This is a genomic window from Ruegeria sp. AD9, assembly GCF_056542305.1.
On sequence record NZ_JBQFZP010000006.1, the window covers coordinates 223894 to 281564 of the forward strand.

A 57671-nucleotide genomic window follows, 5' to 3' on the forward strand; every position below is an offset into this window, starting at 1 on the left:
ACTTCTTTCAGCGCGTGCTGATGATCCGGGCCGTGCAGAACGATGATAGACTTGCCCAGTGCTGCAGCGTAACCCGCGTCAAAGGCGGCGTTCCACTGTTTGTACTTGTCACCAAACCTGACGACGACAACATCCGCATCCGCAATCCCCTTGCGTGTTCGGATCGCATTGACCATCGCTCCCTTGTGGTCGTGCCAATACTTGTTCGGCTCGGCCCCAAGAATGGCTACACCACAATCATCACTGGCCGCATGATCGGTAACGGGGCTGTTGAAGGTCACGTCCAACCCTTGCGCCCCATCGATGATCTGTTCACGCCAGTCAGTGTGGATTTCTCCGGAAAGATAAACGTTCAGGCCCATGGCAAACTCCGCTGTTGTTTCCGACCAATTTAAGGGTCCCACACCCAAAGCCCAACGCGGATTCCGGAAAAACCCCTACATTTTGCGAGCCACTAGGAATCGGCGAGCGTCACGTACGGGGAAACTGTCGCTCTCGATGATGCGGAACCCGGCGTGTTCAATGGCCGCATCAAGATCCGCCTCAGACAGGAATCGCACAAACGGAGCCTTACCAAAGAACTGCATGATCGGAAGCGCGAGACGAATAGCGTAATACTTCAGGCTCGCTCCGCTGGACGGTCGGCAAAATGTTTTCGAAATAAACAGTCCGCCGGGTCTAAGGACCGAATGTACTCGGCTCAATGTCAGATCCAGATCTTCGACCAGGTGCAAAAGATTGAATGCCAGCGCCGCATCAAAAGAACCCTCAGGCGGTCGATTTGCATCAGCCTCGGTAAAGGTGACGTTTTCGATGCTTTGCGAAGCGGCGTTTCGACGTCCAACGGCCAACATACCGGGGGACACATCGGTTGCAGTGATAGATCCTACATATCCGGACAGCTTCAGAGCAGTCATGCCTGTGCCGCACCCTAGTTCCAGAACATCATTGGTTTTCTTCAGGTAAGACGCTGTCCGTTCCAGCGTATGCTCGTACGAAGCCATGTCTTTTATGGGCGAGCGGGCATATTTCTCGGCCACTCCATCCCAGAATTTCGCAGTGGTGGTCATTGAGGAGTCTCCTTTCGGCGAGAATTTATTCATGCGCAGACCGAATATAAATTGCCGAAGTTTGCAGGTTTACTATACATTTTTGTATGAATGAGTTTGGCGATTTTGATTGGAACCACATCCGGGCCTTTCTGGCGACGGCTGAAACTGGGTCATTTTCCGCGGCGGCACGGCAGCTGCGGCAAACGCAGCCTACCCTGAGTCGCCAGATAGCAGCGCTTGAACAGGACTTGGGCGTGATGCTGTTTGAACGGGTTGGCAGAACCCTTGAGATCACTCAGGCCGGATTGGAGCTGCTGGATCATACTCGCAAAATGGGGGACGCCGCCAACCGCATCGCGCTGACGGCATCCGGACAGGCACAATCCATTGAAGGCCGGGTTCGCATCACCGCCAGTGACGTGATGTCGGCCTATGTCTTGCCCGACCTGCTGCGCGAAATCCGGGCGCAAGCCCCGCGCCTGCGGATTGACGTGATTGCCTCAAACGATATTCAGGATCTTATGCGGCGCGAGGCAGATATCGCGATCCGCCATGTCCGTCCTGATCAACCCGACCTAATCGCGAAGCTGGTACAGGAGGCGTCGGGGCATTTCTATGCAACCACAGAGTATCTCAACCGTGCGGGACGCCCAAAATCAAAGCAGGACCTTTCACGGCATGAGTTCATCAGCTTTGGCGACAACAATCAGATGATCGCCTATCTGAAGCCGCTTGGCATTCACCTGACCAACGAGAATTTCCGGCTTGGGTCTCAGAACGGAATAGTGGCTTGGGAATACGCCAAACAAGGCTTTGGCATCGCGCCCATGTCGCAGACCGTCGGCGATGCGACACCAGGTATGGAGCGTGTATGCCCCGGGATGGAGGCTATCACATTTCCGATCTGGTTGACCACGCATCGCGAGTTGCACACCAGCCGCCGCATCCGGCTGGTCTATGACTTACTGACCAAGTTCCTGTCCAAATAAAAAACGCGCCCGAAGGCGCGCTTTCCATTGGAGCCTCAGAGCTCTAACCGCGCAGAACTCCGCCCGTCGCCTTGGCAACCTTAGCAATGATCTTCTCGGCCACGGCTTCGATGTCTTTTTCCTTCAGCGTCGCCTCAGTCGGTTGCAGGCGCACGGTAATGGCAAGAGACTTTTTGCCTTCGCCAAGGCTGCCGCCGATGAATTCGTCAAAGACACGCACGCTCTCGACCAGCGCCTTGTCGGCACCCGCGGCTGCGTTCACCAACGTCAGCGCTTCGACATCGGCATCGACGACAAAGGCAAAATCACGCTCGACCGCCTGCAAGTCGCGTAGTTCCAGCGCAGCGCGAGTGGCACCGTATTTGCGGGGCAAAGGCACTTCGTCCGGCCAGATGGTGAACGCCATTGCCGGACCTTTTATGTCCATCGCCTGCAAAACGCGCGGATGCAGCTCTCCGAAGACACCCAGTACTTTTTTCGGACCCAGACAGATTTTGCCATGGCGACCCGGATGCCACCATGGATCGCCGTCGCGCAAAATCTGAACCTTTTCGGGCGCACCAATGGCAGCCAGTACAGCCTCGACATCAGCCTTGGCATCGAACACATCCACCGGACGCGCAGCACCGTGCACATCCTTGGGGCCCGAACGTCCAACCAGCAGGCCGGTGATCTGGGTTTTCTGATCACCCGGCTCGCCATTGTGAAAGACCGGGCCGACCTCGAACAAGGCGACATCCGCGAAACCGCGCGCCTGATTGCGGGCCGCAGCCTGCAACAAGCCAGGCAGCAGATCGGGGCGCATATGGCTCATCTCGGATGAAATCGGGTTTTCGAGCATGGTCGTAGTATCGCCACCACCGAACAAAGCCGCCGAGGCCTGATCAATGAACGTATAACTGACGCATTCGTTGTAACCCAGCACCGCGCAGGTACGGCGCGCCATGGACTGACGGCGTTGTGTCGGGGTCATTACCGGTTTCGGTATCCCCTCGGTCACGCGCGGCAGCGGCCTGCCTTGCAGCTTTGTCAAGGAAGCAATCCGCGCGACTTCTTCCACCAGATCGGCCTCGCCCAGGATATCCGGGCGCCAGCTGGGGACATGGGCCATCTCACCTTCCAGACGAAAGCCCAGACGGGTCAGGGTCTGTCGCTGTTCGCTTTCGGGAATATCCATCCCGACCAGAGACTGCACCCTTTCCGCATTCAGCTTGTAGGCACGCGCATGGTTCGGCGCTTTACCAGCCTCAACCACGTTGGAGGCTTCTCCACCGCAGATGTCCAGAATCATCTGGGTCGCGTGTTCCAGCCCCTCGCGGGTGTATTCCGGGTCGACACCGCGCTCGAACCGATAGCGCGCGTCAGAATTGATCTTGAGCGCACGGCCTGTGAGAGCGATCTGAACATGATCCCAGAACGCGCTTTCAAGGAAGACGTTTACCGTTTCCTCGGTACATCCGGTTTCCTCACCGCCCATGATGCCCGCAATCGACTCCGGACCTTTGTCATCCGAAATCACCATCATTCCGGTTTGCAGCGTGTATTCTTTTTCATCCAGCGCAACCAGCGTCTCGCCGCCTTTGGCGCGGTGCACCCGCAGGTTGCCCTGAACCTTGTCGGCGTCGAACACGTGCAGCGGGCGATTGTGATCGTAGGTCATATAATTGGTGATATCCACCAGCGCCGAGATAGGACGCAGACCTATGGCCTTCAACATATCCTGCAGCCATTGCGGGCTGGGGCCATTCTTCACGCCACGGATCAGACGGCCAGTGAAATGTGGCGCGCCATCCAGCGTGTCTTCGTCGATCGTCACCTTGATCGGGCAATCGAAATCACCCGGAACATGCGTATAGTCACGCTGCTTCAACGTGCCAATTCCACGCGCGGCCAGATCGCGCGCAATCCCTTCAACCCCCAGCGCATCCGGGCGGTTCGGAGTGATCGCGATTTCGATCATCGGGTCGACTTTGGAAGGGTCGTTTTCTGCAAGCCAGTCCACAAATGTATCACCCACTTCGCCCGAGGGCAGTTCGATGATGCCGTCATGTTCATCCGACAGTTCCAGCTCACGCTCGGACGCCATCATGCCAAAGCTTTCGACACCGCGGATCTTGCCGACGCTGATGGTCAGGTCCAGGCCAGGGATGTACATGCCCGGTTTGCAGACCACGACCGTGATCCCTTCACGCGCATTGGGTGCACCGCAAATGATCTGTAGCTCGCCCTCGTCTGTATCGACCTTGCAAACGCGCAGCTTGTCTGCGTCAGGGTGTTTTTCGGCGTGTTTCACATAGCCCAGCGTAAAGCCTGCCAGCCGTTCGGCCGGGTTCACGATCTCTTCGACCTCAAGCCCGAGATCGGTCAGCGCCTCGGCGATTTCATCAACCGAAGCATCAGTGTCGAGGTGGTCTTTCAGCCAGGACAGAGTGAATTTCATTGCACGGGGCCTTTTTTGGCAAACATCCAGTCGGCACAGGCAATGGCAAAGAATGCGCCGGGGTGCAAGCTCTGCGCGTCACGGATAGGTGGGGGTGCGGCCCAAAAGCTCATCCAGCTGCCATCCGATCCAGCCATGGGGGATGAAATGCCCACCGGGATGCGTGTCCAGCGTCACCTGCCCCTGCGCGCAATCGGTCCATTCCACTCGTCTGAGCGTCAGGAACGGTTCCACACTCCAATCACCGCGCGGAGTCGCTGCACCGCAGCCATATTTCTCACGCCACAGCGCCACCGGGTATGTCATGTCGCCACCCGGACCAAACGGGAAATCCATTACCGTGTCATCTGTCCCATGGACATGCCGCGCCTCTCGCGGGGCTTGCGGGCAGGTCTCGGTCTGGCGGAGTGTTCCCGCCACACCCAGCAGTGCCGCGATATCATCGCCGGTTTCGCAGACAAAGCGCCACGCCATCGCACTGCCAAAGGAATAGCCTGATACATAGATGCGGGTCGGGTCTATCGGATAGCGCCTGGCGATATCCTCAAGCACCCGGTCGGCAAAAGGCACATCATCTGAGCTTGCGGACCAGAAATCCCAGCTTTTGCCCAAACCGTTCGGGGCCACCAGCAGCACACCCCGACGCTTCGTGGCCCCGGCAATCCGTTCGTGGTTCACGACCACGGCGCCCTGCCGGGACCAGCCATGGAAATGCAGCAGCACCGGCAGAGGTGTTTCACCATCCCAGCCATCAGGTTCAAGAACGTGATACGAGCGGTCGCCAAGATCACAGGCAATATCGCCGTGGCATTCGGTTTTCCAGGGACCCATGGCAAAGGCGGGCGAGGCAATTAACAGGAGAGGGCAGAGCAATCGACAGATCATGCGCCCGACCCTAACGAGGCATTCCGCCGTGTCACTTAACATATCGGTGTGGTCCGAACGCAGGCCGCGCTTCAGCCCGGCACCCACCCATCGCACATGGCGGGCTGAAGCCCGCCCTACATAAGGTCAAAACATCAAGCCGCGCTATGAGCAGACCGCGGGATGGCGATCCTTGGGTTGTGGTGGGCAGTTTATGCGGGCCAAGTCCGAGCGCTGTTCGAGCGTTGCACTGTCGGGGACAAATCGCCAACCCGTGCGGGTGGTCTGGCGATAGCGCGGTGGCCTATCGGCCTTTGCTCCGCGCCGGGACATCTAACTGCGTTTGCTAGCCAAAATCGCGAGGTCTAAATTGAAGCCCAGCTTTTCCCCGTTAAGTTCACTTCTCGCGGCGTTAACAGCAAGCTGAAAATCTCTGTTTGCTGCCCGAATTACATCTGAAAACTCATCGACACTAACATCGTCTGTTTCGTGCTTTTCGGACATTTTATTCGCGAGAATTGAAGCTGACTTGTATAGCGCCCACATTGCTGCCGCTGTTTTCTGGTCAGCAAAAATCAGAACTTCGTTTAAAGCTGATTTACAATCTGCAAATGCCTTGAGTTTATCATTTTGGCTCTCGTAAAGTCTTTGATTGACGATAAGATCGACGCTTTTGAGATAGTCCCGATAAACTGATCGCTTTTCTTCATCGATCTTAATGTCACGGTCTTTATCTTTTTGAATAGGGTAGATTTTCTTAGCGATGTGTAGTGCCGTTAGAGCCGCAACAAGCGCCGCTAGTAGAGTAAGGATCCCTTGTATAACTCGAGGGTCGAGACTTACGATCCAATGGAAATCACGGCACACGTTCTCGCACGCCGTGACCACCTCAATTTCGCTCACCGCGACAAACCACCATGCAGGTTCGGCATATCCAGCGCCGCGAACCCATAGTGGCGCAGCCAGCGCAGGTCAGAATCAAAGAACGCCCGCAAATCCGGAATGCCGTATTTCAGCATCGCCAGACGGTCGATGCCAATCCCGAATGCAAAACCCTGATAGACCTCGGGGTCGATCCCTCCAGCGGCGATCACCTTGGGGTGGACCATGCCGGAACCAAGGATTTCCATCCAGTCGTCGCCCTCGCCGATCTTCAGCTGACCGTTGTCCCACGAACAGCGGATATCGACCTCGGCCGACGGCTCGGTGAAGGGGAAGTGCGAGGCGCGGAAGCGCAGTTCGACATCGTCGACCTCGAAGAACGCCTTCACGAACTCTTCCAGAACCCATTTCAGGTTCGCCATCGAGATGTCCTTGTCGATGGCCAGCCCCTCGACCTGATGGAACATCGGCGTGTGGGTCTGGTCATAATCGGCGCGGTAGACGCCGCCCGGACAGATCACGCGGATCGGCGCGCCCTGTTTCTCCATCGAGCGAATCTGGACAGGCGAGGTATGGGTGCGCAGCACATGCGGCGGGCGGTTATCACCCTCGGCGCGGTGCATATAGAACGTGTCCATCTCGGCCCGTGCGGGGTGGTGACCGGGGATGTTCAGCGCGTCGAAATTGTACCAGTCGTCTTCAACACGCGGCCCTTCGGCCACCGAGAAGCCCAGTTCAGCAAAGATCGCGGTCAGTTCCTCGGTCGCCTGGCTGATCGGGTGGATTGACCCCTGACGGCGCGGGCGGGTCGGCAGGGTGACGTCCAGCCATTCGGTCCGCAGGCGCTCATCCAGTGCAACATCGGCCAGCGCGGCTTTTTTGGCGGACAGCGCCGAGTTGATCTCATCCTTCAGGGCATTCAGCGCAGGGCCTGCGACCTGACGTTCCTCGGGCGTCATCTTGCCCAGCTCGCGCATCTTCAACGCGACCTCGCCTTTTTTGCCAACAGCCGCGACGCGGATCGCCTCAAGCGCGTTTTCGTCGCCTGCCTCGGCGATTTGGCCCAGATACTTTGCCTTAAGATCGTCCATGACGGCCCTCTGAATTTGGTCGAGAACCTGCTATCGGCCCCGCCCCGCGAATGCAAGCGGGACGGTGCGCATCAATAGCTGTATTCGGGATAAATCCGGGTCAGGTCTCCATTCCAGTCGCCATTGTAGTGTTCCAGCAACTCATCTGCCGGAACCTTGCCGGTGTCGATGCTTTCCTTCAACGCGTTCAGGAAATGCGTCTCATCCGGGACCAGCCCACCAGCACCGGGGCGCGCGCGGGCTTTCAGGCCCGCCTCGGAGATCGCCACGACTTCACGCGCCAGATCATGCATGTTGACGTTGCCAACCTGCGCCTGAAGCCCGTCTTTAGCCGCCGCAACACGCAGCCCCTCGCGCGTTTCAGCATCCCAGCCCTTGACCAGATCCCACGCTGCATCCAGCGCGGTTTGGTCATAGGTGAGCCCAACCCAGAAGGCCGGCAAGGCGCAAAGCCGTCGCCAAGGGCCACCATCCGCACCGCGCATCTCCATGAACTTCTTGATCCGCGCCTCGGGGAAGGCCGTCGTCAGGTGATCGGCCCAATCCGACAGGGTCGGCGTTTCTCCCGGCAATGCAGGCAACTCACCCTTGAGGAAATCGCGGAACGACATGCCCAGCGCGTTGATGTACTGACCATTGCGGTAGACAAAATACATCGGAACATCGAGCGCGTATTGGACATAGCGTTCGAATCCAAAGCCATCCTCGAACACGAAGGGCAACATGCCCGTGCGCGCATCGTCCAGATGTCGCCAGATATGGCTGCGCCAGCTTTTCTGGCCGTTCACCTTGCCTTCGAAGAACGGAGAATTGGCAAACAGCGCCGTCGCCACCGGCTGCAACGCCAGCGCCACGCGCAGTTTCTGTACCATGTCGGCCTCGGACCCGAAGTCGATATTGACCTGAACGGTACACGTCCGCCGCATCATGGCGCGGCCCATGGTGCCGACTTTTTCCATATAATCGTTCATCAGCCGATACCGCCCCTTGGGCATCAGCGGCATCTGGTCATGCGTCCAGATCGGCGCCGCGCCCAGACCGATGAATCCCACGCCGATCTCATCGGCGATATCCTTCACCTCGCGCAGGTGAGTGTTCACCTCATCGCAGGTTTCATGGATCGTCTCCAGAGGGGCGCCCGACAGCTCCAGCGCGCCACCCGGTTCAAGGCTGACATTTGCGCCGTCCTTTTCCAGACCGATCAGATGACCGGATTCACGGACCTCTCCCCAGCCGTGGCGATCCCGCAACCCCTCCAACACGGCGACAATGGATCGCTTTCCTTCAAAAGGCAGAGGTTTCAGCGTGTCCTTGCAATAGCCGAATTTCTCATGCTCGGTGCCGATGCGCCAATCTTGCTTGGGTTTGCAACCCGATTCCAGATATTCGGCCAGTTGTTCATGGCGTTCGATCGGACCGCCGCCGGACTGAGGGATGGACATGAACCGTGCTCCGATCCTGCTGTGTCTGTTTTGAAGGTCAAGTGGTGGTCGTAAATGGCGCCAGTGTCAATGCAACGGCAAATGCGCCGGGCGCGACGGTGTACGTTCCCAGATAACGACCGGATGCTGCGATTTGCCGTTGAGTTCCGACAGCATTTGCTCGGTTTTGAGGCCCGGCAGGTTTGAGAATACGTCGAACAACGCCTCGGCTCCTTCTGCATTCACAGGAATGTGAAGCGCTGGCTGGCCCGGCTGATCCAGAACCCAATGTGCGGGGTCGGAGGTCGGGTCAAGGGCCAGACGCTCAATTTCGCGGGACGCGACGATGCCGCCATCCAAGGGACCCAGATAAGTGATCTGGCCTTCATCAATCGTCACGACACCTTGCCCACCCGCCCCTGTTCTGAAACGCGCGCGCTGAATGCCGATCACAGCCAAAGCCGCTGACACGACAATCAGAAACCAGCCTACCCAGGCCAACAGCCCACCCGGCCCGCTGATCCAGCTCAGACCAAGGATCAGGACAAAAGCCGCGACCAGAACCTCGCGCCAACGCCAAAGCGCCAGTTTTGCTTCGGGTCGGATGAAACTCATGAGAGCACCCTTTGCGGTTCCTGAAGCAAAGCGACCTTGTACCAGCCCACCTGTTGGAACCCGATCGCCTCATAGGCACGGGCGGCAGGTGCGTTGTTCGCAAACAGGATCGCGGCCGCCGCGCCCTCGGATTTTGCTTTCTGCATCAATGCGGTCGTGACCCGTCGACCCAGGCCACGGTTTCTGTGTTTACGTGGAACAAAAACACCACCGACCTGAACTTGGTCGTGAACCCTGGCATTCACAGACGCCATGGCAACCGGCGCGTCGCTTTCCATCAGGACAATCGCCCTGCCTGCGGTCATTTCCGCCTCGACGCGCTCTGCGGCAAGCTCACGCGCCTCTTTGCCTGCGGCTTGTCCGGTATCCTCGATGTAATCCGCAAACCAAGTGTGCAGCCTAGCTCGATCCTCGGCGCGCAAAGCGCGATAAGGAACAGGTACCTCAGTCAGACCGTGCAGGTCACGTCGATAAAGCGGTTCATCGTGATTCAACCGGTACTTCGCCTGCCCCAATCCCAGAGCGCCCAAAGCCACCTCAACCTGATGTGCATCCCCCGTCATACCCAAAACGGTTTCGCCTTCGATCATCCGAGCGAACCACTCGGCAGCTTCGGTTTCAGCGTTGGGCAATTGAACCATCAGATAGCCCTTCTTGCTGAGCCCGAAGACACCCTGAACCTGATCCTCACCCCAGATGAAGTAGCGGCTGGAATATTCATTCACATTCAACCCCACCCCATGAGCCGCCAAATTGCTACGCAAGAACATTGAACTGTCAGGGTAGCGGGCCAGAAACCTCTCAAGCGCCGGGGCATCCGACTGAACCGCCTCGCGAATCACGACCAATCCCCCAATGCCTGCTGCCACATGGTCAACGCGGCCACCGCCGCTGTATCCGCCCGCAGAATACGCGGGCCAAGACTGACCACATGCGCATAAGGTAAAGCCGATAGCCGTGCGCGCTCAGCGTTGGAAAACCCGCCTTCCGGGCCGATGAGAATAGCCCAGGGGCGCCCTTTTTCATTCGCTGCCAGCCGCAGGGCCGAACCGACCTCGGCTTCGTTGCAGAACATCAACTGCCGACCTTCAGGCCAGGTCTTCAGCACGCGGTCCAGCCGCTGAAGGTCTGCCACTTCGGGCACGTAGGTTCCTCCGCATTGTTCAGCGGCTTCGATTGCATGAGCCTGAAGCCGGTCTTGCCGGATACGGTCTGCGTTGGTGAATTCGGTCTGAACTGGCAGGATGCGAGCCGCGCCCATTTCAGCGGCTTTTTCAACAATGAAATCGGTGCGCGCCTTTTTGATCGGCGCAAACAGGAACCACAGATCGGGGGGCAGCTGCAAAGGTTTGGTCTGCCTGATACAGGTCAGAGCGCCGCCACGTTTTCCGGACTCAGCCACCTCGGCTAGCCACTCTCCATCTTTGCCGTTAAATAGCGCCACTGCTCCGCCAACCGGCAGTCGCATGACGCCAAACAGATAGTGCGCCTGATCGCGTGTCAAAGGAACCGATTGCCCCTGACCCAAGGGCTGCTCTACATACAGTCTGATTTTCGCACTCATGAGACCTACATATGCAAGGCAATGCCCCAACACCAGATGGTCAAGTCGCCGATGCCGTCACCGGCAACTGGGTCGACACCCATGCCCCAGCCTTTGCCCGACCGTATCTGCGCCTCAGCCGCGCGGACCGGCCCATCGGCACATGGCTGTTGCTGCTTCCATGTTGGTGGGGGCTGGCGCTGGCCATCCTGCATGACGGCCAACCGCGTTGGGAAGATCTGTGGATTGCCCTAGGCTGCGCATTCGGAGCCTTTTTGATGCGAGGTGCCGGTTGCACGTGGAATGACATTACAGACCGGGAATTCGACGCACAGGTTGAACGCACACGATCACGCCCGATACCGTCGGGGCAAGTCAGTGTCCGGCAAGCTGCGGCCTGGATGATCCTGCAAAGTCTTCTGGCGCTTGGCATTCTGCTCAGCTTCAATCAGGCGGCCATTGCCATGGGTGTGTTATCTTTGCTGCCGGTGACCGTTTATCCGTTTGCCAAGCGGTTTACCTGGTGGCCTCAGGTTTTTCTGGGTCTGGCCTTCAACTGGGGCGCATTGCTGGCCTGGACGGCGCATAGCGGGTCGCTCGGCTGGCCTGCTGTCACACTGTACCTGTCCGGCATCGCGTGGACCCTGTTCTATGACACGATCTATGCACATCAGGATACCGAGGATGATGAACTGGTCGGCATCAAATCCACCGCGCGCCTGTTCGGCACCGACACGGCGAAATGGCTGAAGTATTTTCTGGTCGCAACAGTATCGCTGATGGGGCTGGCCATTATTGATGCCGGGGTGCCTGACGCGTCGATTCTGGCGTTGGGGATCGCGCTTTGCGGTCCCTGGGCCATGGGCTGGCACATGATGTGGCAATTGCGCGGGCTAGATACCGAAGACAACGCCAAACTACTGCTGCTGTTTCGGGCCAACCGCGATACCGGCTTTATTCCGCTGATCTTCCTCTGCGTCGCCTTGCTGCTCTGATTGCACCCGCTGTACGGGGCCTGTAAAGATCGGCGCAAACGCCTGAGGAGTGCCAAACCCAAACATGCGTCTGCCGTATTTTATCGCTGTTTCCCTGATCTTTCTCGTATCAGCAGGCCTGTCGCTTCTGGCAGCCAGCTATGCCGTTACCGAGATCGAAGAATCATCAGAACTGGCTGTACGGCGCTCGCTGGACCTAAAAGGACATGATTGGGCCGAGGTCGAGGCCGATGGTTTGCGGGTGGTCCTGACCGGTACAGCGCCAGATGAGGCGACCCGCTTTAACGCTCTGACCGCCGCGGGAACCGAAGTTGATACATCTCGCGTAATCGACGAAATGGAGGTTATCGCAACTTCTGCCCTCGCAGCACCGCGCTTTTCGGTAGAAATCCTGCGCAATGACAGTGGAATCTCGGTGATTGGTCTGATCCCGGCCAGTGAGAACAGGGACGAGCTGATCCAACGTCTGGGCAATCTGGACAGATCTGTTGCCGTGTCGGACCTGATGGAAACAGCAGATTACCCAAAGCCCAAAGGATGGGATGCCGCAATTTCTTACGCGTTAGAGGCCCTGACCCACCTGCCCCGCGCCAAAATTTCCGCCAACCCGGATCTGGTCAGGATCACGGCAATTGCCAACAGTCAGCAAGAAAAACAAAAACTGGAACGCGACCTGACCCGTACGGCACCGCCCAGCCTGCGGGTTGGGCTGGCAATTTCAGCACCTCGCCCGGTCGTCACGCCTTTTACTTTGCGTTACCTGATCGACGAAGAAGGTGGGCATTTTGACGCTTGCTCGGCGCAGGATGAGAAGGCACGTGACCGTATCGTGGCCGCCGCGAAAAACGCCGGGTTGACGGGGTCTTATTCCTGTACCGTCGCACTGGGCGAGCCGTCGCCACGCTGGCCAGAAGCAGCCGAGAAAAGCATTCAGGCGCTGTTCAGGATCGGTCAAGGTTCGGTCACCATGTCCGACGCAGACATTACCCTGATTGCTGCCGAGGGCACCGATCCTACGGTGTTCGACCGGGTTGTGGGCGAGCTTGAAACCGAGCTGCCTAGGGTCTTCGCACTGCACGCCGTTTTGCCAGAGCCTGAGACAACAAACCCAAACGGCCCGGTCGAGTTCTCGGCCACCCGCAGCCCTGAAGGGCTGGTGCAATTGCGCGGGCGGCTGGGTGATGAAACTCTGCGCGACATGGTCGACAGCTACGCGCGCGCGGCCTTTGGGTCCGATCAGGTGTATACCGCCACCCGCATCGTTTCGGATCTTCCGGCGGACTGGCCAGTACGTGTTCTGGCCGGTCTGGAGGCTTTGGGTCAGCTCCACAACGGCGTATTGACCGTTACACCCGATACGGTCGAACTGATCGGCCTCAGCCATGAAGAAGACGCCAAGGCTCGCATCGCAGGTCAATTGTCCGACAAGCTGGGCGAGGGGCAGGAATACACCCTGACCATCACCTATCAGCCCCCACCGGAACCCGAGGACGCCCTGCCCGACCCGGAAATCTGCGAGGCCCAGATCGCCGAAATTCAGGCCACCAGTAAGATCGCCTTTGAGCCCGGATCGGCCACGATTGCATCAGACTCGCGCGATGTGGTGAACCAGATTGCGGATATCCTGCGCGACTGCGGTCCGATCCGTATGGAGATTCAGGGCCACACTGACAGTCAGGGCCGCGAAGAGATGAACCAACAACTCAGCCAGGCGCGGGCACAATCCATCCTGAACGAATTGCGCGGGCGGCGCATTCCTACCAGCAGCTACACCGCTGTGGGATATGGAGAAACGCAACCCATCGCTGACAACGACACCGAAGAGGGCCGGGAAGAAAACCGCCGGATCGAGTTCCGTCTGATCCGCCCTGAGCCTGTTGCAAGTACCAAAACAGGCCTTGAAGCGCTTGAGACCGAGGCTGCGACTTCCGCAGAGGACCAAACCGACACGACCGCACCTGATGCGGATGCAGGGGACCAGTAAGTTGAACAGAACAGAATTCGTCATTGCCACTGCCATTATCCTGTTCGCCGCCTTCTGCATGGGCTGGTTTGCCAACTGGCTGGCGCACCGCCTGTCCCGCGTAAGTCAAAGCGATGTCGCCGATCTGGACCGGATGAGTCAGGAGTTGCACGAGGCCGAGGAAACACGCGATCAGGCCATCACCTATTTGCAGCAACGTGAAGCCGAATTGACGAACCAGCTAACCCAGACAGAGGCCGAGCTGGCAGCCGCAATGGATGGCCTGCGGGCTGCACGTCAGGAGGCAGAAGAACTGCGCGGGCGGATCAACAACGCGGATTAAGCATACGACCTCGCGACGTCGCTCACGCTTGCGATATTAATATTTCACCAAGCAATTACCACCGGGTCAGCGCGTCTTCGTCTTCGTCTTTGGCTGCGACCCATTCCGCACCAGAGTGGGTGATTTCCTTCTTCCAGAAGGGCGCGCGAGACTTCAGATAATCCATCAAGTATTCCGCTGCCTCAAACGCATCTTTACGATGCGGCGCAGCGGTGGCCACCATCATGATCCTGTCCCCCGGGGCCAGTCGGCCATGACGGTGAATCACCAGGACGTCACCCAATGACCACCGCTCCTTGGCTTCTTGGGCAATCTTGGTCAGGGCCCGTTCCGTCATACCCGGATAGTATTCAATCTCCATCACGTCCAGATCACCGCTTGCCAAGTCGCGCACAACGCCAGTGAAGGTGACAATGGCTCCGTTGGCATCATCCCCGGCGGCAAAAGCATTGGCCTCGGCCCCCAGATCGAATGCTTCCTGCTGAACAGCGATCCGCATGGGTCAGCCGCCTGTCATTGGTGGAAAAAATGCCACTTCCCGAACGCCCGACAGCGAGGCGTCGAAATCCGACAACTCCTGATCCAGTGCAACGCGCAGGGCGGACAAATCGGCAAATGCCGCGGCATAGCGATCTTCCCGCGCGCTCAACTCGGCCACCAGGTCATTGACTGTGACTGCCTGCGTTTCGACCTTTTCCTTTGGCAAGCCGATACGCTCGCGTACCCATGCAAAATACAGCACATCCATCCCTTAGATCTCCTTCAGATGTGGCATGGCTTTACGTAGGTAATCATATCCGGTGATCAATGTCAGCGTCGCCGCAATCCACAGCAACCACAGCCCGATCTGGCCCGCCCAAAACATGCCATGGATGTTCCAGCGCAGGTGGTTCACATCTTCAACCTGGCCCGCGATGACCTGTTCTACCAGCGCAGCGTCCATGCCGAAACTCGCCATCACGGCATAGTGTTCAAAGATACCCTGCGAGAACAGCACGGCAATGGCGATCATCTGCGCTGTTGTTTTCCACTTAGCCAGCTTTGTAACCTTCAGCGTCCCCGCAACATCGCCCAGATATTCGCGCAGGCCCGAGACAAAAACCTCGCGGAACAAGATTACGGTGGCGGGTAGCACGAGCCATGGCGTCCAGTGTTCGGTCGAATAGCCAACCAGAATCATCAGCGCGATCACCACCATTGCCTTGTCGGCAATCGGGTCCAGCATCGCACCCATCTTGGTTTCCTGTTTCCACGCGCGGGCCAGATAGCCATCGAACCAATCGGTGATCGCCGCCGACAGGAACAGGATCAAAGCGAACCAGTCCGCATAGGGCCGGGTGAAGTACAAAAACATAACGGCCAGACCGGGCGCAGCCAGCAGGCGTAGAACCGTCAGGATATTGGGCAAATTCCACTTCATGGCTTGGACCCTATATCGCCGGTTCAAGACAGAAAAGACAAACTGGTAAAAAACTACATCACTCACAACAGCTTGGTCAAAGCGCCGCAGGTCCGACGCTTTGGACCTTGTGCACTTGGCGTTTCACGTCTTTGCGGTCAGATTGCCCGTCAACTGCAAAGCGGAACGTACAGGATGACAGCGCATATTCAAACCGACGCCCGGTCGAACATGGTCGGCAGCCTGTGGATGGTGGCCGCAATGGCGGGCTTTGCGCTGGAGGATGCGTTGCTGAAAGCAGCTTCGACCGCGCTTCCGATCTGGCAGGTAATGGTGCTGTTCGGGACGGGCGGGTCCGTTATCTTTGCCGCGCTGGCGTCAGCTCGTGGAAAACGCCTGATGCACCCAGACGTTCTTTCCCGCCCGATGAAAGTTCGGGTGCTGTTCGAAGTCTTTGGTCGGCTGTTCTATGTGCTCGCCATCGCATTGACGCCCTTGTCCTCGGCCACAGTGATCCTGCAAGCGACGCCGTTGGTTGTGGTCGCAGGCGCGGCGTTGTTCTTTGGTGAAACGGTTGGTTGGCGGCGATGGAGCGCAATTTTTGTCGGTATGATCGGCGTCGTCATTATTCTGCAACCGACCGGAGACAGTTTTTCACTGCTGTCGATACTGGCCGTGCTGGGTATGTTAGGGTTCGCAGGGCGCGATCTGGCCAGCCGCGCGGCCCCTGCCACGCTTGGAACCGAAGTTCTGGGGTTTTATGGTTTCCTCAGCATTATCGTCGCGGGCCTTGCCTATCGGATGTGGGAAGGCGCGCCCTTGGCATCGGTTGGCCTGCACACCAGCCTGCATCTGACGGGCGCGGTTCTGATGGGCGTCATGGCCTATGCCTCGCTCATGAACGCAATGCGCACGGGCGAAGTGTCTGCCGTAACCCCGTTCCGCTATACCCGACTGCTGTTCGGTATTGGGTTGGGTATCGCCCTGTTCGGCGAAAGCCTGGACCGTACCATGTGGGTCGGCAGCGCGCTTATTGTCGCCTCGGGCCTCTATATCCTGTGGCGGGGGCGGCAGGTTTAACCCTTGTCTTGGAAGAAATCATAGACTTTCTGAGCCAACCCGGCCGAGATCCCCTCGACCGCTTTCAGGTCCGCTAGATTGGCCCGGCTTACCGCTTTGGCGCTGCCGAAGTGAGTCAGCAAGGCGCGCTTGCGTGCTGCCCCGACACCTGGGATTTCATCCAGCGGCGTGGCACCAACGGCCTTGGCGCGTTTCGCACGATGGGTGCCAATGGCAAAACGGTGCGCCTCGTCCCTTAGCCGTTGAATAAAGTACAAGACGGGATCGTTGCGTTTCAGCGCAAAGGGGCGCTGACCGATCCGGTGAAACTCTTCCTTGCCGTGGTCACGGTCGACCCCTTTGGCAACACCGACCATCGGAATGTCTTCGACCCCGTGAGCCTGCATGATCTCGTGCACAGCGCTGACCTGCCCGGCACCGCCATCGATCAGCAGCAGGTCGGGCCAAAGCCCTTTGTCCCGGTCCGGATCTTCTTTTTGCAGGCGGGTGAAGCGACGGTTCAAAACCTCTCTCATCATGCCAAAATCATCACCCGGCGTCAGGTCATCGCCACGAATATTGAACTTGCGATAGGCGTTTTTCATGAACCCGTCGGGCCCTGCCACGATCATGCCGCCAACTGCGTTGGTGCCCTGAATATGAGAGTTGTCGTAAACCTCGATTCGACCGGGCGGGCCGTCCAGATCAAATGCCTCGGCCACACCGCGCAGCAACTTGGCCTGTGTCGCGCTTTCCGACATGCGCCGGGCCAGAGACTCTCGCGCATTGCGCAAGGCACCCGCAACCAGTTCCTGTTTCTCACCACGCAGCGGGACAAGGATTTCGACTTTGCGCCCGGCTTTCACGGACAAAGCCTCCTGCATCAAATCGGCGTTTTCGATCCCGTCCGACAAGATCAACTGCCGTGGTGGTTCCTTGTTGTCGTAGAACTGACCAAGGAAAGCTTCCATCACCTCGGCCGGAGATACATCGGGTCCTACACGCGGGTAAAAATCCTTGTTGCCCCAGTTCTGGTTGGCACGGATGAAGAATACCTGAACACAGGCCTGCCCGCTGTCCATATAAAGACCGATCACATCCGCCTCGGTTACACCGCGCGGGTTGATACCCTGTGAAGTTTGAACCTGCGTCAGCGCCCGGATACGGTCGCGCAGACCGGCGGCGCGTTCGAACTCCATGGCCTCGGACGCGGCCATCATCTGTTCGGCCAGTTCCTCCTGCACCTTGGTCGAGCGCCCCGACAGGAAACGTTCTGCATCCTTTACGCTTTCACTGTAATCCTGTTCCGAAATCAAACCGACACACGGCCCCGAGCACCGTTTGATCTGATAGAGCAAACAGGGCCGCGTACGGCTGTCAAACATGGAATCCGAACAGTTGCGCAGCAGGAATGCCTTTTGCAGCTGGTTCAATGTGCGGTTTACAGCACCCGCGCTGGCAAATGGTCCGAAATAGGCGCCTTTTTCCTTCTTCGCCCCACGGTGTTTTTTGATCTGCGGAAAGTCATGATCCTTGGCGACCAGGATGTTCGGAAAGCTTTTGTCGTCCCGCAGCAGCACATTGTATTTCGGTTTAAGCTGCTTGATCAGGTTCTGCTCCAGCAGCAGCGCCTCGGTTTCCGTTCTTGTGGTCAGAAACATCATCGAAGCGGTCGAGGAAATCATCTTCTCGATCCGGCCCGAGTGACCCGGCCTTGTATAATTCGACACCCGCGCCTTCAGGTTTCGCGCCTTGCCCACGTATAAAACCCGACTGTCGGCATCCAGCATCCGGTACACCCCGGGTGAGCTGTCCAGCGTCTTTGCATAACGCTGAATGCAGGCATAACCGGTCAGGGACGTTTCACTGTGGGTAGTCATGGGATTCCGATATGATTCTCTTTTACTGGCTGCAATCTTGCGGGCTTCAGATCAAGAGAAAACAAATCCACGATTCCTGTGGATAAGTGTGAAGATAAGTTTTCACAGCCTTAGAATTTCCCTTGTTTCATTACCACTTCATTAACATGCACAAAAAATAGGCACATTATCAAGATGCTGATTTTTAACGATATTTTTTCACACATTTAGCAAGTGTATGAAAAAAAAGACATTTTTGTAACACGCAGGTAACACAAACGTGCGCGGTGCAAAACTTGCAGCGATATTGCTTATTCAACTCCCAGAACATCCGGTGTTTTCCACCCCAGGTGTTGGCCGCCATCCACGCATATCAGTTGCCCCGTTACTGCGTGTGCATCCAGAAAATATCCCAAAGCGGCGGTGATATCTGACGGATTTGACCCGCGTTCCAGAACAGTATTCGTTCGTTGCGCCTGGAAATGCTCAGCGCTTTGACGATGCCCCTGTACCGTTGGTCCGGGTCCGATGGCATTGACCCGGATTGCAGGGGACAGCGCCTGTGCCGAGGTACGGGTCAGCGTCCATAGCCCCATTTTGGCGATGGTGTAAGACATGAACTCGGGTGTCAGCTTGCGTACACGCATGTCCACCATGTTGATGATCAGACCGGTCGCAAGGGGTTCGCCATTTTCGTCCGTGTCCGGGGCCAGCCCCTGCCCGGCCATGGCTTGGGTCAAAACGAACGGTGCCCGCAGATTACTGTCGAGATGGCGGTCCCAGCTTTGGCGGGTCGCTGTGTGAACGCTGTCATATTCAAAGATCGATGCGTTGTTTACCAGACAGGTGATCGGCCCACCCAGAGCCTCGGCTGCTTTGGGCAGCAGGTCCTGCACCTGTGCCTCGTCCAGCAGATCGGCCTGCAATGCCACCGACCGTCGATCCAATGCCTGGACCTCCGCCACGGTCTCGTGCGCGGGGCGTTCTGAGGACGCATAATGAACGGCGACATCATATCCACGACCCGCCAGATAAAGCGCCATGGCCCGACCCAGACGAATACCGGCACCGGTCACTAAAGCTCGGGTCATGCTTCACCTCGTTTCGTCAGATCACACCAGCAATACAGTGACATAAAGCGCATAAAGGAGGGTCAGCACCAGACCCCAAACGCGAGAGATATCCTGCTTGAAGACAACAAAGGGAACCAGAAGCAGTGATGCGCCCAACATGACCCAAAGGTCAAAATGCAGGAAACCGGGATCGACCGGGATACGCCCGAACCAGGTTGCGATCCCGATAATGGCCAGAAGATTGAACATGTTTGAGCCAATCACGTTGCCTAGGGCCACATCAGCCTGCCGGCGCAAAGCGGCCATGACAGTCGTTGCCAATTCGGGCAATGACGTTCCGACCGCAATCAAGGTCAGACCGATAACCGTTTCACTGACACCATAGTTCCGGGCGATGACCGTCGCATTTTCCACCAGCAGGTGCGCCCCCATCGGAAGACCCACAAGCCCGAGGATCAGGTAAACTGATACCTTCCAGTAAGGCATGTCAGGATCGGCTTCTTCCAGGCCGTCTAGATCGTCATCATCCGCACAGGCTTCGCCACAGGCCTTGCGGTGCGCCTTTGCTTCACGAAAGGCATTCGTCAGAACCAGGCCCAAAGCCGCCAGCAGGATCAGGCCGCTGACGACGGTGAATGTTCCACAAAACGCCAACCCTATGAACAGGGCCGTCGCCATCAGCATGAAGGCATAGTTCCTACGGCTGTCGCATTCGCTGGTATGGATCGTTGCCAGCATCGCCGGAAGACCAAGAACCAACAGGATATTGGCCGTGTTTGATCCGACAACATTGCCCAGCGCGATACCCGGTGCGTGTTCCTTGACGGCGCTGATAGCAATCAGCAACTCGGGCGCTGACGTGCCGAAGGCCACAATCGTAAGGCTGACGATCAGGGCTGGGACACCCAAACGCAGGCTCAGGTTCACTGCGCCCCGCACCAAGGCATCGCCTGCCAGCAACAGGATCAACAGGCCAAGACCAGACAACAGCCACGTGGTGATCAAGCCCGGCCTCCTTTTTCACAGGCACAGGGGCCCTTTCCGATGCGGTACCGACCGCATCGCGGACATTTTGCCGAGCTTAGCCTTTTCTGCCCGGGAAACCGCAACTTGCCGAACATTGCCAATACGCCCATTGCGATCAGAAAAAGAGTGACAGCCTTTACGATCACGTCACAAACCGAAACGCGCGTAGGCTGCCCGCTCCTCTAACCCTGCGATGGCGTCCTGCGCCAAGCTGGCCCCAAACCGGGTCCAGATCGGTTTTTTCACGCCATAGCGGCGAAATTTGACCTTGTCGCCGAAACGGTCCTGCATCTTTGGCTTCAGATGTGCGATGCCGTCGATCAACCCCAATTCCTGCGCGCGACGCGCCAGCCAAACCTCGCCCGTGAACAGATCAGCTTCCTGATTCAGCTTGTCCCCGCGCCGATCTTTGACATGCGCAATGAAATTCTCGTGGATATCGCCCAACAACCCTTGCAGGCGGGCCACGTCCTCTTTCTTTTCCGGTGAAAACGGATCGAGCATGGACTTCGATTTCCCGGCGGTGTGGACCCGCCGCTCAAACCCTTGCCGCGCCAGAAAGACATGCGCGCCAAATCCAGCCGAGATCACACCGATCGATCCCAGCATGGAACTGTCATCTGCCCAGATCTCATCCGCTGCGGCGGCCAGCCAATATCCACCGGATGCAGCGACGTCCTCGACAAAAGCGAAAACTGGCACGTCCAGTTCTTCGGACAAACGCCGAATGCGCGCACCGATCATTGAACTTTGGACAGGGGATCCGCCCGGTGAATTGATCTCAAGCGCCACGGCCGCAGGTTTTCCCTTGCGAAAGGCTTTCTCGAGAACCGGCGCCAGCGTTGCGTCGTTCAAAGATCCGCGCCCGGCCATTCCAATGGCGCCGGACAGGCGGACGATGGCCACACAGGGGTGATTTTTGACGAACGGCAGGCTGAGCTTCATGGGTGCCGATGTAGAGTGCCACCAACCCGTAAACAAGGGACTCTTCGAACCTTGAACGCGACGTGAACCAAATTCACAAACTCGACGGGCAAAAATGCAACGCCCCGGCGCGGGTTAGCTGCGAATGCGCCAGCCGGTTTTGAAGATCCAGCCAATGACCGCCAGACACACCCCAGTAAAGGCTATGATGGCCAGCAAACTCAGGGCGATGGGCACATCCGCAAGCCCGAAAAACGACCAGCGAAACCCCGAAATCAGATAGACGACCGGATTGAACAACGTGATCGTCTGCCACAGAGGCGGCAGCATCGAGATTGAATAAAACGTACCGCCAAGGAAGATAAGTGGCGTGACCACAAGCTGCGGTACCAGAGACATCTGTTCAAAATTACTGGCCCATATCCCGATGATAAAGCCCAGCAACGAGAAGCTGAGACATGACAGGATCAAAAACGCCGCCATGGCAAAGGGGTGTTCGATCCGTATGTCGACGAAGAAGGTCGACGTGGCCAGAATGACCAGTCCCACGAACAGCGCTTTGGTGGCCGCTGCACCAACATACCCAATCACGATTTCGATAAAATTCACCGGCGCCGACAGCAGCTCGTAGATGGTGCCCAGAAACTTTGGGAAATAAATTCCGAAAGACGCGTTCGAGATCGACAGCATCACCACCGACAGCATGATCAAGCCCGGCACAATGAACGCGCCGTAGGATACGCCCTCGACCTCCTGAATTCGACTGCCGATGGCGGTGCCAAAAACCACGAAATACAGCGAGGTGGAAAGAACCGGTGACAGGAAGCTTTGCGCCAGGGTGCGAAAGAAGCGAGCCATTTCGAACCGGTAGATTGCAGCGATTGCGGTCCAGTTCATGCCGCCTCTCCGGATACCAAATTGACAAATATCTCTTCCAGGCTCGATTGCCGTGTCTGCACATCGCGCAATACCAGCCCGGCCTGCGACACGTCATTCAACAGGGTCGTTATCCCCGTGCGATCCGCATGGGTATCGTAGGTATAGATCAGGCTATCCCCGGCGCCATTGAGGGTCAGATTGTGGTTGGCCAAATCATCGGGAATCTTGGCGATTGGCTCGGTCAGCATGACGACAATCTGCTTTTTGCCCATCTGCGCCATAAGCGTGTCTTTGTCCTGCACCAAAAGCAATTCACCCTTGTCAATGACGCCGACGCGATCCGCGATGGCTTCGGCCTCTTCTATATAGTGGGTTGTCAGAATGATGGTGACACCGTCCCGTTTCAGCTCAGCCACGATTTCCCACATATCCTTGCGCAGCTCGACATCCACACCTGCCGTCGGTTCATCCAGAAACAAAACACGTGGTTCATGCGCCAGAGCCTTGGCGATCAGCACGCGGCGTTTCATGCCGCCCGACAGCTCCTTGATGGGGTTCTTGCGCTTGTCCCATAGCGAGAGCTTGCGCAGAATGTCCTCGATCCGGGCGTTGTCTTTGCCCAGCCCAAACAACCCGCGTGACAGCCGAACTGTGTTCCAGACCTTTTCAAACGGTTCCAGCGCGATCTCTTGCGGGACAAGCCCGATCATCCTGCGCGCTGCGCGATAATCCGACTGAATGTCGTGCCCGCCGACTGAAACCGCACCGGATGTTGGCGTGGTTATTCCGCAGATCGTCGAGATCAGAGTGGTTTTCCCCGCCCCATTCGGCCCCAGAAGCGCAAGAATTTCGCCTTCTTCAATGTCCAGAGACACACCTTTCAGCGCCTCGAACCCATCGGCGTAAGATTTGCGCAGATCTCTGATGGATAAAATGGTCGTCATATCCGCTCCCCGTTCTGGCACAGACCCTATCGCCCCGAATACAGGGATAACAGGCCCATTCCGTACCATGTGATGAACAACTGCCAAAAGGAAGACCGTCCTCGTCGGCAATCATCCGGCTTGCAATCCCGACACCAGCCAGCAAACTCTGCCGGGAACGGAGGGCCCTGATGCTGAACGGAATACGTGTTGTCGAACTCGAAGGTCTGGGCCCCGGCCCGTTTGGTGCCATGTTACTGGCAGATCTGGGCGCTGACGTGATAACAATCCACCGCAAAGGGGGCGCCGCAACACCGGGTATGCCGGAACGTTCCCTGCTGGACCGAGGCAAAAGATCCATCGCGCTTGATCTGAAGGACGCCAATGATCTGGATACCGCGCTTCGCCTGATCGACACAGCCGATGCGCTGATCGAAGGATTCCGCCCCGGTGTGATGGAAAAACTTGGGCTCGGCCCGGATGTCTGCCTGACCCGCAATCCAAAACTGGTCTACGGGCGCATGACGGGCTGGGGGCAGGATAGCCCGCTGGCCGACACGGCGGGGCATGACCTGAATTACATCGCCCTGTCCGGTGCGCTATGGTATGCTTCGCATCCCGGCCATGCACCGCAGACCCCGCCAACGTTGGTAGGTGATATCGGCGGTGGGGCCATGTATCTTGTGGCGGGCATTCTGGCCGGGCTGATCAATGCTCAGCACACTGGCGCAGGTACTGTCGTTGACGCAGCAATCTATGACGGCTCAGCCCATATGATGAACCTGCTTATGACAATGCGCCAAACCGGCAACCTGTCTGAAACCCGGGGCCAAAGCCTGTTGGACGGTCCGCACTGGAGCAGCACCTACGCCTGCGCCTGCGGCGGCTTTATTTCCGTTCAATGCCTCGAACCAAAATTCTATAAGCAGTTTCTGAACTTACTGGGCCTCACAAACGATACCGAGTTTCAACGGCAATACGACCGTGATCTATGGCCTTCGCTTTCACGCCGTCTAACCGACATCTTCGCCAGTCAACCACGCGACCATTGGGAGGCCCTGTTTCAAGGAACAGATGCCTGCGTTGCTCCTGTCCTCAGCCCGGACGAAGCCCGCTCACACCCGATGAACCTCCATCGCAACAGCTGGCAGGATTTTGACGGCACGTTCCAGGCCGCCGCCGCCCCACGGTTTTCAGGCCATGACTGGACCCCGAAACCCAGCCCCAAGCGCGGCGAGCATACTAAAGAGATCCTCGCAGAGCTCGACGGCCTGCGCTGATCCGCACTTCATCTGGCCCAAAATATCCCGGGGGATGGATTGGCCTCAGGCCAAGAAGGGGGCTGGCCCCCTTTAACCTGCTTACTGCCCGCGTACCGTATCGATCATCAGCTGAACATTCTCAGGATCGGCATCCGGCGTGATCCCATGTCCCAGGTTGAAGATGTGCGGTCCCTTAGAGAACGCCTCGACAATCCGCCGCGTCTCATCCACCAGAGCCTGCCCACCGGTCACCATATGCGACGAGGCCAGGTTTCCCTGTACACAACCATCAACCTGTACATGTCTGGCGGCCCAATCGGGCGACACCGAATTGTCCAGCGCGACGCAATCCACACCCGTCGTCTTGGCAAACCCGACATACCCCTCCCCCGCCTCGCGCGGGAAACCGATCACCGGGATGCCGGGGTGACGCTCCTTGATGGCCTGTGTAATCACACGACACGGTTCCACCGCGTATTTGCGAAACGCGTCACCTTTCAGGGAACCCGCCCAGCTGTCGAAAATCTTGACCACCTCGGCCCCAGCGTCGATCTGAGCTGACAGATACTCAATTGTTGCCTCCGTGATGCGATCCAGAAGCGCCTCGAATAAAGCAGTATCGCTCTCTCGCAGAGCGTGAGCTGGTCCCTGATCGGGTGTTCCACGCCCGGCGATCATGTAGGTCGCGACTGTCCAGGGCGCGCCGGCAAACCCGATCAGCGCGGTCTCAGACGGCAATTCTCGCGACAGGATCCGAATCGTTTCATAAACGGGCGACAATGTCTCATGAATCGCGTCCACCGGCTTCAGCGCTTCAAACTCGGCTTGCCGCGTGATAGTCGACAAACGTGGGCCTTCGCCGGTCACAAACCACAGATCTGCACCCAGCGCCTGCGGCACCAGCAGGATATCGGCAAACAGGATCGCAGCGTCAAACCCATAGCGCCGGATTGGCTGCAATGTGACTTCGGCGGCCAGTTCCGGGTTATAGCATAAAGACAGAAAATCTCCGGCCTGGGCACGGGTGGCCCGGTATTCCGGCAGATACCGACCCGCCTGGCGCATCATCCAGATTGGCGGCACATCCTGTACTTCACCCGCCAGCGCCCGCAGCAGCTTCTTTGTCTCGGCCATATTCGCCCCCAATCTTCCGGTTTTGGCAACGGGTCGTCCTTCGGCGGCAATTTGTCAAGCTCAGCCCCCATTGTCAGGGCAATGTGACGCGACTAAAGCTGTGCACATGACTTTGACCCTGCCCACTCCCGCATCGCCCCTCAGAATTGGCACCCGTGGTTCACCGCTGGCTCTGGCTCAGGCCTATGAAACCCGCCAACGCCTGAGCGATGCTTTCGATCTGCCCGAAGCGGCCTTTGAAATCGTCGTGATCAAAACAACCGGCGACAATCGCGCAATGATCGATGCGGATCGTCCCCTGAAGGAAATCGGCAACAAGGGCCTGTTCACCAAGGAAATCGAAGAGGCGATGTTGCGCGCTGAAATCGATATCGCCGTGCATTCAACGAAAGACATGCCTGTTGAACAGCCTGAAGGGCTGGTTCTGGACACATTCCTCCCGCGCGAAGATGCGCGTGACGCTTTCATCTCACCGTGCCTTAACTCAATCCACGATCTGCCCGAAGGGGCCGTTGTGGGCACCTCGTCTTTGCGGCGCCGGGCACAACTGCTGAACCGGCGGCCGGATCTGAAAGTGGTCGAGTTTCGCGGGAACGTGCAGACGCGGCTGAAAAAACTGGAAGCCGGGGTCGCGGATTGCACTTTTCTGGCCATGGCAGGCATTCGCCGTCTGAACATGGACGAGGTTCCAGCCAGCGCCATTTCTCCGGATGACATGCTGCCCGCGATTGCACAGGGTACCATTGGCATCGAACGGCGCAGCAACGACATGCGCGCGGCTGAAATGCTTGAAGCGATTCATCACGCGGAAACGGGATGGCGGCTGGCCGCCGAACGCACCTTGCTGGCCGCGCTGGACGGGTCTTGCGAAACTCCGATCGCCGGTCTGGCAGAACTGGACGGAGACAACTTAAGGCTGCGCGGCGAAGTCCTGCGCCCCGATGGATCGGAAACCGTGAACAGAGATGTGACCGGTGCTGTCAAAGACGGGCCGGAAATGGCCCGCGCGATGGCGGCGGAACTGCTGGAACAGGCGGGTCCGGGTTTCTTCGACTGGAAAAAATCAAGTTAAATTGAGGCAGTGTGAACTTGATCACTGTGGCTGCCGGGAATCTCAGGCATTAATGTGACATACCGATGAGGAAGTCGGGTCAGTCTCGAAAGTATCGAAAAGTTTTCAGATTGCCGGTGATTTAATCAGTATTCGAGGGGGCGAGGCTGACCCCCGACTTCCAAAGGTAGCGGGTCGCTGTTGAATTCAACAGCGACCCGTTTACGTTGTATACATCCAACCTTCAGGAAATCGCATCAACGGCGTGACGGACAGCGTGGCGGGTCTGTTCCAGATCCGCATCGGTGATCGCCAGCGACGGATAAAGCTTGCCCGGAGACTTGAAGATGCCATGAGCGCGCAGCACTGCATTATAAGTTGCGTTACGCTGTGGATCATCATGGTTTGCACTTCGATAATCGCGGCACTCGGCGTTGGTGAAATAGATGTCAAACAAAGTCTCGTCACCGCAAATCCGATGCGCGATGCCCGCTTCATTCAAGGCATCCGACTGAATCTGCTGCAAGTGTTTTCCAATTGCGCGCAAACGCTCATACGCGCCGTCACGCCGCAGAATCTCCATCGTCTTCAGACCAGCTGCCGAGGCGACCGGATTCCCCGATAGGGTCCCCAACTGCATCAGCCAACCTTCTTCCCCGACCTTCGATTTATCGAAATGCTTCATGATCTCGACGCTGGCACCGAGCGCAGCCAGAGGGAAGCCACCGCCCGTGATCTTACCCAAAGTGCAGATATCCGGTGTGACCCCGTATCGTTCCTGCGCCCCGCCATAAGCCAGCCGGAATCCGGTGACGATCTCATCAAAGATCAACAGCACACCATGTTTATCACACAGGGCTCGAAGGCCCTGCAAATATCCTGGTATTGGCGGGATAATCCGTTGCAAAGGCTCGACCATAATCGCGGCAACGTCGTCATTTTCATCCAGCAAAGCAGTGACGGCTTCCAGATCGTTAAAGGGCGCGATCAGCATTTGCTCGGCCACGCTGTCGGGGATACCGGCGCTGTCGGGAACAGCCTGCGGGAAATTAACTCTGCGGCTTGGGGCAAGGCTCATCTGCGCCTCGGCGCTCATACCGTGGTAACCGCCTTCAAACTTCAGGATCTTGCTGCGCCCGGTATAAGCCCGCGCCAGGCGAATCGCATACATGTCGGCTTCGCCGCCCGACGCGACAAAGCGCACCTGCTCGCAGCAGGGAACGGCGTCGATGATGGCCTCGGCCAGTTCGATTCCTTTTCTGTTATTGGCAAAAAACGTCATCCCTTTGGGCAGCTGTTCCAAAACGGCTTCCATCACTTCAGGGTGGCCATGGCCCAGCAGCATCGGACCCGACCCGATCAGATAATCGACATATTCGTTGCCGTCCTCGTCCCAGACTCGGCTGCCTTCACCACGGGCGATGATGATTTCGGGATCAAAGTTGCCAAACCCCCCGGCGGGCAGAACGTCATTCGCGCGTGCAATCCACTCGGATTGTGTTCGGATTTTCAGCATCTCAGTCGATCTCCATAATTGGGGTGCCGAGAATATCGAGGTCCGGCACAACACCTAAACCCGGACCTTCGGGCGGAACAATCCGGCCGTTTTCACGAATTGGTGCATCAGGACACAGATGTGGGGCCACGTAAGAAGACAAGTCGCACGTGTTCATCAGAGAACCTTTCGGCGTCGACGCCGCAAAGTGAAGTGAAGCCGCAGTAATAATATCAGACCCCCATGTGCATTCCGCGCATATCTCAGCGCCCAGATGCACGGTCAGATCCCGAGCACGACGCATTGCCGACAATCCGCCGAATTTCGAAAGTTTCAGCGCCACTGCATCCATGCACCCCAGTTCATGCGCACGCATAAGCGAGGCAAGATCAAAGGCACTCTCGTCGATTTTCATCGGAAGACCGGTAGCCTGACGGACAGCGGCACAGTCTTCCAGCGTTTTGCAGGGCTGTTCCAGCATCACGTCCAGATGTGCCACCGCACGCCCGGTTCGGGTCGCCTGCAAGCGCGATGCCCCACAATTCCAGTCACCATATACCAACGGCCCGGTTCCCACGGCTTCGCGCACTTTGATCAACCGTTCGGCATCCGCCTGCCAATCTCCCTCGACGCCCAGCTTGACCTGAAACTGGCGGATGCCGGTTTGAAAAGCGGATTTGGCAATGCGCGCCATCTCGTCCGGTGCAATGCAAGTAATTGAATGATAGAGTGGCATATTTGCCTGCGTTCGCCCACCCAACACCGCATAAACCGGCAACCCTGCCGCCTGACCGAACAGGTCCCAAAGCGCGATATCGACGATTGATTTCGCGTATTGATGCCCTTGCAATAGCCCGTCCAGCTTGCGCATTGGGGCGTCTATACCAAAAGGAGTGATCCCGAGGATTTCAGGCCCCATCTCAGCAATGGCTCCCGGCACCCCATCCGCATAGGCCGGCAGGTAATGCGGGATCGGGCAGACCTCACCCCATCCCCTGTGACCGGTATCCGTTTCAAGGCTCAGAATATGGGATTTCACAGTGGCACAAGTCTTGCCGTCAGCCATGTGGTACGTTTCGTGACTTGTCAGATCGACAGACCAGAGCGTTATCTTGTTGATTTTCAAGCGTATACTCCCACTGGATCACCTAATGTGCTTTCATCCGGATGAACGCCAAGTCCAGGCTCTTCTGGCAGGTGCAAGTGGCCATCAACATTCCGAGGCCCACGTCCCCCGGCAATATCGACCGCGATCATGTCCTGACAGGCCCATACGGCAAGGCAGTTGTTATCCGGGATGGTCGCGGCCAGATGCAATGCTTCGGTATCGGCCAGAACCGTACCGCCAGTGGCCATTACGAACATGTCTATCCCATGGGCCAACGCGATATCCCGCATGCGCGCAGCCTTGGTCAGCCCGCCGACGCGGTTCAACTTGATCCCGAAAATCTGAGCCAGACCATCGCGGGCGATACGGGCCGCATCCTGTAAAGTCACAAGGCTTTCGTCCACTGAAACGGGCGACGAATGAAGCCCCGAGATTGCAGCAATGTCATCCAGCGTCTCACAAGGTTGTTCGAACATGACATTGAGGTCCGCGCAGGTGCTCATCACACGCAACGCTTGCTGACGCGTCCAGCCACGATTGACATCATAAAGAACGATCTCGCCGGGTCGCCGAATACTCTCGACATCGCGAACACGCGCGATGTCCCGTTCAACGTCACCACCGATCTTCACGGAATGGGCGATGTAGCCCCGCTGGCGATAACGCTCTATGACCGCGCGCGTTTCGTCGACGGATTTCGCCCCGACCGAGGACGCAATCGGGCGCGGTGTCCGCGATCCACCCCCCATCAGATCGGCAATCGGCACACCCGCCGCCTGACCCGCGATATCCCAGCAGGCCATATCAATTGGGCTTTTGGCATAAAGGTGCCCGGGCAAGGCAAGATCCATCGCCCGTTCCACCTCCAAAACCCGTCGCGGATCCAGGCCCAGAATGAACGGCGCCATCGTTTCAATTCCGGCGCGGATACCCGGTCCATGCGCGGGCACATAGGTATGGCCCCATGGGGTCCCTTCACCCCAGCCAACAAACCCCGCATCGGTCTCGATTTTCACGAGTGTCGCGTCAAGGGTTTCGAATTTCAGCCGCCCACCAGACAACCAATATGGATGCTCAAGCGGGAGATCGATGTGATATACAGTGATAGCTTTGATCTTCATGCGATATCCATCCGGGGCAAGTCACCCATGCCTTCACCGCGCCACAGGACATAGGTCAGGATCGGCTGATCTGTGGTGACCATGGCATGACTTTGCCAACTTGCGTGCAAGCGCGTTTGATTGGCACCAATATAAGTTTCGTCCCCATCGACCTTGAACAACGCACCTCCGCCAAGAACGAGGTAGAGTTCTTCGGCCTGATGGCTGTGCCAATCGTAATTCAGGCCAGCCCCCCAATACGCGATGTAGCCGCGCAGCAGGGTCGAGTGAAAATGTCCGGTTGGACCGAACAGCTCATAATAGCCGTATCGGTTCAGGAAATCCGCACCAACTTCGTCTTCAGTGTAGGTGTGTTTCCAATGTGCCAGATGCGCCGTCGCTTTGACCGCCGTGATCAGGTCACGGGTTGGCGCGTCTTCAACAAGGTCGAAGGCTGCCACCAGTCTCGTTGCGGGAATGGGTGCGGGATCCAACCCCGTCGGGGTCAGATTACCCGGCCAAGACGCGAACGCAGCCAGATCCGGATGCGCATGGTGCATTTGCCGGGCAGCTTTAAGAACATCGTCAAGCGTCATGGCATCACCACGATGTTGCCGGCGTGCTCTTTCGCAATGAACGCGGCTTGCGCATCTCGGAGATCCTCCAACGGGTATGTCGCGGCAAGCGCTGGCTGGATCTCACCAGCCTCGATGTATGTTACGAGGTTCTTCATGACCTGAGGATCAATGACGGTCGAACCGGTGAAGGTCAGGTCGCGCAGGTAGAATGTGCGCAGATCAAGTTCGACGATCGGGCCTGCAATTGCGCCCGAACAGGTATAGCGGCCACCCCGTTCCAATATGTCGATCAGGTTCGGCCAGTATGGTCCGCCCACGACATCTGCGACCACACTGATCTTTTCTACGCCCAGCGCCTCGCGCAGGTTCGCAGGAGCGCGTGGCAGAATGACGTCAGGGCCAAGCCTGGCCACGTCCGCGTGTTTGGATTCGGATGCCATCGCGATCACCCGTGCGCCGCGCCGTTTGGCCAGTTGCACAAGCGCACCGCCCACACCGCCGGAAGCACCTGGAACCAAAACCGTATCCTCGCCGGTCACATTGGCACGGGTCAACATGCCTTCGGCGGTGGAGTAAGAGCAGGAAAAAGTTGCCAGTTCAGCATCCGTCAGGTTCGAGGTGATTGCCACAGCATTCACCGCCAGAGTTGTCGCGTATTCGGCAAAACCACCATCCCGTTCCGAGCCGAAATAACCAGTCTTGTCCATATTGTCGGGTTCCACCGGGTCGCGCAGCCAGCCATCCGTGATAACACGCTCACCAATACGCCCCCGGTCAACACCGTCGCCGACGGAAACGATATGCCCGCAGATATCGGCCCCTTGAATTCGCGGGAAGGTGATCGGATTACCGCCCCAAGTGGGATCATCTTCGCCAACCTCTTCAAACGCACCACCGGTCGTCGCGGCTGTGACCGTCTTGGAGTACCAACCTGATCGCGTGTTGACGTCCGTATTGTTCAGCCCACATCCCGCAACCTTGATCAGCACTTCACCCTCCGCAGGTTCAGGACGCGGCCAGTTATCGTGCCAAACTATCTGCTCTAAACCTCCATGGCCCATCGTGACCATGGCTTTCATTGTGGTGGGCAGGTTCATCAGGCGGTCTCCACTACTGCGTCTATGCGGGGCAGCAGGCTGTCTGGATCGTAGGCGGGCTTATCCAGTACTCTGGCCGGACGCGGCTTGCCGTGAATCACGACCTCCAATTCGGTTCCCGCTTTTGCTGCTTCGGGTTTGATGTATGCAAAGGCCAATATCTTACCGACCGTGTGACCGAACGCGACCGAAGCCGTCGAGCCTATGACACGCCCGTCCAGCATCACCGCCTCGCCTCCATGGCCGTCAATTTCGCCATCCGGCTCGATTTGCAGATAGGTACATATCCATGGCAAATCGGTGTTCAGCGTCTTGTCCCTGCCCAGGTAGTCCTTGCCCGTACGGGCAAAGCGCAGCGCGTCAGCTTCGGCCAGCGTGACCTCGTTGGTCAGCTCACCTGCCCCTTTGAAGCCCTTCTCCATCCGCATCACGTTCATGGCGAAACTGCCATAGTCTGCGATGCCATACGCCTCGCCCGCAGCCCATAGCGCATTGTAGACATCAAGGCAGGCGGCGTTGGGCATATGCAGCTCCCAACCCAGTTCACCCGCGTAAGACATGCGAAACGCCCAGAGTTTATGACCGGCAATCGTGACCTCTTGCGCCGACAGCCAGCGGAACCCGGCATTGCTCAGATCGGTATCCGTACAGCGCGCCAGAACTTCGCGTGATCTGGGGCCGTTCAGCGACAAGGCAGACCAATCAGAAGACAGCGCGGTGATCTGCACATCTTCACCCTTGCGCTGATGCGCCAAATGATCAAGCAAACGCTGTTCGAAGAACGCAGCACAGACCAGATAGAAGCGGTCTTCGGCCATGCGGACAATCGTAGTCTCCAACTCGATCCGGCCACGGCGGTTCAGCATATGGGTCAGTGTGATCGAGCCAACCTTTTGCGGCATCCTGTTAGCAGTCAACCGATCCAGCAGAGTATAAGCATCGGGCCCCGATACTTCGACTTTGGTGAAGGCAGTGACATCCATGATCCCGACACGTTCCCGCACGGCTTTGACCTCGGTCGCGACCATATCGTCGGCAGGAGTGCGGCGGAAGGAATAGTGATCGCGTTGTTCCACGCCATCGCGGGCGAACCAGCGGGGGCGTTCGAAGCCATAGACCTCTTCATGTACCGCGCCTTTTGATTTCAACAACTCATACAGTGGCGACGGCTTGATCGGACGCCCTGCAAGTCGATTGAAGTGTGGAAACGGGATTTCGTGACGTAAGCAATAATCTTCTTCCGCCTTGGTCACCTGCCAGTCTTTGCTGGCATAGCTGCCAAAGCGGCGCGGATCGAAATCCCGCATCGAGATATCGGCAGCCCCATGCACTATCCAGCGGGCCAGTTCACGGGTCAGACCCGGCCCCCAGCCGATGCCGATCTGCGTCCCGCAACAGCACCAGTAATTTCGCACACCCGGCGCAGGACCGATCAAGGGGTTGCCGTCCGGCGGATGTGATATCGCCCCATGCACATCACGTTGAATGCCCAGTTCGGAAAAAATCGGCATCCGGTTCAGACTTTCCTCTAGCCATGGCATTACCCGGTCATAATCCGCGTCGAACAACCAGTTCTCGTACTCCCAAGGGCAATGATCATGCCAGACCGAGCTCGGATTCTCTTTCTCGTATATTCCGATCAGGCCGCGCTGCTGCTCCATCCGGATATAGCCCGAGACTTTGCGGTCATCGCGGATCACCGGCAGTTCCTTGTCCAAGTTCTGGAATTCGGGCACTGGCTCAGTCACGAAATAATGGTGCGTCATTGACGTCATGGGCAGTTGCAGCCCGGACCATTCGCCCATCTGGCGCGCGTAGGTGCCGCCCGCGTTCACCACATGCTCACAGATGATGGTGCCCTGTTCGGTCTCAACAATCCATTCGCCGTTTGCGCCCTGCGTGATGTTCGTCGCCCGGCAGCTGCGGAAGATGCGCACGCCCTTCTGGCGTGCCCCGGCTGCCATCGCCATGGTCACATTGGTCGGATCCACATGCCCGTCATCCGGTGTATGCAGCGCGCCCAGAACACCATCAAGGTTATAGAATGGATGCAGTTCAGCCACCTTCTCGGGACCGACAAGTTCGATATTGAAACCCAGCGACCGGCCCACTGACAGGGTATGGCGCAGCCAATCCATCTCATCCTCGGTATATGCGAGACGGAACGAGCCGCAGCCATGCCATGTGACAGGCTGCCCTGTCTCGGCCTCAAGCAGGCCGGAATACAAACTGATGTTGTAATCGACGCATTTGCCCAGACCAAAGCTTGAGGTTGAATGCGTAATCTGCCCTGCCGCATGCCATGTACTGCCGCTGGTCAGCTCGGCCTTTTCCAGCAGAACAGTCTCTTCGCCCCAGCCTTCATGGGCCAGATGGTAGGCCAGACCAACGCCCATGACGCCGCCTCCGACGATGACCACGCGTGCGTGTGACGGCAGTTCATTCCCGGACATGATTTTTCCTCTTCCCGAGTCGCTTTTCTGCTCGACAGGCTAATTCCACATTTGTACCATCGTCAATCATGAATGACACAAATGTATCATCAACTGTTCTGGACCGCCTGACCGAAGAGTGGGACGCCCTGACCCCTGAGGCGCAGAAAGCCGCGCGTTACGTTCTGGAGAACCCTACGGATGTAGGGGTCTCAACCGTGCGCGAAATTGCCGAGGCGGCAAAGGTCAAACCCAACACATTCGTGCGCATGGCACGGCAAGTGGGGTTTGAAGGGTACGAAGATTTTCGCGAACCCTTTCGCGACGCGATCCGAAAAGGGCGCGTGTCGTTTCCAGACCGTGCCAGATGGCTTCAGGACATCGGCAAATCCGGTGAATTGGGCGGCCTGTATGCCGATATGATCGGCGCCGCGATCCGGAATATCGAGGAAACATTTGCAGGGATCGACGCGAACCGCCTGAAATCTGCTGCCGAAGTCATCTGGAATTGTCGCCAGATTTTCACACTCGGCGTGGGCGTCAACAATTCCAACGCGCGCAACTTTACCTATCTGGCTTCGACCGGGATGAAGCAGTTTCATGCAATCCCCCGCCCCGGTTCAACCCCGGTAGACGATCTTGCATGGGCGGATGAACAGGACGTGCTGATTGCGATCACCTGTCATCCCTACCGAACCGAAGTGATCGAGGCGGTCAAACTGGCACGTCAGCAGGGCCTGACTGTCATAGGTATCTCAGACAGCCCGGCCAGCCCTGTGATCCGGAACGCCCATCACGGGTTTGTCGTCGCAGCAGATACGCCGCAGTTTTTCCCATCATCCGTTTCGACCATCGCGCTGCTGGAAACGCTGCTGTCTTTCGTGATCGCGGTATCCAGCGACGAGATCGTCGAACGGGTCGAACGTTTCCATCGTCGCCGCCATCAGCTTGGCATCTATGCGGAGGAACCCGAATGAATGTACCCCTGACCCATTCACTGGACGCGCGCTACTATACGGATCCCGCCATTTTCGAGAAGGAGATACAGGGGCTTTTGGCCCGAACATGGCAGTTCGCAGGCCATGTCGCGCAGGTTCGGGAAACAGGGGATTACTTTGCTTTTGAGATCGCCGGGCAAAACCTGTTCTGCATTCGCGGACGCGATGGCGAAATTCGCACTTTCTATAACGTCTGCCAGCACCGCGCGCACGAAATGGTCTCGGGCGCAGGAAACACCCGCGTTGTCGTCTGCCCTTACCACGCGTGGACCTATGAATTGTCAGGTCAGTTGCGCGCGGGCCCAAATATCAAATCCGTCCCCGGATTTGACCGCAGTGCAATCTGCCTGACGGCGGTCCGGACCGAAATCTTCAATGGGTTCATCTTCGTCAATCTCGACGAAAACGCAGCCCCGATGGATGACTGGTATCCCGGAGTGCGGCAGGAAATCCGTACATTTGTCCCACATATCGACGAGCTTGAGCCGCTGGAATGGGTCGAGATCCCTGAACACTGCAACTGGAAGGTCAGCGTCGAGAATTATTCGGAATGCTATCACTGCCCGAACAACCACCCGACTTTTGCTGAAGGTGTCGTCAAGCCCGAAACCTACGACATCCAACCCGATGCAGGCGGCGGTTTCGTGCTGCGCCACACGACCGAATGTCAAAGTCTCGACAAGATGACTTACCCTATCGACCTGTCGGTGCCTCATGCGGGCGATTACCAGTCTTGGTTCCTGTGGCCTATGTTTTCGTTCCAGTGCTACCCGGGCAATGTGCTGAACACATATCACTGGCACGCAAGTGACACGGATCACTGCACCGTCTGGCGCGGTTGGTACACTGAAGGTGGTTCGGAAAGCGCGGTGATCCGGCAACTGGCCGTTCAGGACAGGGAAACAACGGTCGAAGAAGACATCCGGCTTGTGGAATCCGTCCATCGCGGCCTCAGATCTCGCGGTTACCGCCCCGGCCCGCTGGTGCTGGATCCGGGTTGCGGTGTGATGTCCGAACACTCAATCGCCAAGTTGCAACAATGGATGCGCGAGGCCGTGGAATGAAACCCGCCCTTGGCAGACATAACCTGTTTGCCCTGCCCTTGAGCGGATAGATCAACCACGCTGATGCTCAAGGAATGGCACCCTTGCGAAATCGACCGGCCCTGGCCTAAAGCCACGCAGGTATAACGACATAGTGGACCAGCCACACCGGTTAAAACAGATGCACCAGTTGTTAATTTCGCACTACGATCCTGCATACAAACACCGCCTGACACGCTGACAAACCGGAGACCCACAATGGCTGACTTATTTGACGAAGACCTGTTCCTGAAAGGGTTGGAACAACGGAGGAATACACTGGGCGCAGAGTATGTAGAAAAGAACCTTGCAGCGGCTGACGATTTCACCCGCCCGTTTCAGGAAGCCATGACCGCCTGGTGCTGGGGTTTTGGCTGGGGGGATGACGTGATCGACGCAAAAACGCGGTCGATGATGAACCTGTCCATGATCGGCGCTTTGGGAAAGATGCATGAATGGGAAATCCACTGCCGCGGCGCCATCACCAACGGGGTCACCAAAGAAGAAATACGCGCCATCATCCACGTGGTCGGGATTTATTGCGGCGTTCCGCAAGCATTGGAGTGTTTCCGCGTCGCCCGTAAAGTGCTGGAAGACAAATAAACGCCATCAAAGACCAGCTTCGGCCAACAGTCGCGCGCCTTCGTCATAGTATTTTCTGTTTTTGAAACAGCCGGGCCAGGCCCAGCGCTCGGCCGTAAATCCGGGCTGCAATTCCAGGATGCGACGGGCGTGCCGACGTGCCAGTGACTGGTTGCCTGCCGCAGCGGACAACATGCATAACACGACCCGCGCCCGCACGCTGCCGGGGTCCACTCGCAAGACATTATGCGCGTGCTGCCATGCTGCCTTGTCTTCCGAGAGGGCAAGGGTCATTGACAAGTTCGCCTCGATCCAGATCGGCGGGTGCGGAGTTAACGCAAGAGCTTGCCGATACGTGGCTATTCCGTCCTCAAGCCGGTCGTCATACATCAACAAGACACCATAATAGCCCAGCAATTCGGGGCTGCTGTGGAACCGCTCAAGAACCTTGCGCATCAGCTGGCAAGCCTTGGCAGTATGGCCAGCAACATTTTGGGTAAACGCTTCGAGCGCGGCACAATAGGGATCCGCCGGGTGTTTTTCACGCATGATGGCGCAGTCGGCCTCGACCAGAGCCAGCGTTTGTTCCGGCGAATCTTCCATGCCCAACCGGATCAGATCCAGGCGGCAGAATCCGACAGCGATCCGCGCAGGCAGATAGTCCGGATCGCGCCGCAAACAGACCTCATACTGGCGGATGGCACGAAACAGGCCGTCCTTGGTCGTAAGGCTTTCCTGAATGCGGCCATTCTGAAATGCCGTCCAAACTTCGGTGGATGTAGCGTGTGCTGACCAGATATCGGACCAGTGACCATCCCGCAGCCGCAACTGAAGCGCTTCGACAACTTTCATTGCGATTTCTTCAACGGCGTCAAACGTATCCTTTTCCCGAAACCGGAAACGTTCGGTCCACAGGCACACCTGATCCACAGTTGACGTCAATTGTGCTGCCACGCGCAGCCCTTCGGCCCCTACCACGCTGCCGCTTAGCATATAACCGTCGACAGGCCCTTCCTGTCTTCGCGCATCGCGCAATTCAATGACATCCGACAACGTGCCCAAAAGGAAAAGCAATTCGTCCCGGATCGAGGCCGCCGCCACGTTGATGTTGTTATCGTCACCAATTACTTCAAACGGCTCGACAACAATTGCTGGTCTCTGGCGCCCCCAATGGGATGGAAAGCGCGCGCCAACCGGAACGGGCGCGTTTTCATCAAAACCAACATCCCAATAAGCTTGCCGTTCAACGGCCAACCAGTCTTCAAATTCCGGGTCTGCAACATCCAACCCTTCCAGAAGCTCGGCGCGATCCGGTTGAAGCGGTTCATCAAACAAATCAATTTCAAGCGCTTTCAGGTCGATGGAGACATTCTCGCGCCCGATGTCCAGAAACCCCAGACCGAACCCGGCCAGATGCTTGGTCAGGACACTAAGTTCCTTGCGCAACGATGCCGCACCCTGTGCGGGTGAGCTTTTGCTCCAAAGCTTGTCTTGCAGCCAGGCCCTGCTGCGAACAGCATTTTTAGACAACAACACCAAGGCGAGAAGCGCTTTCGCCTTGGTGCCGCGTGGTGTTGCATCCTGGCCGTCGTCGCAAATCACCTGAAACGGACCGGTCAGGAATATCTTGGTTTTTGCCTTACTCAAATAAACTCCTCAGGCAAGTTCAGACACTGCGGTCAGGAACCACAGCCATAAACGACAATGCCACCCATCGCTTCGTAGGCCAGCTTGCAGCACCATGACTGGTGATCGGGATTTGGGTCTGGCTCTTTATCGCTCAGATCGGGGATGACAATGTGAACCCTGTCCTTGGAATCATAGACGAACTCCACCGCAGGATTACCAACATCCGAAAGGATGTCATGTATCTTCTGCTCAGCCGCATCGCGATCTTCTGGCGACCCCAGCGCGTTGCTCCGGGCGGCGTTCAAAACTTCACACCCAAGATCCTTAAGTGTGTATTTCGGATTAATAGTCAAACGAGCCATACTAAAAGTCCTTTCTTAACAACCACAACCATTTGTATAACCCGCTACATACCTATCCGGAAACAAAAATGACCGACGCGCTGATTGAACTGGCCGAAAACGCAGGGCTTATTTCCGGACCTTCTTTTGCTGAATTTCCCAAAGGTGCTCCGATCCACACCGCCTTTCGCATGATCAATTTGCGAAACGGAACAGTGCCACCCGCTGGCGCAATGAAACATCGCGTGTCCTTCGGCACTGCGCGTAACCGGAACGAAGCCGCACGGCTTTCGGGTTTCGAAGCGATCGAACGTTATGCGCTGCAATACAGCGCGGATTCGCCTGAAACCCGCGAGAGCCTGATTTCATCGGACGGTGCCACGCATTTTCTGCCACGTGATGCCCTTGCTCTGGGTGCGCCGGGCAGCGACGGGCAGATCACGTCGAAGGGGGCCGCAGCGGGACCAACGCATGAGGCCGCTGCGCTATGGGCCGCGCTTGAATGTCTGGAACACGCGCTTGGACCACGTGGGTTCGACCAAGTGTTGCCCGAAACAGCGCTGCCGCGCGATCTGACCCGCTGGCTGAACACCTACCTGCGCAATCTGAGCGTTCACCTTCGCGTGGTTCCGGCGGTCGGCTTGCTACTGCGTGCGGTCTGCGCCGATGCGGATGGCGGGCGGCCAACTTACGGAACGGCTTTTTCCGCCGATCTGGCGACAGGTGTCTGGCACGCGGCATGCGAAGCGGTTGTGTCCTGGCGCAATATGGTGACGCTTGACCACACCGGCGTGACAGATGACTCGATGAATGAGGAACAGGCACGCTTGTTTCGACTGTATCGCGGCGCGCGAAAGGATCGCCCGGCAACTCCGGCATCCTCTTTCGATGTGGATGCCTGGCAAAGCCCCGACCCGACGCTGATGGCTGTATTGACAGCGGCGGCCAACGCTGCCGGGCATCCGATTGCCATATTCGATATGACGGCGCCGGAAATACCTTTGCCCGTGGTCAAAGCCGTGCCGGTTTGAAACCTTTGTCAGTGACTGAATTGGCGAGTTAGCGCTACGTTGCCAATGACCTCGGTTTCGGTCCGGTCCACAAATTCAGAGATCTGTTTGCATCTTTGGGTTTCTGGAAGTCCACAAACGATGTCGCCTGGATCAACAGGCGGGACTTCAACAAATTCGACCCTTGTGATCGCGCGTGGTTTGGCCGCTACTGTTATCAAGGGGCCAACTTCGATCAGGCTGGCAAGCGCGTAACCCGACACAGGCCGTGCGGTTGGCCCAGTTCCCATGGTGATATCGTCCAGAAACCGGGGATCATCGTCGCCCGGCCCGAACTCAAGGCGCATGGGCATTCCAGCTTCACCGCGCTGATAACGCACCCAATCTGTCGGCACATTCACCGCATCCACGAAGAGTTCGGAAATGTGAAACGCCCGAAAATAAAGCCCCAGAGGATTCACGAATGCCATCGCGCGCCCTGTCGGTGTCGCCGTGCCCTTGGAGAAGGCCAGATCAAGGGCTTCACCCGCCAAACCAGATCCCGCATGGCGACAATACAGATCCTGTCGGTTGGCAAAATGTAACACCTCACAAAGCCGCGCGGGCCTTCTGTTTTCACCATGGCCGACAACATAGGGAAATGAGGAAAGATGCATTGTGGCGATCAGGTCGCTCAGGCTGTTTGTCTCTGTGATCATGAACAAAGCATGTTCGATATTCAACGGATGCTCTGGTGGATGGGCAAAATCTGTTCCCACCAGTCTTTTGTGAAAACGAGCGATGCGTTGAGGCACATCCATCTCGCACCAATCTGCTCGCGAAACCTCGAACAGCTCTTCGCAGGAATATGAACATCTGGATGCGGTTTCGACGACCGAAAGGAAGTGATTCAGATCGAACACTGCCATGGTTCTCCACCACTCCATCAGTTCGGTCGTGGCGACAAAGCGCTTCGGCCGCATTTTGCCGTCGGAATCGGGACGTAAAATCAGCGCATATTCCAAAAATTCATTGTGCAGTTCAGCCCGGCTTGCCCATCCCTGATCCGAAAGACTGGCGGCCAGTTCCTCGCCCAGACAATCCCGGGGTTCGCGCGGGTTGGCAGACCATTTGAACCCCGTCGATATCTGACCATCGACGATGTCGTCTGGGTCCATGACCAAGAACGGGCTCACTCCATTGCCATCGAACATCCCTTCAATTCTCGAGTTCCAATCCGACAGGGCAGCTTCACTCACCCCCCTATCGGCGCAACCTGGCGATTGAAAAACAGCCATCACCGAACACCGATCCGTATCTGAAATGCAGGGCTGATCTGCCATCAATAATTGCCACGGCAGTTCCAGCCTGGTTCGAGAGATCATCATCGTTGACGGGCACGGAAGCATCATGAAAAATCTCCCTCCGAAAAAAATTGAAACTTCATCCGCCCCAACCTGCCTGTTCTGGCAGGTGGCGGGTCCACCACAATTCAGGCGAACTATTGGCAACGTGGATTTCACTGCCAGAAGACCGATTACCCAAGATGCTGAGATGATCGCCGTCAAAAGTCTCAAGCGACACTTTCGATGACGTCGGTGATTTTGCCATATGTTCTGCCAGAATGCCGACCGCGATACGCTCACCCATCCGGATACTGTCGAAATAATCGCTGTAGAAATGAACGCCCGCCAGGTTGCGCCCAAGTGCAATATTCGCAGCGAGCTTGTTCAACTCGCCATTTAGCGTCAGGCAGTCTGCACTGTCTTCCGGTCGGGTCGAGCCGATCAGGGTCTTACCCCCCGCAGCTGGCACAAGGACCCGAGGCAGACCGGCCGAGGCCAAAGACACCCGTGATCCATCCAAAGCGTGCGTTCTGAAGAAAGCTTTGAGCACAGTGACGCACGCCCCGGCAACGGCACCATGAGCCGCCCCATAAGACGGGTGCATTGGCGACCCTTCGGGATAAGCAACCGGAAGCAGTAAGTTACGGTCATTTCGCGGCAGGCCCTTATGGGAAATGGCGTTATGCGCAAACCTCTTAACCGAAGGCGAGGCGGCGATTGCATCCATAAGACTGAAACCTTCGCTTGCCGCAGCTTCGAGTTTACTCAGATGAGCCGCGGCAAAAGGCTCGGCCGCGCCAAGAGTTGCGCCGTGACCGTTTGCCATCAAACTCGTCACACTGCCCAGCTTTTCAGGCCGGGCACGATTGTGCACCTGAAACGTCTGACGTTTCGCGGCCCTCAGGGCCCGTGCCCCGGCTTCCGTCAGCAGGGACAAAACATGTGCGCCGCCCCAGGCAGAGCCAGGATCACGCACACCGGCATATCCATCCTCAGGCAGACCTTCGTCTGTCGGAGTGCCCTGTCCAAGCATCAGCAGGCAGGCATTGAAAAAAGTCTGATAAATTCTGTCAAAATGCACGTAAGAGGCAAGGTCGCGCGGTGTTTCAATGAATTTCGTTCCGTCGCTATCAAAGGCTTGTTCGGCCGTCGTGTCCGCCCCATTCTGAACGTCCAGCCACTCAGCCCAATCCCGCAGATAGTCCACGCCCGCCGCCTGCGGCAAGATCTTCTGGTCGATCCTCAATGCGCCGAAGGGAACAGGCCCGGCGGCCATTGCCTGCGTCAGCTTATGCTTCTGCCGGCGCGCTTGATCTGCTGTCAGTGGATCGTGGCCTTGTACCAGGAACTGCGACAGGTACGGCCCCTGCGCACAGCCCTGCGAGCAACCACGAAACAGGGTTTGAGGGGTCAGGCCGCCACCATCCCGAACCCGCCGCGCCGCCGAAACCTTTCCAATCTCAGCGCCATCGGCGTCCCGAGGGCTGCCATCGCGCCGGAACCATTCCAACTGACCAAGCGCACCAGCCACGTTGGCCGCATCACCGGCACCATCCCTGATGGATTCGAACGGTACATCCCGCAGAATGGCCATCGCGTAGATCTCGGCCATCTCCGCCGCCAGCTCATCCGAGCCAAGCCGGGGCGCGGGGGCAATACCCAAACCCCCGGCGTCACATCCGTTGAGACCAAGCCGATGGCCCAGGATTGGCCCTTCCCACGCACGCCACCTAAATTCACCACCCTCTGATGGCGCGGTGCGGAAGGGCCCGGAATAGGCTGGCATGTCGAACAACGCCAACCGATTGCCAAAATTGTCGGTGCAGGTCGGATCAGCCACTTCTTCCAGAAACTCGGTATAGACCTGCGCGTCGACAATTCCGTTTACGTCATGACGCAACCCCTTCGAGAAATTCGTGGGCCATGTTCCTTCAAAAAGGTCCGATTCACCGTTGTGATCCTTGAAAACCTCCTGAGAGGAACGCTCCAACACACTCAAACGGCGTCGACCCCGGCCTACCTTTTGATTGGCTTCATAAGGGTTCTGCCATGGTTCAGACGGAACGGTATGTTGCGACATGATGTTCTCCTCATCGACAACAGAACGAATCGCATCACGGCGTTACCGGATCGTGACTTCCAAAAAGGGAACTTGTTTTCTACTTTTTTTCAATAAGTTGCCAGCTTCAAGACTGCGTACAGAACGCTATCACGCAAAAAAATCGTGACCCGATTTCACATTGCAAAGCCAACCGAGCACTTGAACGCCGCTGTAGACTTGCCACGTCTCAGATTCTCGCAAACCAGGCCAGAAGCCACAGGCAAGGCCTGCGATTCTAAAGACATTGCGAACTGCATCAGTCCGGAAGAAAGTGAACCAATTCATACCAATGGCGGATGCAAACCGGTGCGATTCCGTTCTATTTCAAAGAGTTCGGATGGATCTGTAAAAAAAACTAAACACTGCGGAATTGACCTTGTATATCCGTTGCTTGCACGGATATACCCGTCGGCGGAGACGTGGCCGAGTGGTCGAAGGCGCTCCCCTGCTAAGGGAGTAGGCCCGGAAGGGTCTCGAGGGTTCGAATCCCTTCGTCTCCGCCATCAAATCAAACTATTAAGTTTGCAAAAAACAATAACTTGCCAGACACTGGACAGTCTGCACCCGGTCTGACGAGAGTCGACATCCCTTAGAAATTATTGCTCTCCGCTGCAGCTGTAGTACAGGCAGCATTGCCAAATTAATGGAAAAGCCCGAGCCCACGCGTTCAGGCCGATACTTCGGCGGCATCACCTTTCCGCAGTTTGAATATGTCGGTTCTCGCATTGCGGCGAACCTAGGCCAGAATGTCGAGCACATCACAGTTGCCCTCGATCGCGCGTCACAACCAAAGCTTCATGCCGTTGGTCGGGACGATTACTTCACCCATGTGGTGTTATTGAGGGATATCCGCCCGGTCAGTTCGATCGGGATCGGGCGCCCAAAGCCCCTGAGTATCTAGTTGAGCGCCCTAATCCCGGCTGAATTAGCCCCCTTTTATCAATGACGATCTTTTGCGGCAGCACTACCATAGGGCGTATCAACCAACCAAGATTGGGTCATCGATAACCTTCCCTTTGGACATATTCTCTGGATATCGCTTACTTTCTTGTTAGTGTGCAGCCAGTGCAGAACTCAATCTGCAGTCGTTTTGAACAGCGTCTATCGGAGCTTCTTTTTGATTATTCCATTTCACGTGCGAGAGATGCTGCGGCGTGTAAAAGCGCGATATGACGTTGAACGCACACCACATCAATTGGCCTCAAGCAACGAAAGTTTTTCGCCTTTGCGCCCCTCTCGCAAGGCTAACAGCGCGACGGTTGCGCGGTTCTGGGACCAGTTGAAACCTGTGGCAAGCGACGCAGATCAAGCCTTGATCGCGGACCCCGCAACAGTTGAGGCTTCGGAAACCTACAGCGCCAATATTGAAAATTTCATTGGAACTGTGAAGGTACCAGTTGGCATCGTTGGGCCATTGCGCTTGAATGGTATGAATGCCAATGGGGATTATTATGTGCCTCTTGCGACAACGGAGGCAGCGCTTGTGGCCTCTTACGCACGGGGTGCTTTTGCTGCTGGGCGGTCTGGAGGCGTCAGCACTGCAGTATTGTATGAAGGTGTATTGCGCACGCCAGCCTTTGTGTTCGAAAGCCTTTTGCAGGCCGGTCAGTTCGTGGATTGGGTGGTCAGCAATGTCGACGATCTCCAGAAGGCGGCTGATGCGACAACCCGACATGGTAAACTCGTCTCGCTTGAGCCTTTCATAGACACGAATATTGTCTTTCTGATTTGCCGCTACACCACAGGTGATGCGGCAGGTCAGAACATGGTAACCATTGCAACAGATGCGCTGTGCCGTGCAATTGAAAGCGGTTGCCCAATACCAATTGGAAACTGGTATATTGAGGGGAATTTTTCGGGCGATAAAAAAGCTTCGGCGCTTGGATTGGTGACGGGTCGCGGCCGCAAAGCAAGTGCGTCGATAACCTTGCCTGCAGATGTCGTGGAAAAGACACTCGGCACCACCGTGGATGCAATGCTGGCTTATGGTCGGGTGGCCAATCTTGGGTCACATCTGTCCGGTCAGCTTGGGGCCCAGGCCCACTATGCCAATGGGCTTGCGGCCTTTTACATCGCAACCGGGCAAGACGCTGCCTGTGTCGCTGAAAGTGCGATGGGGGTGACGCGGATGGAACGCAGAGGAGATGATCTTTTCTGCTCGGTGACGCTTCCAAATATCCTTGTCGGTTCCGTCGGAGGTGGTACTGGCTTGCCCAGCCAGGCTGCGGCACTGAACATTCTTGGATTGAAGGGCGCTGGTCACGGCACAGCGCTGGCAGAAGTCGCTGCTGCGATTTGCCTGTGCGGAGAGATATCGATTGTCGCCGCAATCGCTGCGGGGCATTTCACGCGAGCCCATGAGAGTCTGGCCCGCCAACGATGACTTTGCTGGCTCGATTGTGGATCTATCAATCCGAACGCTTTCCGCTAAAGAAGACCGTTCCGCTTTTGCTGGTGTTTTCTGCGGCAAGCATCTGTGTCTCGGCTCGACTTGCTGATCGCCCCTTGCCCGAATTGCCCGCCTTTGCGATCGGCTTCATCCTGGCAATAATGCTGTTTTTTCAGATGCGCGTTTGCGACGAATTCAAGGATGCCGAGGACGACCGTCGCTACCGACCCGAGCGCCCCATTCCAAGGGGGCTGGTGTCACAGGCTGAGGTGCTTGTGCTTGGTTTACTGACATTGCCGGCGACTGCCGCTGCTGCATGGTTGTGGTACCCCCCGGTTCTGTTGTGCCTTTTTGTGGTTTGGGTATGGCTGGCGGCAATGACGGCCGAGTTCGGGGTGCCGGTCTGGCTAAAGGCGCGACCGGTTCTCTATCTGTGCAGCCACATGGCGATTATGCCGCTGATCGATTTGCTGCTCACCAGTATAGAATGGCTTCCAGCCGGTGGTGCGGCATCGAAGCTATGGTTGTTTCTGGCATTGTCTTTCGTGAATGGTTGCGTTCTTGAAATTGGGCGCAAGCTTTGGGCGCCCGAAAACGAAATTGACGGGGTAGATACCTATTCGGGCCTTTGGGGGTATCGCTTTGCCGCTATTGTTTGGCTGTGCAGTGTTGCACTGTCTTTTCTGTTGTTGGTGGGTACTGGGTTTGCGACCGGCGTCGGAATGCTAACGGTTGTGTTTGGGGCCGTCGCGTTTGTGCCCTGTTGTCTTGCGGTACGCAGCTATGTGATTGCGCCAATGCCAAAGGCACAATGCAGGATGGACACAGTCGCGGGACTTTGGGTGTTCTTCTGTTATGTCACAGCGGGCTTTTTACCGTTTCTGGTTGGAGTCTCTGGATGACCTTTATCGTCAATCATTCCGATGCAACTGACCCGACAGTGGTCGGAGGTAAAGCCGCGGCGCTTTCAAACCTCTCCCGCCACGGATTTAATCCACCTGCGTTTTTTGTCATCACCGATTCCGCTTTCCGCACCGGTAAGACAGGACCAATCGCGGCACGTGGGCTTAGTAACGAGCTTGTTGCCGCACTGGATACGCTGGGTCCGGGACCTTTTGCGGTGCGCAGTTCCGGTCGGGCCGAAGATGGTCTCGAACACAGCCATGCCGGGCAGTTCGATACTGTCCTGAACGTCACTGCAAGCAAGGTGTTGCAGGCCGCAAAACAGGTTTGGCAATCAGGGTTTGCGGATACAATCACCACCTATCGTACGGTCAAATCCGGGGGAGAGGCAGAAGCCCCTGCGATCATCGTACAGCGCATGATTGATGCGACGACCGCCGGTGTTGCTTTCTCCGCCGACCCGGTAACCGGTCGACGAAACACTGTAGTTGTATCCGCAGTGAACGGTTTGGGTGATGCGCTGGTGGCAGGTGAGGTCGATGGCGAGGACTGGACCATCGAAAAGGCCGGACAGCCTGAATGCGCGCAAGACACGCCCCAGGTTTTGACATGGGATCAAGCGCTTCAGATCGCAAAGTTGGCTCGCAAAGCGGAAGAGGCTTTTGGTGTCCCACAAGACATCGAATGGGCATTCGATACGGATGGGTTGCACATTCTTCAGGCACGGCCAATTACGACCGAGCTGCGACCAGTGGCGATACCGGATAAAACGCTAACCATCTTTGACAACTCGAACATTGTCGAAAGCTATCCGGGCATTGTCAGCCCGCTAACCTATTCCTTTGCCCTGCATGTCTACTCTCGGGTCTATCGCGCCTTTGTGCAGCTTCTGGGCGTGTCCGATAGAACGGTCACGCAAAACTCGGCCATCTTCGACAACTTGCTTGGGCGCATTGATGGGCGTGTCTATTACAATCTGGTCAACTGGTACCGTGCGCTGGCGCTTCTGCCGGGGTTCTCGCTGAACCGAGACTACATGGAAACTATGATGGGCGTGTCAGAACCCATGCCGCGCGAAATCACTGATGGGATTGGACCTGCTCCAGCGAAAGGCGTGCGCAAGATATTGGAATACACCAAGCTGGTTGCGGTTGCGGGCAGTTTGATCTGGCAGGCCGTGCGCTTGCCCCGCACCCGGCGCAACTTCTATGCCAGGCTGAACGAAATTCTGGATCGTGATCTGGACATAGAAGCTGCGAATGCGACCGAACTGGCCGCCGAGTATCGTCATATCGAAAGTACCCTGCTGGATCGCTGGGACGCGCCGCTCATAAATGATTTCTTGTGCATGATCGCCTTTGGCGCATCGCGTAACCTGCTGTACAAGTGGTTGGGTGAAGACGGGCTGATGCTGCATAACGATGTTATGATTGGCCAGGGTGATATCGTCTCAGCCGAACCGGCGCAGCGCATTGCCCGCATAGCTCACTTGGTCCGCGAAGCCGGGATCGCGGAACAGCTGAGCGTGGAATGCCAGTTGGAAACCCTTGCATCTTATCCTCAGATTTGGGCCGAGGTTCAGTCTTATCTGAATAAATTCGGGGATAGATGTACTGAGGAACTGAAGCTGGAGAGTATTCCACTGCGCGATGATCCCACCAGTCTGCTGATGGCCATTGCCGCCAGTGCCACCCGCCCCGAGGGTAAGCGGCACATCAGCACAGAACCGGACTGGAAATCCCTGTTTCCAGCCAATCCGTTGAAACGCCACATTTCCAAATGGATCGTAGGATGGGCCAAGGCCCGGGTACGCGATCGAGAGAATCTGCGCTTTGAACGCACCCGGATATTCGGCCACGCCCGACGTGTTTTTCTGGGCATTGGACGAGAGTTTGCTGCAAGGGGGCTGCTTACAAATCCCCGCGACGTCTTTCATCTGACGACATGTGAAGTCCTGGGCGCCGTCGAAGGGTTCAGCTTGTCGCCTGATCTGAAGGCCATAGTCTCGCAGCGTCAAAGCGAAGATGCAGCTGCATCCCAACGCGCGGACCCGCCCGAACGTATAGAAATCCGAGGTCCTGCTATCGCTCCGATCTGGGCTGATGTCGTCGAGGTCAACAGCACGCCCGAGCGAATAAAAACTGGCACCGGGTGTTCAGCCGGGCAAGTGATCGCGCAGGCTCGGGTGATCCACGACCCGCGGACCGAGGCGCTACAGTCCGGCGATATCCTTGTGGCGCGCCACACTGATCCGGGCTGGATTGCGGTATTCTCGAATGCATCGGCCATTGTAGTAGAGCGGGGATCACTATTGTCGCATTCTGCCATCGTGGCGCGCGAGTTGGGCATTCCCTGTGTAGTGGGTCTGAAGGGCGCCACGCAATGGATCAAGGATGGTGAAACCCTGTCGGTCGACGGAGCAAGTGGCAAAGTGGAACGGTGCGATGGGGTATAGTGAAATCGAAGGCAAAGCAGATTTCGGTCACATCCGGTACGCGCAGCTATGGGAAGACGCAGACGTTCTGACCGAGGCGCTGGGCGATTGCGCTGGGGGCACGCTGGTTTCCATATGTTCGGCCGGGGATAATGCACTGGCTATGCTAACGCTGAACCCGTCGAAAGTTGTGGTAGTTGATCTGTCACCGGCACAGATCGCCTGCCTGAAGCTACGGATCGGCGCCTTCCGGAACTTGACACACCCCGAGTTTCTGGAACTGACCGGGTCACGCGCCAGCAACAGGCGCGCTGCATTGCTATCGCAGGCCCTGCGGGAAACCGACCCTGAAACACGTGCCTTTTGGACCGGTCTTGTCCCGGATGTCGAGCACCACGGGATAGGCGGGGTCGGCAAGTTTGAGCGGTATTTTCGCATCTTCCGCACCCGGCTTTTGCCGCTTGTTCATTCCCGACGCACGATTGATGATGTCTTTACGCCCCGAACACCCGAAGCGCGCGAAGTTTTCTTTGACACGCGCTTTGATACCTTCAGATGGCGGCTGCTGCTGAATGTGTTCTTCTCGCGTTTTGTGATGGGGCGCATGGGTCGCGACAAGGCATTCTTTGATCACGTCGAGGGCAGCCCCGCCCAGCATGTAGCTCGTCGAATTCGCCACGCAGGTGTTGATAACGACCCATCGCGAAATTCATATTTGCACTGGATTCTGAAGGGAACGCATGGCGACGCGCTCCCAATGGCCTGGAGACCCGAGCATTTTGATACGATCCGCGCCCGCCTGGACCGCCTGGATATCCGTCCGGGGTCGTTGGAGGCCTTCGTCTCGACTGGCGAAAAGGCCAATGGTTTCAACCTGTCGGATATCTTCGAATATATGTCACCCGAAGTGTTTGAACAGGTTTACGTGTCTATCCTGTCCGCTGCCGCGCCCAAGGCCCGCCTTGTGTATTGGAACATGATGGCGCCCCGCCGCGTGCCCGTCGTACATAAGGGAAAAATAGAAACACGTCACGCGATCGAGGATCGACTGAAGGCACGCGACATGGCCTTTTTCTACTCGGACTTTGTCGTGGAAGAGGTGCTTGTGTGAGTGTTCCGGCACAGATTCTGCTGGCCTTGACGTCTGTTCTGGTCCTGTTGGGATTGATGGCAGTTGTCCGACGGTTGGCGCAAAAGGTCGGCTTGAACGCTGAAGTACAACGCAAGCTGATGCATGTTGGAACTGGGCTCTTTACCCTGGTTCTACCTTGGGTGTTTCCGGATCGTTGGCCGGTTTACATGCTGATCGGAATAACGTTGTTCGTCATGCTGATCCTGAGACTTCCCCGGTTCTCGAAAGGTTTAGGCGCGGCCCTACACAGCGTCGAGCGCACCTCATACGGAGATTTCCTTTTGGCTTTGTCCGTTGGGTTTTGCTTTTTGCTGGCCGGGGAAAACGCTCTGTACTACCTGCTTCCAATCGCTGTTTTGACACTGGCTGATGCCGCAGCTGCGCTGGCCGGGACCACTTACGGGACCAAACGTTACGTGGTCGAAGATGGCGACAAGAGTTTGGAAGGGTCAGTGGTGTTTTTTGTCATAACGCTATTGGTTGCGATCATCTGTTTCCTGTTCTTGTCGAAACTCCCTCCCTCGAACATCATGATGCTGTGCCTTATGGTTGCAGCCTTTGGCACATTGGTCGAGGCGCAAAGCTGGCGAGGGTTTGACAACCTGTTCCTGCCGCTTGGTTTGCTGATTTTTCTGAAAAGTCACTACCATAGCTCTTTGGCAGAGCTGGCGTTGTTGGCCGTTTTGTTTCTTGCCTCCCTTGCCAGTTTCGGTGTCGTGGGAACCAAACTGGGCCTGACCAAACATACGACCCGCGTCTATGTTGTTGCGGTCTTTCTGTTACTGGCAGCTGCGAAACTCCAGAATACAGTGCTGCCGATCATGGTTCTCGCCGCGCACGGCTGGGCGCGCACCGCCTCTCCGTGTGACAGTAAGTACCCCGATCTGGATGTTGTTGCCGCCCTGGGCCTGTTGGGCTTCGGTTGGCTTGCGGCGGGGAATGCAGCGGGATGGGATGCGATATCCTTTTTTGGGCTGAGTGCGATGGGGTTGGCCATGGGGCTCATTGCAGTGGCGTTGCGCCCCGCGCCAATTGCGATACCGTTTGCTGCCGCCCTCCTGTTCTTCATCCGGTCCTGGGTGGTTTCCCTGAATTCTGACCAATCGAATTGGGCCGAACCCCTGACTGCACTCGCACTTGTATCACTCTCAACAATGGCGATTGTGCCCCTATTGCTTCCACATTTGCTCCAAAAGAATCGTGTTTTCAGGCTCACGCTGTTGGCACTGTTTCCACCGCTTGCCTATTATTTCTGGTCCATAGCAGGGGCCGTTGGCGGTGGGATGGTCTCAGGAGTTGTATCATGACGAAAGAAACCATTCAGACTGATGGCGCCAAACTGTCTGTTTATCTGCAAGGCCCCGATTGGGACGATGTTCCCGCTGCAACAATCGGCGACTTTTCGTGCCAGACCCCAGAGGCCGGTTTGGAGGCTTTGAAAACGGCGGTTGCGCGTGTCCGGCGGGCTGGGATTGATCGGATCATTGGGCCGATGTCTGGTGACACATGGCATAGCTATCGGTTCGTATCCGACAGCGACGGTTCAGCGCCTTTTTTAATGGAGCCGACGAACAAGCCACATGAGCCCGATGTGTTTCGGGCGGCAGGATTTGCGACCATCAGCAAGTATTTCTCGGCGCGCGTGTCTTTGGTACAAACGTCCAGGTCGCCTCTTTCTGCAACCGACGCGTTTGATGTCGAACCCTGGGACGGAACCAACCCTGAAGGATTGTTCCGGCAAGTGTACCAACTGTCAGTTGAGGCTTTTTCCAAAAACGCATTCTATAAACCTATTTCTGAGAGTGATTTTCTTGCAATGTACATGCCCGTCATTCCGCTTCTGACGCGCGAGCTTATCTTCTTTGCTCGCCGTCCGGACGGCTCGTTGGCAGGTTTCCTGTTTGGGATCCCTAACTATGCAGAAGGCCCAAATCCAACTGCGGCCGTCTTAAAGACGTATGCAAGCCTTGAGCGCGGCGCAGGTCGTCATTTGGCCAGTCATTTCCATAGATCGGCGCTAAATCTTGGTTTTAAAACAGCCATCCACGCGCTGATACATGATGATAACAAATCCGCCGACCGCAGCGTTGTCGAAGGGGCTAAGGTATTCCGGCGGTATAACCTGTTCGGGTTGCGCCTGGATGATTAATCTGTTGGATCATTTTGCCGTTGCCGTCGACCGATTCCCAGACCGAACGGCCATCGTAGAGAGCAACGGTCGCGAGGTCACCTTTCGAGAGTTGCAGTTACGCGCGCAGCAATTGGCCGGAAAGTGGGGACGTAAGGGGCTTGGCCATGGCGATCGCGTTTTGTTGGCGATGCCGGTCAATGCTGATTTATACGCTAGTCTTGCGGCCTTGTGGTCATTGGGGGCAACGGTGGTTTTGCCTGAACCAGCTATGGGACTCGCTGGGCTGCGTCATGCAGCGAGAGCGACCCGACCCAAGGCCTTTTGCGCATCGGGTTTCTTTGCGCCGCTCGGGTTTGTTGTGCCCGAACTTATTAAGATGCGGCTTTTGCTACCTGGCAATGCCAAGGGCGACCTGAGGAAAGCTGTTGTAAAAGACAGTGACACGGCGCTCATTTCCTTTACGTCCGGGACAACAGGTCAGCCAAAGGCCATCCCCCGCAGCCATGCGTTTCTGATGGCACAACATGATGCCATCGCACCGCTTCTTGACAGTAATGAAGCAGAGCGGGATCTGGTAGCGTTCCCGGTGTTCACCCTGATAAACCTTGCGGCCGGGCGCACGACTGTTCTGCCGAACTGGAAGATGAGCAAACTGGAGCGGCTTTCTCCCGAACAGTTGGCGGATTGGATATCGAAGCAACATGTTACCCGGCTTCTGATCCCTCCGTCATTATGCGAAAAACTGACACAGTGTACAGATATCGGTTCCCTACACACAGTTTTCACTGGCGGCGGTCCGGTGTTCCCTGACCTGGTCGAAAGGCTTCTTGCCCATTTCGACCTGGAGGTGATCTGCGTCTACGGGTCAACCGAAGCTGAACCGATTGCGCATCTTGATGCGCGTGACATCTCCGAAACCGACCAACGCGAAATGGCAGCGGGCAAGGGGCTACTTGTTGGGTGTCCGGTTTCGCAAATCAAACTCCGAATTCAAGAGGATGAAATTCAGGTGGCGGGCGATCATGTAAATGATGGCTATCTTGATCCCGCACACTCCAAGGAAAATAAGATCAAGGACGACACTACGATCTGGCATCGAACCGGCGACGCAGGGCGGTTGGATGATCTAGGTCGTTTGTGGTTGTGGGGTAGAGTAGCGAGCGATGTGGCAACCTCAGCTGGCCGCACTTTTCCTTTCGCCATCGAAATAGCTGCCCGGCAATGGCCGAGCGTGACGCACTGCGCGCTCATGAGCCTAAATGGAAGTTCCACTTTATGCATTGAAGGTGACGCGCATCAGTTGTCAAACTGGACCAGGCTGGCGAAGGAGCTTGGCATTGCCAAAGTGACCCACGTGAGGAAGATGCCAATGGACAAGCGCCACAGATCCAAAGTTGATCGGGTAAAACTCGCGCACTTATTGGGCAACTAATTTGACGGGGTTATTCCACGCAGGTGCCAACGGAACACCTCTGTCGAACACTTTTTTGACATTCGAACGGCAATGCTACACGCACCGCTGCAGCGCGAAATTGCGGAGTTGGTTTTGATGCCATGATGTCACGCCATTTTGGCAAAACACCAAGTAAAAGGGTCGGCACAATTCCGTGACAGGCCCATAGAATTGGTCAACACGATCCGCAATGGCCAGGCACCATCCGAGCGCCATCCGTTTCCCCAAGTCATCGTCCAACCCGCAACACGTAACAGGTTAGTATCAAAGGATGCGCCCGACGTCGTTTTCAGAACCTGTATGTTGCCCCCAGCAACGGGCCTGACTGGTCAAACCTGAAATCATTGCCGTTGATCTCATGATCAAAGGAGATATAGCGGTAGCCGCCCCGGATCAGCCATCTGTCATTGATTTCATAATCCGCGGTCAGCAGAACTTGCCAGGTTTCGCTACCGCTTCGAAATCCACCGTAATCCACAAATCCGGTCCCTGACCATTTGTCAGAAATCCGAACTCGTGCGCGGGCAGCGACGACCGGATCAGTCCAGTTGTCGTCGATCGTCACACTTCGCCCGGCGACGACCCCCGGTTGCAATCGGAATGTGGTTTCCGTGCTGAACCACCTGAACCCACCGGCAAGGGCCACGCTGATCGCGGGTGTCTCATAAACATGGTATCCGACATAGCCGCTGAGAAATTGCGTGGTGGCGAAGGTGTCCAAACTCGAAAACGCCGGGCCGGGAGTTGAATTACTGAACGCCAAATCGGTGTAGTTATAGTCAGCAAGCAACAACCAGCGCCCGTTAGACGCGGAAATGCCGCCCATAAACGCAAAATCCAAGTTTTCGAGAGCGTCTGAAAAACTCAACGTGCCGTCGATTGTTCCACTTGGTGTTCTAAGGGAAATATCCGTTTCGGCCATGAACAGGTAAGCGGTCCCCGCAAAAGACCAGTCAGATTGCTGGGCTGAAATAGGCGGTGCGATCAGTAACGCAAACGCTATCGCCAAGTATTGCACCTTGCTTTTCATCAGTGACCTCGTTGCCAGAATTTATATTGCATTCCTTGCATACTTCACGGTTGCACAATTTGTAGCCTTTTCCAATATCTCGATCGCTGTACCGCCAACACGGTCCTTATTAATCACAGGATGCGTTCACACAGGAAATGCTAAAGGCCGCTGTCGTGCGTCACCCGAACTGATCATACGAAGGATAAATCCCGCTTCTAACGAAGTCGCTACTGGTTTGGGGCAACAGATGCGGTCAACAATTGCTTGGAATACTCGTGGCTTGGGTTCCCCAAACGCAGAGTTTCCGAGGACATGACCTCAACTATTTCACCATTTCTCATAACTGCCAATTGTTCGCACATATGTGCGATAACCGGAAGATCATGAGATACCATCAGATAGGTCAATCCGCGCTGTTTGCGCAGGTCAGTCAGCAGGTTGAGCACCTCGGCCTGAACGCTGACATCCAAAGCCGACGTGGGTTCGTCCAAAAGCAAAATGTCCGGCTCACCTGCCAAGGCCCTTGCGATTGCCACGCGTTGTCGTTGACCACCGGAAAGCTGGTGTGGATACCGAAACCGGAATCTTCGCCCAAGTCCGACATCGTTGAGCAAATCGCTCACGCGTTTATCGATATCTCCAAACCCATGCAGATGAATTGTTTCACTGAGAACCTGATCAACAGTGTGCCGTGGATGCAAAGACGCGTAGGGGTCCTGAAACACCATCTGGACGGTCCGAAAGAATGACCGATCCCGCCGGGACCCGGATATAGCCTGACCTTCTACGCGGATTGTGCCCGACCATTGCGGTGCAAGCCCGGTAATTGCCCTCAGAATTGTCGACTTGCCGGAACCGCTTTCGCCCACAAGGCCAAAACTCTCGCCCTGCGCGACTTCAAGGTTTGCGTCTTTCACCGCATCGACCCGGTCGTGCGCGTGACCAAACCAGACATTCAGATGGTTGATTTCCAGTGCCTTCATTTCAGCCCCTCACGCTCGGGGCTTCGGACCAAGACGGATCGCGTGTGAGAACACTCAGGTGGGTGCATTTTTCATCAAGGCGCGGCAGCGAGTTTAGCAAGCCCTGGGTATAGGGATGTTGGGCCTGATGCAGCTTGTCAGCCTCGCAAACCTCGACGATCCGACCAGAATACATGATGAGGACACGGTCACAGAACTCAGATACCAGATTCAGGTCGTGGCTGATGAATATCAGGCCCATCCCCCGTTCCTTGACCAATCCATCCATGATGTTCAGCACCTGCCGCTGAACACTGACATCAAGCGCCGAAGTTGGTTCGTCGGCAATCAGAATCTTGGGATTGGGGATCAACATCATCGCAATCATAATGCGCTGCCCCATACCCCCAGACACCTCATGCGGGTATGCTCGCATCACCCGCTCAGGATCACGGATTGAGACGTTATCCAACATCTCGATAGCCATCTTTTTCGCGTGGGCCTTAGAGCCGGAATTGTGCTGGAGGTATGCCTCCATAAGTTGCTCGCCAACCGTGACCACCGGGTTCAGAGAAAACTTGGGGTCCTGCATCACCATCGAGATCTGCTTGCCTCGCACCTCACGCATCTCGCGCTCGCTGAGCTTCATCAGGTCTCGGCCTTCCAGATTGATGTGTTTGGCCTCGACGATACCCGGATTTCGGATCAGGCGCAGAATGGCCCGTCCCGTCATCGACTTGCCCGAGCCGCTTTCGCCGACGATCCCCAGACGCTCGCGCCCCAGCGAAAACGACACGCCCCGCACGGCGTCAAACACGCCCTGACGGGTTGGGAAACGAACCCACAGATCTTCGATGTCGAGTAAGTTCATTGGCCACCGTCCTTTGGATCAAGCGCGTCCCGCAGGCCGTCACCCAACAGGTTGAAGGCCAGCGAAACCGTGAAAATTGCTAGCCCCGGCACCGTTGCCACCCACCAGTGATCAAGGATGAAACGTCGACCCTCGGATATCATGGCACCCCATTCCGGACTTGGAGGTTGTGCCCCCAACCCCAGAAAACCAAGGCCGGCGGCGGCCAGGATGATTCCGGCCATATCCAGCGTGACCCGCACGATCAAAGATGAGATGCACAGTGGCCAGATATGCCGGGTGATGATGCGCAGCGGCCCGGCACCCTGAAGGCGGATCGCGTTGATATAGTCGGTTGACCGGATGGTCAGGGTTTCTGCACGCGCCATACGCGCATAGGGCGGCCATGCCGTGAGCGAGATTGCCAGAACCGCGTTTTCAATCCCTGCCCCAAGCGCAGCGACAAACGCCAACGCCAGAACAAGTCGTGGAAAAGCGAGGAAAATATCCGTGATGCGCATGAGGATCACATCCGTCCATCCCCCCACATATCCCGCAACCGTCCCGACCAGAAGCCCCGCAATCGGTGCGATGAGCGCCACCAGCGCCACGATGTACAGTGTAATTCGGGCCCCATAGATCAGGCGTGACAGAATATCCCGCCCCAGGCTGTCGGTTCCCAGCAAGTGGCCTTCAGCCCCGATGGGAAGAAGACGGCTGGACAGGCTCTGAACAAAGGG

General features: G+C 56.9%; 53 protein-coding genes and 1 tRNA gene (2 of these 54 only partly in view). 20 read left to right on the forward strand and 34 right to left on the reverse strand.

The window, feature by feature from the left end:
- Both ACR0AM_RS11565 and ACR0AM_RS11570 read right to left on the reverse strand, forming a co-directional pair.
- Window positions 1-362, reverse strand: partial view of a YtoQ family protein gene (locus ACR0AM_RS11565; RefSeq protein WP_480622970.1) — the 5' portion only. 88 nt of this gene lie to the left of the window's left edge; only the first 362 of its 450 coding nucleotides appear in the window; the start codon lies at window positions 360-362; the stop codon falls past the left edge of the window.
- 75 nt (window positions 363-437) lie between these two features.
- Window positions 438-1070 (reverse strand): class I SAM-dependent methyltransferase, encoded by a 633-nt coding sequence (locus tag ACR0AM_RS11570; protein ID WP_480554256.1) that lies wholly within the window; start codon window positions 1068-1070, stop codon window positions 438-440.
- An 86-nt stretch (window positions 1071-1156) separates the two neighbouring features.
- Between ACR0AM_RS11570 and ACR0AM_RS11575 the strand changes: the two genes are divergently transcribed.
- Entirely contained in the window at window positions 1157-2041 is an 885-nt protein-coding gene (locus ACR0AM_RS11575) for a LysR family transcriptional regulator (RefSeq protein WP_480554257.1), read from the forward strand.
- Window positions 2042-2084: 43 nt separating this feature from the next.
- Here ACR0AM_RS11575 and pheT read toward each other — a convergent pair whose 3' ends face one another.
- The 8 genes from pheT to ACR0AM_RS11615 all read right to left on the reverse strand — a co-directional run bounded on the left by pheT (window position 2085) and on the right by ACR0AM_RS11615 (window position 10918).
- Window positions 2085-4481, reverse strand: coding sequence for a phenylalanine--tRNA ligase subunit beta (gene pheT / locus ACR0AM_RS11580; RefSeq protein ID WP_480604653.1), 2397 nt, complete (start codon window positions 4479-4481; stop codon window positions 2085-2087).
- Window positions 4482-4559: 78 nt separating this feature from the next.
- Entirely contained in the window at window positions 4560-5366 is an 807-nt protein-coding gene (locus ACR0AM_RS11585; protein ID WP_480622971.1) for a CE1 family esterase, read from the reverse strand.
- A gap of 312 nt (window positions 5367-5678) precedes the next feature.
- Window positions 5679-6248 (reverse strand): hypothetical protein, encoded by a 570-nt coding sequence (locus tag ACR0AM_RS11590; RefSeq protein ID WP_480622972.1) that lies wholly within the window; start codon window positions 6246-6248, stop codon window positions 5679-5681.
- A complete protein-coding gene (gene pheS, locus ACR0AM_RS11595; RefSeq protein ID WP_480494381.1) occupies window positions 6245-7318 on the reverse strand; it encodes a phenylalanine--tRNA ligase subunit alpha in 1074 nt (357 codons plus the stop codon). The genes ACR0AM_RS11590 and pheS overlap by 4 nt, the downstream gene beginning before the upstream one ends.
- Before the next feature lie 71 nt (window positions 7319-7389).
- On the reverse strand, window positions 7390-8760 hold the full coding sequence (locus ACR0AM_RS11600) for a glutamate--cysteine ligase (RefSeq protein WP_480494383.1): 1371 nt from the start codon (window positions 8758-8760) through the stop codon (window positions 7390-7392).
- Between the two features lie 66 nt (window positions 8761-8826).
- On the reverse strand, window positions 8827-9354 hold the full coding sequence (locus tag ACR0AM_RS11605) for a hypothetical protein (RefSeq protein ID WP_480474930.1): 528 nt from the start codon (window positions 9352-9354) through the stop codon (window positions 8827-8829).
- Window positions 9351-10196: a GNAT family N-acetyltransferase gene (locus ACR0AM_RS11610; RefSeq protein WP_480622973.1), complete on the reverse strand. Its 846-nt coding sequence runs from the start codon at window positions 10194-10196 to the stop codon at window positions 9351-9353. The genes ACR0AM_RS11605 and ACR0AM_RS11610 overlap by 4 nt, the downstream gene beginning before the upstream one ends.
- On the reverse strand, window positions 10193-10918 hold the full coding sequence (locus ACR0AM_RS11615; RefSeq protein WP_209506655.1) for a 16S rRNA (uracil(1498)-N(3))-methyltransferase: 726 nt from the start codon (window positions 10916-10918) through the stop codon (window positions 10193-10195). Before ACR0AM_RS11615 ends, ACR0AM_RS11610 begins: the two co-directional genes overlap by 4 nt.
- A gap of 11 nt (window positions 10919-10929) precedes the next feature.
- Between ACR0AM_RS11615 and ubiA the strand changes: the two genes are divergently transcribed.
- From ubiA to ACR0AM_RS11630, 3 genes are all read left to right on the forward strand, one after another.
- Window positions 10930-11892, forward strand: a complete 963-nt coding sequence (ubiA, locus tag ACR0AM_RS11620; RefSeq protein ID WP_209598711.1) for a 4-hydroxybenzoate octaprenyltransferase — start codon at window positions 10930-10932, stop codon at window positions 11890-11892.
- Between the two features lie 64 nt (window positions 11893-11956).
- Window positions 11957-13876 (forward strand): OmpA family protein, encoded by a 1920-nt coding sequence (locus ACR0AM_RS11625; RefSeq protein ID WP_480622974.1) that lies wholly within the window; start codon window positions 11957-11959, stop codon window positions 13874-13876.
- Between the two features lies 1 nt (window position 13877).
- Entirely contained in the window at window positions 13878-14198 is a 321-nt protein-coding gene (locus tag ACR0AM_RS11630) for a hypothetical protein (RefSeq protein WP_480622975.1), read from the forward strand.
- A gap of 55 nt (window positions 14199-14253) precedes the next feature.
- Here ACR0AM_RS11630 and ACR0AM_RS11635 read toward each other — a convergent pair whose 3' ends face one another.
- The 3 genes from ACR0AM_RS11635 to pgsA are packed head-to-tail and all read right to left on the reverse strand — an operon-like array spanning window position 14254 to window position 15618.
- Window positions 14254-14697, reverse strand: a complete 444-nt coding sequence (locus tag ACR0AM_RS11635) for a molybdenum cofactor biosynthesis protein MoaE (protein WP_480604646.1) — start codon at window positions 14695-14697, stop codon at window positions 14254-14256.
- Between the two features lie 3 nt (window positions 14698-14700).
- The gene (gene moaD / locus ACR0AM_RS11640; protein WP_480474923.1) at window positions 14701-14946 is read right to left on the reverse strand and encodes a molybdopterin converting factor subunit 1; all 246 of its coding nucleotides are present in this window, start codon (window positions 14944-14946) and stop codon (window positions 14701-14703) included.
- 3 nt (window positions 14947-14949) lie between these two features.
- Window positions 14950-15618 carry a CDP-diacylglycerol--glycerol-3-phosphate 3-phosphatidyltransferase gene (gene pgsA / locus ACR0AM_RS11645; protein WP_480518324.1) on the reverse strand — a complete coding sequence of 223 codons (669 nt, stop codon included), beginning with the start codon at window positions 15616-15618 and terminating at the stop codon, window positions 14950-14952.
- Window positions 15619-15792: 174 nt separating this feature from the next.
- Between pgsA and ACR0AM_RS11650 the strand changes: the two genes are divergently transcribed.
- A complete protein-coding gene (locus ACR0AM_RS11650) occupies window positions 15793-16677 on the forward strand; it encodes a DMT family transporter (RefSeq protein ID WP_480622976.1) in 885 nt (294 codons plus the stop codon).
- Here ACR0AM_RS11650 and uvrC read toward each other — a convergent pair.
- The 6 genes from uvrC to ACR0AM_RS11680 form a co-directional block, all read right to left on the reverse strand.
- On the reverse strand, window positions 16674-18536 hold the full coding sequence (gene uvrC / locus ACR0AM_RS11655) for an excinuclease ABC subunit UvrC (protein ID WP_480622977.1): 1863 nt from the start codon (window positions 18534-18536) through the stop codon (window positions 16674-16676). The genes ACR0AM_RS11650 and uvrC overlap by 4 nt on opposite strands.
- 290 nt (window positions 18537-18826) lie before the next feature.
- The gene (locus ACR0AM_RS11660) at window positions 18827-19606 is read right to left on the reverse strand and encodes an SDR family oxidoreductase (protein WP_480622978.1); all 780 of its coding nucleotides are present in this window, start codon (window positions 19604-19606) and stop codon (window positions 18827-18829) included.
- A gap of 21 nt (window positions 19607-19627) precedes the next feature.
- Window positions 19628-20590: a calcium/sodium antiporter gene (locus ACR0AM_RS11665; RefSeq protein ID WP_480518634.1), complete on the reverse strand. Its 963-nt coding sequence runs from the start codon at window positions 20588-20590 to the stop codon at window positions 19628-19630.
- Between the two features lie 171 nt (window positions 20591-20761).
- A complete protein-coding gene (locus tag ACR0AM_RS11670) occupies window positions 20762-21559 on the reverse strand; it encodes a S49 family peptidase (protein WP_480622979.1) in 798 nt (265 codons plus the stop codon).
- A 114-nt stretch (window positions 21560-21673) separates the two neighbouring features.
- Complete coding sequence (locus ACR0AM_RS11675) at window positions 21674-22435, reverse strand: ABC transporter permease (protein WP_209598717.1); 762 nt, start codon at window positions 22433-22435, stop codon at window positions 21674-21676.
- Window positions 22432-23361 (reverse strand): ABC transporter ATP-binding protein, encoded by a 930-nt coding sequence (locus ACR0AM_RS11680; protein WP_480474917.1) that lies wholly within the window; start codon window positions 23359-23361, stop codon window positions 22432-22434. The genes ACR0AM_RS11675 and ACR0AM_RS11680 overlap by 4 nt, the downstream gene beginning before the upstream one ends.
- A gap of 170 nt (window positions 23362-23531) precedes the next feature.
- Here ACR0AM_RS11680 and ACR0AM_RS11685 point away from each other — a divergent pair, with 170 nt between their 5' ends.
- Window positions 23532-24620, forward strand: coding sequence for a CaiB/BaiF CoA transferase family protein (locus tag ACR0AM_RS11685; RefSeq protein ID WP_480622980.1), 1089 nt, complete (start codon window positions 23532-23534; stop codon window positions 24618-24620).
- 81 nt (window positions 24621-24701) lie between these two features.
- Here the strand turns inward: ACR0AM_RS11685 and hemE are convergent, their stop codons facing one another.
- Window positions 24702-25736 (reverse strand): uroporphyrinogen decarboxylase, encoded by a 1035-nt coding sequence (gene hemE, locus ACR0AM_RS11690; protein WP_480518314.1) that lies wholly within the window; start codon window positions 25734-25736, stop codon window positions 24702-24704.
- Window positions 25737-25842: 106 nt separating this feature from the next.
- On the opposite strand from hemE, the gene hemC reads away from it, so the two are divergent.
- A complete protein-coding gene (gene hemC / locus ACR0AM_RS11695) occupies window positions 25843-26808 on the forward strand; it encodes a hydroxymethylbilane synthase (protein WP_480622981.1) in 966 nt (321 codons plus the stop codon).
- Between the two features lie 223 nt (window positions 26809-27031).
- Here hemC and ACR0AM_RS11700 read toward each other — a convergent pair whose 3' ends face one another.
- The 6 genes from ACR0AM_RS11700 to ACR0AM_RS11725 are packed head-to-tail and all read right to left on the reverse strand — an operon-like array spanning window position 27032 to window position 34618.
- Window positions 27032-28303: an aspartate aminotransferase family protein gene (locus ACR0AM_RS11700; RefSeq protein ID WP_480622982.1), complete on the reverse strand. Its 1272-nt coding sequence runs from the start codon at window positions 28301-28303 to the stop codon at window positions 27032-27034.
- A gap of 1 nt (window position 28304) precedes the next feature.
- The gene (locus ACR0AM_RS11705; RefSeq protein WP_480622983.1) at window positions 28305-29408 is read right to left on the reverse strand and encodes a mandelate racemase/muconate lactonizing enzyme family protein; all 1104 of its coding nucleotides are present in this window, start codon (window positions 29406-29408) and stop codon (window positions 28305-28307) included.
- Window positions 29405-30511, reverse strand: coding sequence for a mandelate racemase/muconate lactonizing enzyme family protein (locus ACR0AM_RS11710; RefSeq protein ID WP_480622984.1), 1107 nt, complete (start codon window positions 30509-30511; stop codon window positions 29405-29407). The genes ACR0AM_RS11705 and ACR0AM_RS11710 overlap by 4 nt, the downstream gene beginning before the upstream one ends.
- Entirely contained in the window at window positions 30508-31086 is a 579-nt protein-coding gene (locus tag ACR0AM_RS11715) for a dimethylsulfonioproprionate lyase family protein (protein ID WP_480474910.1), read from the reverse strand. The genes ACR0AM_RS11710 and ACR0AM_RS11715 overlap by 4 nt, the downstream gene beginning before the upstream one ends.
- On the reverse strand, window positions 31083-32165 hold the full coding sequence (locus ACR0AM_RS11720; protein ID WP_480622985.1) for an alcohol dehydrogenase family protein: 1083 nt from the start codon (window positions 32163-32165) through the stop codon (window positions 31083-31085). Before ACR0AM_RS11720 ends, ACR0AM_RS11715 begins: the two co-directional genes overlap by 4 nt.
- Window positions 32165-34618 carry an FAD-dependent oxidoreductase gene (locus ACR0AM_RS11725; RefSeq protein WP_480622986.1) on the reverse strand — a complete coding sequence of 818 codons (2454 nt, stop codon included), beginning with the start codon at window positions 34616-34618 and terminating at the stop codon, window positions 32165-32167. Before ACR0AM_RS11725 ends, ACR0AM_RS11720 begins: the two co-directional genes overlap by 1 nt.
- 68 nt (window positions 34619-34686) lie before the next feature.
- On the opposite strand from ACR0AM_RS11725, the gene ACR0AM_RS11730 reads away from it, so the two are divergent.
- From ACR0AM_RS11730 to ACR0AM_RS11740, 3 genes are all read left to right on the forward strand, one after another.
- Window positions 34687-35574 carry a MurR/RpiR family transcriptional regulator gene (locus tag ACR0AM_RS11730; RefSeq protein WP_480518298.1) on the forward strand — a complete coding sequence of 296 codons (888 nt, stop codon included), beginning with the start codon at window positions 34687-34689 and terminating at the stop codon, window positions 35572-35574.
- Complete coding sequence (locus tag ACR0AM_RS11735; protein WP_480622987.1) at window positions 35571-36659, forward strand: aromatic ring-hydroxylating oxygenase subunit alpha; 1089 nt, start codon at window positions 35571-35573, stop codon at window positions 36657-36659. The genes ACR0AM_RS11730 and ACR0AM_RS11735 overlap by 4 nt, the downstream gene beginning before the upstream one ends.
- A gap of 237 nt (window positions 36660-36896) precedes the next feature.
- On the forward strand, window positions 36897-37280 hold the full coding sequence (locus ACR0AM_RS11740) for a carboxymuconolactone decarboxylase family protein (RefSeq protein ID WP_480622988.1): 384 nt from the start codon (window positions 36897-36899) through the stop codon (window positions 37278-37280).
- Window positions 37281-37286: 6 nt separating this feature from the next.
- Here ACR0AM_RS11740 and ACR0AM_RS11745 read toward each other — a convergent pair whose 3' ends face one another.
- Window positions 37287-38906, reverse strand: a complete 1620-nt coding sequence (locus ACR0AM_RS11745; protein ID WP_480474904.1) for a hypothetical protein — start codon at window positions 38904-38906, stop codon at window positions 37287-37289.
- Between the two features lie 32 nt (window positions 38907-38938).
- Window positions 38939-39250 carry a hypothetical protein gene (locus ACR0AM_RS11750; protein ID WP_480622989.1) on the reverse strand — a complete coding sequence of 104 codons (312 nt, stop codon included), beginning with the start codon at window positions 39248-39250 and terminating at the stop codon, window positions 38939-38941.
- 68 nt (window positions 39251-39318) lie between these two features.
- Between ACR0AM_RS11750 and ACR0AM_RS11755 the strand changes: the two genes are divergently transcribed.
- The gene (locus tag ACR0AM_RS11755) at window positions 39319-40260 is read left to right on the forward strand and encodes a YcaO-like family protein (RefSeq protein WP_480622990.1); all 942 of its coding nucleotides are present in this window, start codon (window positions 39319-39321) and stop codon (window positions 40258-40260) included.
- A gap of 8 nt (window positions 40261-40268) precedes the next feature.
- Here the strand turns inward: ACR0AM_RS11755 and ACR0AM_RS11760 are convergent, their stop codons facing one another.
- Together ACR0AM_RS11760 and ACR0AM_RS11765 are read right to left on the reverse strand one after the other, a co-directional pair.
- Window positions 40269-41477 (reverse strand): hypothetical protein, encoded by a 1209-nt coding sequence (locus ACR0AM_RS11760; RefSeq protein WP_480622991.1) that lies wholly within the window; start codon window positions 41475-41477, stop codon window positions 40269-40271.
- Window positions 41478-41661: 184 nt separating this feature from the next.
- Complete coding sequence (locus ACR0AM_RS11765) at window positions 41662-43644, reverse strand: phosphatase PAP2 family protein (RefSeq protein WP_480622992.1); 1983 nt, start codon at window positions 43642-43644, stop codon at window positions 41662-41664.
- Window positions 43645-44078: 434 nt separating this feature from the next.
- Here ACR0AM_RS11765 and ACR0AM_RS11770 point away from each other — a divergent pair.
- The 9 genes from ACR0AM_RS11770 to ACR0AM_RS11810 all read left to right on the forward strand — a co-directional run bounded on the left by ACR0AM_RS11770 (window position 44079) and on the right by ACR0AM_RS11810 (window position 54086).
- Window positions 44079-44168, forward strand: a tRNA-Ser gene (locus ACR0AM_RS11770).
- A 140-nt stretch (window positions 44169-44308) separates the two neighbouring features.
- Window positions 44309-44566: a hypothetical protein gene (locus ACR0AM_RS11775; protein WP_480474899.1), complete on the forward strand. Its 258-nt coding sequence runs from the start codon at window positions 44309-44311 to the stop codon at window positions 44564-44566.
- A gap of 216 nt (window positions 44567-44782) precedes the next feature.
- The gene (locus ACR0AM_RS11780) at window positions 44783-46048 is read left to right on the forward strand and encodes a hydroxymethylglutaryl-CoA reductase (protein WP_480622993.1); all 1266 of its coding nucleotides are present in this window, start codon (window positions 44783-44785) and stop codon (window positions 46046-46048) included.
- A complete protein-coding gene (locus tag ACR0AM_RS11785; protein WP_480622994.1) occupies window positions 46045-46956 on the forward strand; it encodes a UbiA family prenyltransferase in 912 nt (303 codons plus the stop codon). Before ACR0AM_RS11780 ends, ACR0AM_RS11785 begins: the two co-directional genes overlap by 4 nt.
- On the forward strand, window positions 46953-49412 hold the full coding sequence (locus ACR0AM_RS11790) for a PEP/pyruvate-binding domain-containing protein (protein ID WP_480622995.1): 2460 nt from the start codon (window positions 46953-46955) through the stop codon (window positions 49410-49412). Before ACR0AM_RS11785 ends, ACR0AM_RS11790 begins: the two co-directional genes overlap by 4 nt.
- Complete coding sequence (locus ACR0AM_RS11795; protein WP_480622996.1) at window positions 49381-50502, forward strand: BtaA family protein; 1122 nt, start codon at window positions 49381-49383, stop codon at window positions 50500-50502. Before ACR0AM_RS11790 ends, ACR0AM_RS11795 begins: the two co-directional genes overlap by 32 nt.
- Window positions 50499-51830 carry a hypothetical protein gene (locus ACR0AM_RS11800; RefSeq protein ID WP_480622997.1) on the forward strand — a complete coding sequence of 444 codons (1332 nt, stop codon included), beginning with the start codon at window positions 50499-50501 and terminating at the stop codon, window positions 51828-51830. Before ACR0AM_RS11795 ends, ACR0AM_RS11800 begins: the two co-directional genes overlap by 4 nt.
- Window positions 51827-52672, forward strand: coding sequence for a hypothetical protein (locus ACR0AM_RS11805; RefSeq protein WP_480474893.1), 846 nt, complete (start codon window positions 51827-51829; stop codon window positions 52670-52672). Before ACR0AM_RS11800 ends, ACR0AM_RS11805 begins: the two co-directional genes overlap by 4 nt.
- A 4-nt stretch (window positions 52673-52676) precedes the next feature.
- Window positions 52677-54086 (forward strand): AMP-binding protein, encoded by a 1410-nt coding sequence (locus tag ACR0AM_RS11810; protein WP_480622998.1) that lies wholly within the window; start codon window positions 52677-52679, stop codon window positions 54084-54086.
- Between the two features lie 310 nt (window positions 54087-54396).
- Here ACR0AM_RS11810 and ACR0AM_RS11815 read toward each other — a convergent pair whose 3' ends face one another.
- The 4 genes from ACR0AM_RS11815 to ACR0AM_RS11830 all read right to left on the reverse strand — a co-directional run.
- The gene (locus tag ACR0AM_RS11815) at window positions 54397-55137 is read right to left on the reverse strand and encodes an outer membrane protein (protein WP_480622999.1); all 741 of its coding nucleotides are present in this window, start codon (window positions 55135-55137) and stop codon (window positions 54397-54399) included.
- Window positions 55138-55346: 209 nt separating this feature from the next.
- Window positions 55347-56102 (reverse strand): ABC transporter ATP-binding protein, encoded by a 756-nt coding sequence (locus tag ACR0AM_RS11820; RefSeq protein ID WP_480474890.1) that lies wholly within the window; start codon window positions 56100-56102, stop codon window positions 55347-55349.
- A gap of 1 nt (window position 56103) precedes the next feature.
- On the reverse strand, window positions 56104-56952 hold the full coding sequence (locus ACR0AM_RS11825; protein WP_209506685.1) for an ABC transporter ATP-binding protein: 849 nt from the start codon (window positions 56950-56952) through the stop codon (window positions 56104-56106).
- A protein-coding gene (locus tag ACR0AM_RS11830; protein WP_480474889.1) for an ABC transporter permease crosses the window boundary here: on the reverse strand, window positions 56949-57671 show its 3' portion. The gene runs 189 nt beyond the window's last position; only the last 723 of its 912 coding nucleotides appear in the window; its start codon lies off the right edge, out of view — the gene reads right to left on this strand; the stop codon is at window positions 56949-56951. The genes ACR0AM_RS11825 and ACR0AM_RS11830 overlap by 4 nt, the downstream gene beginning before the upstream one ends.

Bases quoted from the DNA above. Each gene is read 5' to 3' on its own strand.
- ACR0AM_RS11570 (WP_480554256.1), bottom strand. From the start codon at position 1,070: ATGACCACCACTGCGAAATTCTGGGATGGAGTGGCCGAGAAATATGCC.
- ACR0AM_RS11575 (WP_480554257.1), top strand. From the start codon at position 1,157: ATGAATGAGTTTGGCGATTTTGATTGGAACCACATCCGGGCCTTTCTG.
- pheT (WP_480604653.1), bottom strand. From the start codon at position 4,481: ATGAAATTCACTCTGTCCTGGCTGAAAGACCACCTCGACACTGATGCT.
- ACR0AM_RS11585 (WP_480622971.1), bottom strand. From the start codon at position 5,366: ATGATCTGTCGATTGCTCTGCCCTCTCCTGTTAATTGCCTCGCCCGCC.
- pheS (WP_480494381.1), bottom strand. From the start codon at position 7,318: ATGGACGATCTTAAGGCAAAGTATCTGGGCCAAATCGCCGAGGCAGGC.
- ACR0AM_RS11600 (WP_480494383.1), bottom strand. From the start codon at position 8,760: ATGTCCATCCCTCAGTCCGGCGGCGGTCCGATCGAACGCCATGAACAA.
- ACR0AM_RS11605 (WP_480474930.1), bottom strand. From the start codon at position 9,354: ATGAGTTTCATCCGACCCGAAGCAAAACTGGCGCTTTGGCGTTGGCGC.
- ACR0AM_RS11615 (WP_209506655.1), bottom strand. From the start codon at position 10,918: ATGAGTGCGAAAATCAGACTGTATGTAGAGCAGCCCTTGGGTCAGGGG.
- ubiA (WP_209598711.1), top strand. From the start codon at position 10,930: ATGCAAGGCAATGCCCCAACACCAGATGGTCAAGTCGCCGATGCCGTC.
- ACR0AM_RS11625 (WP_480622974.1), top strand. From the start codon at position 11,957: ATGCGTCTGCCGTATTTTATCGCTGTTTCCCTGATCTTTCTCGTATCA.
- ACR0AM_RS11635 (WP_480604646.1), bottom strand. From the start codon at position 14,697: ATGCGGATCGCTGTTCAGCAGGAAGCATTCGATCTGGGGGCCGAGGCC.
- moaD (WP_480474923.1), bottom strand. From the start codon at position 14,946: ATGGATGTGCTGTATTTTGCATGGGTACGCGAGCGTATCGGCTTGCCA.
- pgsA (WP_480518324.1), bottom strand. From the start codon at position 15,618: ATGAAGTGGAATTTGCCCAATATCCTGACGGTTCTACGCCTGCTGGCT.
- ACR0AM_RS11650 (WP_480622976.1), top strand. From the start codon at position 15,793: ATGACAGCGCATATTCAAACCGACGCCCGGTCGAACATGGTCGGCAGC.
- uvrC (WP_480622977.1), bottom strand. From the start codon at position 18,536: ATGACTACCCACAGTGAAACGTCCCTGACCGGTTATGCCTGCATTCAG.
- ACR0AM_RS11660 (WP_480622978.1), bottom strand. From the start codon at position 19,606: ATGACCCGAGCTTTAGTGACCGGTGCCGGTATTCGTCTGGGTCGGGCC.
- ACR0AM_RS11670 (WP_480622979.1), bottom strand. From the start codon at position 21,559: ATGAAGCTCAGCCTGCCGTTCGTCAAAAATCACCCCTGTGTGGCCATC.
- ACR0AM_RS11675 (WP_209598717.1), bottom strand. From the start codon at position 22,435: ATGAACTGGACCGCAATCGCTGCAATCTACCGGTTCGAAATGGCTCGC.
- ACR0AM_RS11680 (WP_480474917.1), bottom strand. From the start codon at position 23,361: ATGACGACCATTTTATCCATCAGAGATCTGCGCAAATCTTACGCCGAT.
- ACR0AM_RS11685 (WP_480622980.1), top strand. From the start codon at position 23,532: ATGCTGAACGGAATACGTGTTGTCGAACTCGAAGGTCTGGGCCCCGGC.
- hemE (WP_480518314.1), bottom strand. From the start codon at position 25,736: ATGGCCGAGACAAAGAAGCTGCTGCGGGCGCTGGCGGGTGAAGTACAG.
- hemC (WP_480622981.1), top strand. From the start codon at position 25,843: ATGACTTTGACCCTGCCCACTCCCGCATCGCCCCTCAGAATTGGCACC.
- ACR0AM_RS11700 (WP_480622982.1), bottom strand. From the start codon at position 28,303: ATGCTGAAAATCCGAACACAATCCGAGTGGATTGCACGCGCGAATGAC.
- ACR0AM_RS11710 (WP_480622984.1), bottom strand. From the start codon at position 30,511: ATGAAGATCAAAGCTATCACTGTATATCACATCGATCTCCCGCTTGAG.
- ACR0AM_RS11715 (WP_480474910.1), bottom strand. From the start codon at position 31,086: ATGACGCTTGACGATGTTCTTAAAGCTGCCCGGCAAATGCACCATGCG.
- ACR0AM_RS11720 (WP_480622985.1), bottom strand. From the start codon at position 32,165: ATGAACCTGCCCACCACAATGAAAGCCATGGTCACGATGGGCCATGGA.
- ACR0AM_RS11725 (WP_480622986.1), bottom strand. From the start codon at position 34,618: ATGTCCGGGAATGAACTGCCGTCACACGCACGCGTGGTCATCGTCGGA.
- ACR0AM_RS11730 (WP_480518298.1), top strand. From the start codon at position 34,687: ATGAATGACACAAATGTATCATCAACTGTTCTGGACCGCCTGACCGAA.
- ACR0AM_RS11735 (WP_480622987.1), top strand. From the start codon at position 35,571: ATGAATGTACCCCTGACCCATTCACTGGACGCGCGCTACTATACGGAT.
- ACR0AM_RS11740 (WP_480622988.1), top strand. From the start codon at position 36,897: ATGGCTGACTTATTTGACGAAGACCTGTTCCTGAAAGGGTTGGAACAA.
- ACR0AM_RS11750 (WP_480622989.1), bottom strand. From the start codon at position 39,250: ATGGCTCGTTTGACTATTAATCCGAAATACACACTTAAGGATCTTGGG.
- ACR0AM_RS11755 (WP_480622990.1), top strand. From the start codon at position 39,319: ATGACCGACGCGCTGATTGAACTGGCCGAAAACGCAGGGCTTATTTCC.
- ACR0AM_RS11765 (WP_480622992.1), bottom strand. From the start codon at position 43,644: ATGTCGCAACATACCGTTCCGTCTGAACCATGGCAGAACCCTTATGAA.
- ACR0AM_RS11775 (WP_480474899.1), top strand. From the start codon at position 44,309: ATGGAAAAGCCCGAGCCCACGCGTTCAGGCCGATACTTCGGCGGCATC.
- ACR0AM_RS11785 (WP_480622994.1), top strand. From the start codon at position 46,045: ATGACTTTGCTGGCTCGATTGTGGATCTATCAATCCGAACGCTTTCCG.
- ACR0AM_RS11790 (WP_480622995.1), top strand. From the start codon at position 46,953: ATGACCTTTATCGTCAATCATTCCGATGCAACTGACCCGACAGTGGTC.
- ACR0AM_RS11805 (WP_480474893.1), top strand. From the start codon at position 51,827: ATGACGAAAGAAACCATTCAGACTGATGGCGCCAAACTGTCTGTTTAT.
- ACR0AM_RS11815 (WP_480622999.1), bottom strand. From the start codon at position 55,137: ATGAAAAGCAAGGTGCAATACTTGGCGATAGCGTTTGCGTTACTGATC.
- ACR0AM_RS11820 (WP_480474890.1), bottom strand. From the start codon at position 56,102: ATGAAGGCACTGGAAATCAACCATCTGAATGTCTGGTTTGGTCACGCG.
- ACR0AM_RS11825 (WP_209506685.1), bottom strand. From the start codon at position 56,952: ATGAACTTACTCGACATCGAAGATCTGTGGGTTCGTTTCCCAACCCGT.